Annotated in this window: 51 protein-coding genes, 3 tRNA genes and 1 other annotated feature; of the genes, 7 read left to right on the top strand and 47 right to left on the bottom strand. The window is 51.1% G+C overall.

The genetic code is table 11. The features are described from left to right. Positions 1–290: 290 nt before the first annotated feature. The 4 genes from ACFPOF_RS10300 to ACFPOF_RS10285 all read right to left on the bottom strand — a co-directional run bounded on the left by ACFPOF_RS10300 (position 291) and on the right by ACFPOF_RS10285 (position 4,272). Positions 291–899 (bottom strand): DUF402 domain-containing protein, encoded by a 609-nt coding sequence (locus ACFPOF_RS10300; protein ID WP_378132174.1) that lies wholly within the window; start codon positions 897–899, stop codon positions 291–293. Between the two features lie 22 nt (positions 900–921). Beyond that, positions 922–1,458, bottom strand: coding sequence for a 3'-5' exonuclease (locus tag ACFPOF_RS10295; protein ID WP_378132172.1), 537 nt, complete (start codon positions 1,456–1,458; stop codon positions 922–924). A gap of 34 nt (positions 1,459–1,492) precedes the next feature. Next, positions 1,493–1,948 (bottom strand): macro domain-containing protein, encoded by a 456-nt coding sequence (locus tag ACFPOF_RS10290; RefSeq protein WP_378132170.1) that lies wholly within the window; start codon positions 1,946–1,948, stop codon positions 1,493–1,495. Between the two features lie 521 nt (positions 1,949–2,469). Further along, on the bottom strand, positions 2,470–4,272 hold the full coding sequence (locus ACFPOF_RS10285; RefSeq protein ID WP_378132168.1) for a flagellin N-terminal helical domain-containing protein: 1,803 nt from the start codon (positions 4,270–4,272) through the stop codon (positions 2,470–2,472). Between the two features lie 289 nt (positions 4,273–4,561). Between ACFPOF_RS10285 and ACFPOF_RS10280 the strand changes: the two genes are divergently transcribed. Beyond that, the gene (locus ACFPOF_RS10280; protein WP_378132166.1) at positions 4,562–6,673 is read left to right on the top strand and encodes a sulfatase-like hydrolase/transferase; all 2,112 of its coding nucleotides are present in this window, start codon (positions 4,562–4,564) and stop codon (positions 6,671–6,673) included. 150 nt (positions 6,674–6,823) lie between these two features. Here ACFPOF_RS10280 and ACFPOF_RS10275 read toward each other — a convergent pair whose 3' ends face one another. From ACFPOF_RS10275 to ACFPOF_RS10225, 11 genes are all read right to left on the bottom strand, one after another. Then, entirely contained in the window at positions 6,824–7,279 is a 456-nt protein-coding gene (locus ACFPOF_RS10275) for a GNAT family N-acetyltransferase (RefSeq protein WP_378132164.1), read from the bottom strand. Continuing rightward, positions 7,276–7,635 (bottom strand): hypothetical protein, encoded by a 360-nt coding sequence (locus tag ACFPOF_RS10270; RefSeq protein WP_378132162.1) that lies wholly within the window; start codon positions 7,633–7,635, stop codon positions 7,276–7,278. Before ACFPOF_RS10270 ends, ACFPOF_RS10275 begins: the two co-directional genes overlap by 4 nt. A 121-nt stretch (positions 7,636–7,756) precedes the next feature. Next, positions 7,757–8,917: an N-acetylglucosamine-6-phosphate deacetylase gene (gene nagA / locus ACFPOF_RS10265; protein ID WP_378132321.1), complete on the bottom strand. Its 1,161-nt coding sequence runs from the start codon at positions 8,915–8,917 to the stop codon at positions 7,757–7,759. A gap of 40 nt (positions 8,918–8,957) precedes the next feature. Beyond that, a complete protein-coding gene (locus tag ACFPOF_RS10260; protein WP_378132160.1) occupies positions 8,958–9,506 on the bottom strand; it encodes an SGNH/GDSL hydrolase family protein in 549 nt (182 codons plus the stop codon). A gap of 19 nt (positions 9,507–9,525) precedes the next feature. Beyond that, complete coding sequence (locus ACFPOF_RS10255; RefSeq protein ID WP_378132158.1) at positions 9,526–10,809, bottom strand: neutral/alkaline non-lysosomal ceramidase N-terminal domain-containing protein; 1,284 nt, start codon at positions 10,807–10,809, stop codon at positions 9,526–9,528. 4 nt (positions 10,810–10,813) lie between these two features. Next, on the bottom strand, positions 10,814–11,809 hold the full coding sequence (locus tag ACFPOF_RS10250; protein ID WP_378132156.1) for a Gfo/Idh/MocA family protein: 996 nt from the start codon (positions 11,807–11,809) through the stop codon (positions 10,814–10,816). 40 nt (positions 11,810–11,849) lie between these two features. Then, complete coding sequence (locus ACFPOF_RS10245) at positions 11,850–12,842, bottom strand: Gfo/Idh/MocA family protein (protein WP_378132154.1); 993 nt, start codon at positions 12,840–12,842, stop codon at positions 11,850–11,852. Then, the gene (locus ACFPOF_RS10240) at positions 12,832–14,043 is read right to left on the bottom strand and encodes a DegT/DnrJ/EryC1/StrS family aminotransferase (protein WP_378132152.1); all 1,212 of its coding nucleotides are present in this window, start codon (positions 14,041–14,043) and stop codon (positions 12,832–12,834) included. The genes ACFPOF_RS10245 and ACFPOF_RS10240 overlap by 11 nt, the downstream gene beginning before the upstream one ends. 92 nt (positions 14,044–14,135) lie before the next feature. Continuing rightward, positions 14,136–15,002, bottom strand: coding sequence for a carbohydrate ABC transporter permease (locus ACFPOF_RS10235; RefSeq protein ID WP_378132150.1), 867 nt, complete (start codon positions 15,000–15,002; stop codon positions 14,136–14,138). A gap of 17 nt (positions 15,003–15,019) precedes the next feature. Beyond that, complete coding sequence (locus ACFPOF_RS10230) at positions 15,020–15,946, bottom strand: ABC transporter permease (RefSeq protein WP_378132148.1); 927 nt, start codon at positions 15,944–15,946, stop codon at positions 15,020–15,022. Between the two features lie 88 nt (positions 15,947–16,034). Continuing rightward, positions 16,035–17,726, bottom strand: a complete 1,692-nt coding sequence (locus tag ACFPOF_RS10225; RefSeq protein WP_378132146.1) for a type 2 periplasmic-binding domain-containing protein — start codon at positions 17,724–17,726, stop codon at positions 16,035–16,037. Between the two features lie 255 nt (positions 17,727–17,981). Here ACFPOF_RS10225 and ACFPOF_RS10220 point away from each other — a divergent pair, with 255 nt between their 5' ends. After that, complete coding sequence (locus ACFPOF_RS10220; protein ID WP_378132144.1) at positions 17,982–18,860, top strand: helix-turn-helix domain-containing protein; 879 nt, start codon at positions 17,982–17,984, stop codon at positions 18,858–18,860. Positions 18,861–18,973: 113 nt separating this feature from the next. Here the strand turns inward: ACFPOF_RS10220 and ACFPOF_RS10215 are convergent, their stop codons facing one another. Continuing rightward, the gene (locus ACFPOF_RS10215) at positions 18,974–21,748 is read right to left on the bottom strand and encodes a hypothetical protein (RefSeq protein ID WP_378132143.1); all 2,775 of its coding nucleotides are present in this window, start codon (positions 21,746–21,748) and stop codon (positions 18,974–18,976) included. Between the two features lie 191 nt (positions 21,749–21,939). Between ACFPOF_RS10215 and ACFPOF_RS10210 the strand changes: the two genes are divergently transcribed. Further along, positions 21,940–22,824, top strand: a complete 885-nt coding sequence (locus ACFPOF_RS10210; protein WP_378132141.1) for an AraC family transcriptional regulator — start codon at positions 21,940–21,942, stop codon at positions 22,822–22,824. A 233-nt stretch (positions 22,825–23,057) separates the two neighbouring features. Here the strand turns inward: ACFPOF_RS10210 and ACFPOF_RS10205 are convergent, their stop codons facing one another. From ACFPOF_RS10205 to ACFPOF_RS10150, 12 genes are all read right to left on the bottom strand, one after another. Beyond that, positions 23,058–23,759 (bottom strand): ABC transporter ATP-binding protein, encoded by a 702-nt coding sequence (locus tag ACFPOF_RS10205; RefSeq protein ID WP_378132139.1) that lies wholly within the window; start codon positions 23,757–23,759, stop codon positions 23,058–23,060. Further along, a complete protein-coding gene (locus tag ACFPOF_RS10200; protein WP_378132137.1) occupies positions 23,756–24,883 on the bottom strand; it encodes an ABC transporter permease in 1,128 nt (375 codons plus the stop codon). Before ACFPOF_RS10200 ends, ACFPOF_RS10205 begins: the two co-directional genes overlap by 4 nt. 152 nt (positions 24,884–25,035) lie before the next feature. Then, positions 25,036–25,124 (bottom strand) — tRNA-Leu (locus tag ACFPOF_RS10195). A 13-nt stretch (positions 25,125–25,137) separates the two neighbouring features. Beyond that, a tRNA-Ile gene (locus tag ACFPOF_RS10190) sits at positions 25,138–25,214 on the bottom strand. Positions 25,215–25,236: 22 nt separating this feature from the next. After that, a tRNA-Met gene (locus tag ACFPOF_RS10185) sits at positions 25,237–25,313 on the bottom strand. Positions 25,314–25,387: 74 nt separating this feature from the next. Next, positions 25,388–25,567 carry a YycC family protein gene (locus ACFPOF_RS10180; RefSeq protein WP_378132319.1) on the bottom strand — a complete coding sequence of 60 codons (180 nt, stop codon included), beginning with the start codon at positions 25,565–25,567 and terminating at the stop codon, positions 25,388–25,390. Between the two features lie 97 nt (positions 25,568–25,664). Further along, positions 25,665–25,832, bottom strand: a complete 168-nt coding sequence (locus ACFPOF_RS10175; RefSeq protein WP_378132327.1) for a hypothetical protein — start codon at positions 25,830–25,832, stop codon at positions 25,665–25,667. A gap of 139 nt (positions 25,833–25,971) precedes the next feature. After that, positions 25,972–27,522, bottom strand: coding sequence for an ABC transporter substrate-binding protein (locus ACFPOF_RS10170; RefSeq protein WP_378132135.1), 1,551 nt, complete (start codon positions 27,520–27,522; stop codon positions 25,972–25,974). Continuing rightward, a complete protein-coding gene (locus tag ACFPOF_RS10165) occupies positions 27,519–28,409 on the bottom strand; it encodes an ABC transporter ATP-binding protein (protein ID WP_378132134.1) in 891 nt (296 codons plus the stop codon). The genes ACFPOF_RS10170 and ACFPOF_RS10165 overlap by 4 nt, the downstream gene beginning before the upstream one ends. A 3-nt stretch (positions 28,410–28,412) precedes the next feature. Beyond that, complete coding sequence (locus ACFPOF_RS10160; protein ID WP_378132132.1) at positions 28,413–31,310, bottom strand: ABC transporter permease; 2,898 nt, start codon at positions 31,308–31,310, stop codon at positions 28,413–28,415. A gap of 3 nt (positions 31,311–31,313) precedes the next feature. Beyond that, positions 31,314–32,423 carry an efflux RND transporter periplasmic adaptor subunit gene (locus ACFPOF_RS10155; protein WP_378132130.1) on the bottom strand — a complete coding sequence of 370 codons (1,110 nt, stop codon included), beginning with the start codon at positions 32,421–32,423 and terminating at the stop codon, positions 31,314–31,316. Beyond that, on the bottom strand, positions 32,383–33,159 hold the full coding sequence (locus ACFPOF_RS10150) for an ABC transporter ATP-binding protein (RefSeq protein WP_378132128.1): 777 nt from the start codon (positions 33,157–33,159) through the stop codon (positions 32,383–32,385). Before ACFPOF_RS10150 ends, ACFPOF_RS10155 begins: the two co-directional genes overlap by 41 nt. A gap of 200 nt (positions 33,160–33,359) precedes the next feature. On the opposite strand from ACFPOF_RS10150, the gene ACFPOF_RS10145 reads away from it, so the two are divergent. Both ACFPOF_RS10145 and nagZ read left to right on the top strand, forming a co-directional pair. After that, entirely contained in the window at positions 33,360–35,012 is a 1,653-nt protein-coding gene (locus ACFPOF_RS10145) for a glutamine--tRNA ligase/YqeY domain fusion protein (RefSeq protein ID WP_378132126.1), read from the top strand. 71 nt (positions 35,013–35,083) lie between these two features. Beyond that, entirely contained in the window at positions 35,084–36,448 is a 1,365-nt protein-coding gene (gene nagZ / locus ACFPOF_RS10140) for a beta-N-acetylhexosaminidase (RefSeq protein WP_378132124.1), read from the top strand. A gap of 482 nt (positions 36,449–36,930) precedes the next feature. On the opposite strand, the gene ACFPOF_RS10135 is transcribed toward nagZ, so the two are convergent. From ACFPOF_RS10135 to lspA, 10 genes are all read right to left on the bottom strand, one after another. Beyond that, a complete protein-coding gene (locus ACFPOF_RS10135; protein ID WP_378132122.1) occupies positions 36,931–37,335 on the bottom strand; it encodes a hypothetical protein in 405 nt (134 codons plus the stop codon). A 65-nt stretch (positions 37,336–37,400) separates the two neighbouring features. Continuing rightward, on the bottom strand, positions 37,401–38,048 hold the full coding sequence (gene pyrE / locus ACFPOF_RS10130) for an orotate phosphoribosyltransferase (RefSeq protein WP_378132120.1): 648 nt from the start codon (positions 38,046–38,048) through the stop codon (positions 37,401–37,403). After that, the gene (pyrF, locus tag ACFPOF_RS10125; protein ID WP_378132119.1) at positions 38,045–38,791 is read right to left on the bottom strand and encodes an orotidine-5'-phosphate decarboxylase; all 747 of its coding nucleotides are present in this window, start codon (positions 38,789–38,791) and stop codon (positions 38,045–38,047) included. The genes pyrE and pyrF overlap by 4 nt, the downstream gene beginning before the upstream one ends. 76 nt (positions 38,792–38,867) lie before the next feature. Then, positions 38,868–42,086 carry a carbamoyl-phosphate synthase large subunit gene (gene carB, locus ACFPOF_RS10120; RefSeq protein ID WP_378132118.1) on the bottom strand — a complete coding sequence of 1,073 codons (3,219 nt, stop codon included), beginning with the start codon at positions 42,084–42,086 and terminating at the stop codon, positions 38,868–38,870. Beyond that, positions 42,073–43,218, bottom strand: a complete 1,146-nt coding sequence (locus tag ACFPOF_RS10115) for a carbamoyl phosphate synthase small subunit (protein ID WP_378132117.1) — start codon at positions 43,216–43,218, stop codon at positions 42,073–42,075. Before ACFPOF_RS10115 ends, carB begins: the two co-directional genes overlap by 14 nt. 12 nt (positions 43,219–43,230) lie before the next feature. Then, positions 43,231–44,535: a dihydroorotase gene (locus ACFPOF_RS10110; protein ID WP_378132115.1), complete on the bottom strand. Its 1,305-nt coding sequence runs from the start codon at positions 44,533–44,535 to the stop codon at positions 43,231–43,233. A 20-nt stretch (positions 44,536–44,555) separates the two neighbouring features. Next, complete coding sequence (pyrR, locus tag ACFPOF_RS10105; protein ID WP_378132113.1) at positions 44,556–45,110, bottom strand: bifunctional pyr operon transcriptional regulator/uracil phosphoribosyltransferase PyrR; 555 nt, start codon at positions 45,108–45,110, stop codon at positions 44,556–44,558. A gap of 281 nt (positions 45,111–45,391) precedes the next feature. Further along, the gene (locus ACFPOF_RS10100) at positions 45,392–46,645 is read right to left on the bottom strand and encodes an LL-diaminopimelate aminotransferase (RefSeq protein WP_378132111.1); all 1,254 of its coding nucleotides are present in this window, start codon (positions 46,643–46,645) and stop codon (positions 45,392–45,394) included. Positions 46,646–46,796: 151 nt separating this feature from the next. Continuing rightward, positions 46,797–47,774 carry an RluA family pseudouridine synthase gene (locus tag ACFPOF_RS10095; RefSeq protein ID WP_378132109.1) on the bottom strand — a complete coding sequence of 326 codons (978 nt, stop codon included), beginning with the start codon at positions 47,772–47,774 and terminating at the stop codon, positions 46,797–46,799. Then, positions 47,734–48,264: a signal peptidase II gene (lspA, locus tag ACFPOF_RS10090; protein ID WP_378132107.1), complete on the bottom strand. Its 531-nt coding sequence runs from the start codon at positions 48,262–48,264 to the stop codon at positions 47,734–47,736. Before lspA ends, ACFPOF_RS10095 begins: the two co-directional genes overlap by 41 nt. A gap of 185 nt (positions 48,265–48,449) precedes the next feature. Between lspA and ACFPOF_RS10085 the strand changes: the two genes are divergently transcribed. Beyond that, entirely contained in the window at positions 48,450–49,184 is a 735-nt protein-coding gene (locus ACFPOF_RS10085; RefSeq protein WP_378132105.1) for a TraR/DksA C4-type zinc finger protein, read from the top strand. Positions 49,185–49,188: 4 nt separating this feature from the next. On the opposite strand, the gene ACFPOF_RS10080 is transcribed toward ACFPOF_RS10085, so the two are convergent. The 9 genes from ACFPOF_RS10080 to ACFPOF_RS10040 all read right to left on the bottom strand — a co-directional run bounded on the left by ACFPOF_RS10080 (position 49,189) and on the right by ACFPOF_RS10040 (position 57,163). Beyond that, positions 49,189–49,602: a DUF5665 domain-containing protein gene (locus tag ACFPOF_RS10080; protein WP_378132103.1), complete on the bottom strand. Its 414-nt coding sequence runs from the start codon at positions 49,600–49,602 to the stop codon at positions 49,189–49,191. A gap of 114 nt (positions 49,603–49,716) precedes the next feature. Next, positions 49,717–52,800: an isoleucine--tRNA ligase gene (ileS, locus tag ACFPOF_RS10075; protein WP_378132101.1), complete on the bottom strand. Its 3,084-nt coding sequence runs from the start codon at positions 52,798–52,800 to the stop codon at positions 49,717–49,719. 45 nt (positions 52,801–52,845) lie between these two features. Continuing rightward, positions 52,846–53,106: a binding site (T-box leader), on the bottom strand. 64 nt (positions 53,107–53,170) lie between these two features. Beyond that, entirely contained in the window at positions 53,171–53,656 is a 486-nt protein-coding gene (locus ACFPOF_RS10070) for a DivIVA domain-containing protein (RefSeq protein ID WP_378132100.1), read from the bottom strand. Positions 53,657–53,740: 84 nt separating this feature from the next. Further along, positions 53,741–54,526 carry a YlmH family RNA-binding protein gene (locus ACFPOF_RS10065; protein ID WP_378132098.1) on the bottom strand — a complete coding sequence of 262 codons (786 nt, stop codon included), beginning with the start codon at positions 54,524–54,526 and terminating at the stop codon, positions 53,741–53,743. 19 nt (positions 54,527–54,545) lie between these two features. Further along, positions 54,546–54,812, bottom strand: coding sequence for a YggT family protein (locus ACFPOF_RS10060; protein ID WP_378132096.1), 267 nt, complete (start codon positions 54,810–54,812; stop codon positions 54,546–54,548). Positions 54,813–54,819: 7 nt separating this feature from the next. Continuing rightward, on the bottom strand, positions 54,820–55,281 hold the full coding sequence (locus ACFPOF_RS10055; RefSeq protein WP_378132094.1) for a cell division protein SepF: 462 nt from the start codon (positions 55,279–55,281) through the stop codon (positions 54,820–54,822). A gap of 1 nt (position 55,282) precedes the next feature. Beyond that, positions 55,283–55,981, bottom strand: coding sequence for a YggS family pyridoxal phosphate-dependent enzyme (locus ACFPOF_RS10050; RefSeq protein ID WP_378132092.1), 699 nt, complete (start codon positions 55,979–55,981; stop codon positions 55,283–55,285). 7 nt (positions 55,982–55,988) lie between these two features. Beyond that, the gene (gene pgeF / locus ACFPOF_RS10045; protein WP_378132090.1) at positions 55,989–56,804 is read right to left on the bottom strand and encodes a peptidoglycan editing factor PgeF; all 816 of its coding nucleotides are present in this window, start codon (positions 56,802–56,804) and stop codon (positions 55,989–55,991) included. Between the two features lie 77 nt (positions 56,805–56,881). Then, a complete protein-coding gene (locus tag ACFPOF_RS10040) occupies positions 56,882–57,163 on the bottom strand; it encodes a YlmC/YmxH family sporulation protein (protein WP_378132088.1) in 282 nt (93 codons plus the stop codon). A 277-nt stretch (positions 57,164–57,440) separates the two neighbouring features. Here ACFPOF_RS10040 and ACFPOF_RS10035 point away from each other — a divergent pair. Further along, positions 57,441–57,671 (top strand): transposase (locus ACFPOF_RS10035; RefSeq protein ID WP_378132317.1); only part of this gene is annotated, 231 nt, incomplete at its 3' end.

The raw sequence follows: 57,671 nt of genomic DNA, 5'->3' as shown, positions 1-57,671 counted from the left end.
CTTTGTCGTCCTGGCTCGTAAAGCTCAGGTCCATTGCATTACCATAGAAGCGTGTAAATTGAACAAGTTGGTGGAGTTACTGCTTGGCGAAGCTGTCAAACACGGCATTAAAAAAGGGCTGGAGGCCGTTGGCATCAAAGAGGAGAAGCCGCAGCGGACGGGGACAGACATTTTTCTTGATCTCATTTCTCTCGTTATCGCTGGATTGTGTATTTACGGCGCTTATCTTGCCGTAGACACCTATAAAAGCTGGCTCATCTTTGGCGCATGCGTTGTGACGTTAACCTTTGTTACGGTTCGAAGCATCGGGTGTGCTTCTTGGATAGCTTTTGTTCTTTTTTGGGTATGGCTATTGGTCCGTGTCGGGAGCTACTGCAATCACCCCGTTCTTCCCGAATTACAGCAGGTATGAGCTTCTCAATGGCCCCGTCAAAAGGGAATAGATTCTGCTCAATCCGATTTTGTAAGCTCATAAGTTCATGTCTGACCCTAACCATTAATTCAGACGGATAAGCAAATTTAACTGCGTGAATCTCAAACTCATCCTCGTCAACAACTTCCCATGTCCCGTTCTTATAGATCAGATCGATATCCAAGTCAATAAATGATACTACATTGCCGGCCATTCGAGATGGTTCGCAAATATTGCAATAATACTGCGCAATCTTTCCGTCAACAATATCTGCGCTCACTGTAAACCAATCATTGAAGGGAAAAAACTCTATCGTCCAATGATCTACGGTAAATACCTGCCCTTTGGTGTAATGCTTCAGTTTTCTTCCACGGTGGCCAAGAACGAAGATATAATCATCGGATCTCTCAAGTAGTGTGGTATCCCATTCATAATGGCGATGATTGCCGTATTTCAATGATTGAATCTTGACTGGTTCACTATTCATTCTTAAAGTTCCTTTCAATACCTCAACTGAACTCCAATATGTCGAATATCTCCACAAAAATCTTTGCAATATTTCTTGCATCATCAATACCCCTATGATGGGTTCCGATAAGCGGAATATTTAACATTTGCAAAACGCGTTCCATACCTACGCCTTTATCTACCCCAATCGATTTTCCGTGTTGATGTTTAATACTAATATGCTTTCTAAGCCAATCCGTCTTGATATTATGAAGTTCGCAGTCTTTCTTTAATTGGCTCTTGTCATAAAACCCCCATGAGCAAAGCCAGTAGTTATCGTCACCGATCCAACTTTTAAAATTGTGCGCCACCTGAGGAAAACTTTCGGCTTGATCTACATCCGCTTGATTTATCGAAGTAAGTTTTTTGCAGAAGTCAGACAAAATAGGATTAAGCTCAGGTTTAATAAAAGACTGAAATTCGTCAATCATTTCTAGCTTATCATTTATTTTTACGGCGCCAATTTCAATGATTTCATTAGGCTTGGTACGATCGTTTTCCCAACAAGTAGCTTCTAAGTCAAAGATAATAAAATTCATTTCATCTAACACTCCTCAAGCAATTATCCTCTCGTCATATCCTATACAAAGTTACTTCATAATCAGAAAACACATCTTGGATCATGGCTTCTACAACATTCCAATCTCCGTTGGCCAATCCGCATCCAATGTTATATGGTAAAGCGATACTTGAGGGCGTTAACTGAGCCTTTGTTTTCAACGTCGTTAGCGCTTTCCTTAGTGCGTCATAGTTCGTATAAATCTGATTGCCACGTCCAAAATGAAGTTGACCGAATAAATTGGCAACGGTCTTTCCATTACTGCATTCAATCAACTGACAGTAACCGAGTAATTCACTTTTGTTAACTGCATGATTGCATTTATCGATGTACAGCTGATATGCCTCTGGGAAGGCAGCTTTAATTGCTTTCGCTATGCCCGAACCCATTACACCTTTGCAGTTCACCTGATGTCCAAGGATATCCTCTGACGCGTAGAGAAGGTCTCCATTGATTACTTGTACGCCCATTTCAAGTTCTCCTATTTACTAATTCAAGGATTTCGATTTGCGCTTTTGTCTCATCATTTTGATCAAGCAACGATCTTAGCTGAATTAATTCGGTTTTAATCTGAGTGTGTTCCATTCGAACAGATTCGACTACGCGGAACTATTTTCCTGCATCTCTGATGAGTTTGAAATGCATATTGATTACCACGACCATTTCGGATTAGACTTTAATCTCCAAACAGAAATAATGAAACAAGCAAAAATCAATGCGAACGTTAATATCACTTGATATCGTAGAACCCGTTGGACAGTGAACGCCACTTTCTGGTGAACCCTATATCGGACGAATGCGACAAGGGCACCCCTCCCGAAATGAAGAAGGTGCTCTAAGTAGCGTCCTGTCATAACTAAAAATCCTCCATTACCTTCGCCTGAGATGTTCCCAAGCGCTGCAAAAGAGGATTCCTGAATTCATAAAATCAAGTGGTGCCGAGAACCGGGGTCGAACCGATACGGTAGAGTCACCTATGTATTTAATCTTATCATCCAAGCAACTTCAAAACACTTTGTGGTATTGTATTAGCCGCGGCTAACATCGCTTGTCCCGCTTCCCCTATAATTTGACTACGTGTAAATTCTATCATTTGCTTCGTCATGTCTGTATCTCTTATCCTTGATTCTGCTGCGGAAAGGTTTTCTGAGCGGTTCATAACGTTGTTCAATGTATGCGCAAAGCGATTTTGATATGCTCCGTAGAGTCCCCTATGCCCTGTCACTGTAGTTAATGCAGTATCCAGCTTCATTAATGATTGTTTAGGATCAGCCGGAGGGTTTACACCTATGTTCGTAATCCCTAAGCCTTCGGCACTAGCATCAAACAGAGGAATCTTGATGAAATCATTTCCTGTATCTCCTGTTTGAATCCTAATTTTGGGCGGTTCGAAATCAATGTCGCGAATGTTCGTGACCGTTGTCGTTTCGATATGCTGTGCTTTATCCCAATCGGTTGTACGTTCATAAACATCCATATTCAATGAGAAAGACCCGTACTTGAATCCAATAGTCAAGCTCTGCCCTGCATTTAACGTAAGATCCCAATCAAAGTTAATTTGCGGCTGCCCCGAAGCGGGAACAGAAATTGAAAGGTCTGTAGGTGCGAGTATTCCTAGCGCATCATCGAACTCAATTGTCGCATTCGCAATGTCTCCAGCAATTTGGAACTGGTTTCCGGACGGAGGGTTAATTATGTTATTCCCTACATTCAATTGATTTCCTAAAGCATCTGAGACCACTGCATTCGATGGAGGGTCGAGTAAACTACTCAATTTCACATTGGCATCTACCGCATCAAGATTTGTAATTTCATATTTAATTTCTAATGAGTTGTCAGGCATAACCGTTCTTGATCTTGTTATGCTAAGATTAGTTCCTGGAAAGGTAAAAAATTCAACAGCTGGGTTAGCATCTGTCCCTGTCCTAGACGTATACTCTAACGCTCGCGTAGAACCATTGACATCCAAGTTCTCGATCAACTGCCCGTATAGATTGGGAAAGTATTTAGGAGCTAATGGTGTATAATTGGCGTTAACTGTATACCATGCGGCAGGCTTCAAATACTCAGGGTCATACGAAACAGAAAGGGACTCATAAGTTTCAGTATGCGTGTCTGTTACGGTTGTCGTATCCACATTTACATTGTAATCGTTGTATCCTGTTTCTCCAGTCGGAAGCATAATTTCAGTAATACTTCCCGAATTGGAACTCGAATTCGTCGTAACCGTTGTATCTTCAGTTTTAATCAAATGTCTTGGTATATCTGCTGTACCGATTGGGTGCAACTCAATTTGTGTATACCCAGACGCAGTCACAGGGTCGCTTGTCGTAAGTGTTGTTGACGTGCTAGAACGATCTGCGAATACTTGATAATCATTGCGATTAAGCAGATTGATGGTATTAAAGCTCGTCCCCTCCGCAATCGAAGAAATAGCGCCATTAAGCTGCTTAATCTCCAAATCTATCATTTGTTTATCGGAATCCGAATAGGTACCGTTCATGCCCTGAATGATAAGTTCTCTTTGCCGTTGGATAATATCGGTAATCCCTTGGTAGCCACCTTCGGCAGTTTGAACTACTGAAATTCCATCTTGAATATTTCTGCTTGCCTGATTTAGCCCTCTTATTTGTCCCCGCATCTTTTCTGATATCGCCAAACCAGCCGCATCATCGGCAGCACGATTTATTCCTAGTCCAGACGAAAGCTTTTCCATAGACTTTGCTTTCTTATCATTGTTTGTTCGCAGGTTATTACTTGCATTAATACCTAATATATTCGTTCTTATATTCATCACGATACCTCGATAGGGAAATAATTCCGTTCCATACAATCTCTATCGGATAATTACGAGTAGTTCTTTAGACTTATCTTCATCTATATATACGAATTTATTATCGTCCAATGATCTACGGCTATTTCAAGTGAGCATCTTTACCCAGCAGAATGCTGCTTCTGACGAACAACTCACCATGATATAATAATAAAGTGGGTTTTACACTACGATAATAAACCGCCTAACAAAACGCTTACACCCATATTTTGTGAGCGGTTTTTTTAATTCTGCATATGGGAGACACCTAATGAGAATTGAATGGCATACGGCCGCGCGCTATTGCGCAACAAGATATTCCTTGCCGCTGGTATCCGTCTGGCTCGTGTTGTTGATGGAGTTTTTGACTAGGGATTCGTTATCCGAAACGTGGTCCTGGGGGGTTCATAGATTCGAGCAATTGTTTTTTAACACTGTTATCGTCTTTATTCTTCTGCTTGTCTTTACGGCACTTACCGGCAGAACCCGCTGGGCGTTCTGGCTCATTTCCGCTCCCCTTCTGTTACTCAGTCTCGTTAGCGGCATCAAGCAACGTATCCTAGGCGTCCCGCTACTTCCGATGGATTTTTTTCTGACAAGCGAAACATCGGAAATGACGCAGTATATCAAACATATTTTCACAGTTTCCGACATCTGTGGCATCGTTGTCTTCATTGCCGGCGGCTATTGCCTGTTGCATAAACTGCCGCATCAGAATCCACAAGCTACATGGCGCGAACGCTCCGCAATGGCGGTTACCGCGGCACTTCTTTTTTTCTTCGTCTGTTCCGATCAGCCTTTCTCTCTCAAGCAAGTCGCAGGCATCGACAATATATCTTGGAACCAAACCGAGAACGTCCGAACGAACGGCTTTGCCTTGTCTGCCATCTTGAACTTGAAGCATTTATCTGTCAAACAATTAAACGGATACAACGGAAAAACAATAGACAACATCCTTTCCCAAACGGACATAACGACGAACGTCCCCACTGACGGCGGCGGCATCAAGCCGAACATCATCGTCGTGCTGAGTGAGTCGTTCTTCGATGAGACGACACTTCCGGGCCTCACCTTCAGCCGCGACCCGCTGCCGTTTTTTCACGAGCTGCAAAAGAAATATACCCACGGTACATTTCTCTCCCCCCAGTTCGGGGGCGGGACTGCCAACGTGGAATTCGAGGTGCTGACAGGCAATTCGATGCGTTTCATGGAGCAAGGCTCGATTCCGTATAACCAATACATCAACCATCCGGTCGATTCGCTTGCCAGCATTACAGCTCGCCAAGGCTACAGGTCGACAGCGATCAGCCCATTCTACAACTGGTTTTTCAACTCGCGCAATGTCTATAGAAATCTGGGTTTTGGGAATTTCCAGAGTATTGAGTTTTTTAATCCGGTATATGAGGGGCCTTATATTGCCGACAGCGAAGTCGCGAATATGATCATCAGCGAAAGCGAGAAAGACGCACGCCCTCACTTCATTTTTGCCAACACAATGGAAAATCACTTTCATTATTATCCCGGAAAATTCAAGACCAACACGATACACATCCAAGCGAACGTATCCCGTCAATCGATCGGTTTGCTCGAAACGTATGCCCACGGACTTTCCGACGCCGATAAAATGTTGCAAACGCTCGTCGAGCATTTCAACCGTACGAAAGAGCCGACCATCATCCTTTTTTTCGGTGATCACAAAGCCGCGCTGGGCGACAATTACAAAGTATACCGCGAAACAAAATATATTAGCGACAAAGACGATCCGAACTTCCTGGAGAAAATGTACACGACACCGTTCGTCGTCTGGAACAATTACTTGCCTGAACACAAAGACGAACTGTACATGAGCCCATCTTTTATCGGTCCGTATCTGTTAAACTTGGCCAAGTTGAAAGGCTCGTATTACACGGATTATGTTGGCGAGCTGTACAAGAAAATTCCTGTCATTCCGCCGAAGAACATGTACGCCGCCATGAACATCAAGGAAGAGGATCTGAAACAATACGAGTATTTGCAATACGATATTATGTTCGGCGATCGCCACGGCTACAAAGAGATCGAGGATAAAATCATCAATCCCAACTATTCGCTCGGCAGCGGTCCCATGTCCGTCACTAGCCTTTCGCCTGCCTCTGCGTACGTTGGAGAAGCCAACATAAAACTGACCGTAACCGGACAAAATTTTTCCCACGGTAGCGTTGTCTACATCGACGACAAAGCGTTCCCGACAACGTACGTCAGCGAAACGGAATTGTCTGCCGATCTGCCCGCAAGCCTGTTCGCCAATGACGGATCACATAACGTCGATCTTCGGGTAATCGATAACAAAAATAATATCATTATGCAGTCGAACGTCATGAAGCTGGAAGTAACGAAAAAATAAACAACGCGGCGTTTGTTCGCTCGAATTCATTCTCTATTCGAGCGGACACACGTGTCCGTCATAGCCGACATACTGTTCGATTGTTAGATTTCCCTCTAACCGTGAATCTGCAATCTGCACCTTCCGGATAGTCATCACGCTAGTATACCCTTACAGTTGAAGTTCCATCGGATCATTGCAAAGAGAGTATCCGTTCCGCTCGTAAAACTCTCTACTCTCCTCGCTCGGCCATACGATGATGAACTCAAATTTATTTGCCGTCGACCACTCTTGAATTGTTTTGAGCAGTTGGCTACCGATACCTCTTGACCGATAATCAGGATCGGTATAAACATTGGTCATATAGGCAAATGGATATGTGATTCTGCCTGGCCGTGGCACTTTATCAATCAATTGGATGTAGATATGAGATGCAATGATTCCGTCAACCTCTGCAACCCAAATGTGCCAACGTTCACCGCGTATTGCCTGTTCAAGGAAAGCTCGGCATTCCGTTTCGAATAGATCGTAATCATCTTGCACGTCTGGATGGTGCTCAAGAGTGAATTCCCATCGCATAAGGATCAGCGAGGTTATATCTCCCTCAGTAGCCTTCCTGATGTTCATAAATCTCCTCCAGAATCATCCCTGAAATGAAAGTGTTCGTGATGAATTCCATCCATACCGATCAGCTTGCCGCTCTTCTTGTGATAATAGGGAAACATCCGATTGACGGGTAACCTTAGAAGTTGATAATTCATATCTTGCGGCAATGTATCCAGTTCTTCTAAGGCTCTTTCGTACGAACTAAAGAGTCCTATTGGAAAGAAGTTGGGAAAGCCCCCGTCACCTTCTGACACGAAGATCGCCCACACGTACTCCTCTATCATATTTTGAGCCTCTCCCACTTCATCAAGCCAGCGAGAAGCAAACCGGCCCGATGCAATGTGCATATATACTACTACAATGTAATATTTTAGCATTCGAGTCGCCTCATGACTAGCTTAGGCAAGCCGAAAGCAATTAGCTGTAAAACGTGGCATAGAAAAAAAAGCCCCTCTCCTATGGTGAAGTAGAGGCGCTAATCTAATCTTATAGTTGAGTTCAAATATTCTTCCCGCGAACCCACACCGTTTGAAGCTCTAATTGCGGCGATAGAAGCAGCACGTTGGCTAATTTGCCTTCCTCGAGACTTCCCATCCATCGTTCGAGACCTAGAAGTCGAGCGGGGTTGCCGCTCGCATAGCGGCTCACTTGACCGATGTCCAGCCCGACGGTCTCAATCATGTATCGACATGCATCGATCATCGTCAGCGTGCTCCCTGCCAAATTGCCTCCGTGTTTCAAGCGGGAAACCGCGTCCTTCACTACAACATCATGCCCCGCCAAATGGTATTCCCCGTCTGCCATCCCGGTTGCCGCGATTGCATCGGTCACAAGTATAAACCGATCTGGCCCTTTAAGCTTAGCCAGTAATCGGATACAGGCAGGGTGAACGTGATGTCCGTCTGCGATAATTTCAGCACTGATGCGCGCATCATCGAGAATGGCGCCGACGGTACCCGGCTCGCGGTGATGAATCCCTTTCATCGCATTGAAAGTATGCACCGCATGGCACAAACCTTGCTCGGTCGCTTCGATGATTTGGTCGTATGAAGCATTCGTGTGACCACAAGCAGCAACGATGCCGTGCTCGTTAAGCCAGCCGATCAACGAATGTGCGCCGTCAAGTTCCGGAGCGAGTGTGAGCATCCGGATCGTATTAGGGTGCTCCCTCGTCCAACCTTCGAGCCAATCGCGCCGAGGCAATACGATATATCTCGGATCCTGAGCGCCGGACTGAGCCGGACTAATGAACGGGCCTTCGAGATGCACACCGAGCAGTTCGGCATTGTGCGTATCTTTGTTTTGATACGATTTTGCGAAGCGGACTACTCGCTTTATAGCTTCAGGCGAAGCCGTTACCGTCGTGGCCAACAAACCCGTTGTACCGTGTCTACGGTGAAATCGGGTAATCGCGTCGAACGATTCGTCGTTCGCCTCCATGAAATCGCGGCCGTCTCCGCCGTGAACATGCACATCGATAAAACCGGGCACAACCCATCCGCCATTCGCGTCGATCCTGACAAGCGAATGTCCGTCCTGAAATTGCTCATCAGGAAAATTCGCGTCCTTGCCGACGTATGCGATATGTTCGCCCCGCCAGGCGATCGTTCCGGACTCGATGATTCCTTCGCGTTCCGTTAAGATTTTACCGTTATGAATAACGGTTATCGAATCGTCCGCATTTCTGTCGATCCCGTCCTTATAAATAAGGCAGCACCGCCTTCGCGACGGCTTCGGCGCAAGCTTCGCTTCCTTGCGGCGTTAAATGTAGATGATCTTCGCCGATATAGGCGCCCAGGTCTTGCTTGATGATCGCGTTCAGATCGTTGATCGCGACATTCTCCGACCGCATCAGGGCCAGGATCGTTTCGTTGTATTTGTCGATCTCCGGATTGTCGCAGTTGACGTTGTTCGGGCTAACGGGTGTCGTCGTCGCCCAAATGATGGATGCGCCCGATCGTTTCAGACGATCGAGAATTTGCCTAATCGTCCTGACGTATTCCTCAAGAGAGGTGAAGACGCCGTGTTCCGTAGAGTGATGATAGACATCCCAGATGCCATTATTCCAATGAATGACATCAGGCTTGCCATGGGTCTCGATCCAGACGTCCGCATACCATAACGTATATTTCGCGAACCTTCCGTTATCCTCCGGGCCGACAACTTCGGCGATTCCCGACAATTTTGTCTGAACCAGGGGCATGTAGGCGATACGAATTGAGTCTCCCAGCAGCAAAACTTTTTTCATTACGCACCCTCCCTCGCGATCACGTGGCGTCGCAGAACTCGCGCGCGACAACGTCCAGTACCTCCCGCAATACGCCTTCGGCCTCAGGAGCGAATGGAGCCGGCAAGCCGAAATAATAGGTAGAGTCGATCGGCTCGTATCCGCCCTCCTCCAACTGCCTGGCCGTCGGGATATATCCAATCATTCCGTCGCTGTATGCTAGCGGAACGACCGCTTTATTGGATGCCGATTTGAGATGCAAGCCGTATGCGACGACGACTTCCGCGTTCATAGCCAGCACAGAGAAGCCTTCGGCCAGAGCTAGTCCCGTCATCTCGAGAGGCATGCTCGCGGGGAGTCCTTCCTGCCTGGAAAGCAGTTTGCGGCTCCACTCGCCCATTACGCCCGGTTCGTCCACCAGAGATTCCAAATATTCGCGTTCCGGCAACCCTTGCAGCGGCAATGCGACTCTCATCCGCATAGCTCGGAGATTAACGGAGCCTACGGGGCTCATGGCTTCTACCAGCACCTTGTTCACGTCGTTGGCCAACCGATGTCCAAGCATGACAACCTGCTCGTCCCCGCCCATATCTCCGTCATGAGGGTTGATATCCCCGCAGGCCCCCTGCAAGTAGGCGCAGATCGCGCCATTCCCTATCGATTGCTCCAGTTCCTCCATCGCAACTCCGGTGAACTCCGAGGAAATCAGGTTGTCCGCCGTCACGACCGGATGGCACGTATAATGAACGAGCACCGCCTTGGTCCGTTTGTCGAGCGCCGATTTATAGCGAAGCACAGTCAGCTCATGGTCTACCGGACCATTCGAATTGGAGGCGATTTGTACTCCGTCGTCGGCCGCGCTCCTTCGATTGACTGCAATGTCGCAAACGCCGCGCCCGACCTCTACCGTGACCGGCTCCATGTCGGACATCGCAGCTTTAACACCTTGCAGCACCGTTGTCTCGAGTTCCGCAATGTAGGAGAGGTCTATGCTGCCGCCGTATTCAGAGAAACCGTCCCAAATTTGCGGACCCGAATGCGTATGCGTGCCATGAAGAATAACGGTTTCGACGTGGCAGAGCTCACGTATGCGTTGCTTCAACCCGTCGACCATCTGGTTTCCCCACCAGAGCAGATCAGCGCTGACCAGCACGGCCGATGTCGACTTCCCGCTCGCATCACTGTGCTCTAAACAAAAAATTCTCGCGTACAACGGATGCGAAATCCCTTGAAAACCGCCCAAGCCCAGTCTGGAAGCAAACCCTCCAAGGGGAATAGGCTGGTTAGGCGTTATGTTTACTTTGGCTGTTCCCATCAACAGCATCTTCTTAACTCCTCTCCATGGACACAGGTACGCCAAGCCGCGCCGATTCGTACGCTGCGAGCGCCACAGCCGCGGCAGCCAAGCCGTCTTCACCAGTTATCGTGGCCGGAGTGCCCAACCTGATCGATTGGACAAAATCCTCGATCAAATCTTTGTCCGGGTTATCCCCCCAATAGCTCCATTCGGCTCGCGCGTTTTCGTCGCAATATAATTCATTTTTCTGCGCATAGACATCGATGCTGAGCATGCCGTTCGTTCCGATAATTTCCATAGCTACGTCACCTTGCATGGGGAAGGATTTACCTCTCGACCAACTGGTGTCCAGAACAGTCTTCTGCCCGCCTCGGAACGTAACGTGTACAAGCCCCGCGTCTTCAACAGTCAGCTCGTCGTAAAACAACCGTCCCATCTCCGCGTAAACAACGTCAGGTTCGTCTTCAAGAATCCAGCGCATCAAATCCATTACATGCACGGTATGATCAAGAACGGCACCTCCCCCCGATAGGGAAGGATCAACAAACCAACTCCCGGGCATCGTCCCACGGTTGGTCCCTTTGATTGCAAGGACGGTGCCAATTTCGCCGCGCTCCACAGTCAATTTCGCTTCGCGAACCGCCGGAAAATAGCGGCAAGGAAACGCCGTCATTAACTGGACTCCCGCCTCCCGGCAAGCTCGAACCATGTCGTTCATATCCTTCATTGTTGTGCCTAAGGGCTTCTCGCATAATACATGTTTTCCCCATTGTGCCGCGGCGATCGTCCATTCCGCGTGTCGAACGTTCTCCGAGCAGATAATAACCGCGTTGATGTCCGATGACAGCAGCGCGTCAAGCGTATCATAGACGGTCAATCCGGGCGGCCCAAGTACGGTCGCCGCGCGGTGCGAGTCCTCGTCCCATCCTCCCAAGACGCGGACATCGCTCCGCTCAAGCAGCACACTCAAATAACTGTGAACATGGGGATGGGCGAAACCGATGATTCCGATGTTTACGATATCCAATGAACGAACCTCCCTTCGAACGATCCCGATCCTAGAACAGCTATAGCTTTTGCGGAAGTCCTGTTCTCGCCGAACGCCCGGCCGCCAGAGCGATTTCGACGGCGCGGCTGGCATCCTCGGCCGATACGACCGGTTCGATGCCTGCTCGGATACATGCGATAAAATGCTCGATTTCTGCTTCATACGGATCCTTGCGCAGCAGAAAACTCGGAATATGCACGCCTTCTTCCGCTGTTCTTTGAGATTCGGTTTGCCGAACAATCAGAGGCTGCCCGTGTTGGTTGCTGCAACGTATAACGCCCGATTGTCCGGCCAGCTCCGCTTCGGCAAGGAACGGTCCCGGGTATCCCCAATGCGCATCCAGATTCACGATGGCGCCGCTATCGAATCGCAAAGTCGCATTCGCGTATTCGATGCCAGGGGCGGTCGTTAATGACGCGTAAACGCTTCTTACTTCTCCCAGCGTCCACCGCATGAAATCAATGTCGTGAATCATCAAGTCGAACAAGACTCCGCCGCTCATTTCTTCATTTTTGAACCAACTTTCTGAAGGCGGATGCAAGCTAGCTCTTCTCGCATGGCCGACTCCGATCTTCCCGATCTTCCCGTTCCGGATGTGATTACGCAAGTTCCGGTACTCGGGGGAAAAACGAAGCACGTGCCCAACCAACAATCGCGTTCCATATCGCTCGCTTGCCCGTATCATCGCTTCCGTATCTTCCAATGTTAGCGCCATCGGCTTTTCGCAAATAACGTGTTTGCCTCTTTCGGCCGCTTGAACCGCATATTGTCGATGCAAATAAGTAGGAAGCGTAATGCACACGACATCGATATCCGCTTCCTCCAGCAACTCTTCATACGACGCGAACAGTCGGGTTCCGAAGCCGGCGGCCGCGTCGATCGCATTTTCCGATCGACGCGCATAAAAACCGGCGAGCTTGACATCGTCCAATCGGGTCAAAACCGACGCATACAACTTTCCCATCGTCCCGCAGCCTGCGACAGCAACCCTCAAGCTTCGTTCATTCGACATACGAACGGATAACCTTCTCCAAAGCTTCGGCGATATCGTACATGGCTTGTTCCTCGGAAAGCAGTACGTTCTGGCTAAGCATCAACGCTTCGGCCGCGCACAATCTTTCGCAGACGGGGCAATCGTAAACCCGCTCTTCCCCGAGCCAGTCTTTCGTCGCGCTAAGCACAGCATTCGTGCGGTTCAATGGCACATAACCGTAAAACACCGGGACGCCTTCCGCATTCACCCTACGGATAAACTCTTCCTTGTTCGCCTTCGCAGCGAAATCAGGCGATAACTTAAATAAATACACATGGTTCGCATGCCTCGTGATGCGAGGGTCTTGCTTGAGCAGGGAAATCCCTTCAACCCCGCTCAGCAACCGATTCAGCAGGGCGACGTTAGCTTCGCGGCGTTGCATTTGCTCTTCGAGCCGTGTCATCTGTGCGAGCAATAACGCGGCCTGAATGTCGGTCATCCGATAATTTTGGCCTAACACCTCGTGTTGGTACCAGCCTCCGTCCGGAATACGTCCGACGTTGCAGATCGACCACGCGGCGCTCCACAACGATTTCTCATTCATTAATACAATGCCGCCTTCGCCGGCGTTCAGGTTTTTGCTGGATTGAAAGCTGAACGTCCCCAAATCGCCTATTGCGCCAACGCCTTTGCCTTCCCACTGCGCGCCTACAGCCTGTGCGGCATCCTCGATCAACGCGAGATTATGCTTGCGCGCAATTTCCAGCAGACGCGTCATGTTGGCCGGCGCCCCGGCCACATGTACGGCTATAATCGCTTTAGTTTTCGACGTAATCGCCGCTTCCACCTTGTCCGGATCGATTAGCAGCGTATCTTCTTCAATATCGGCAAATACGGGAATCGCTCCGAAAGCAAGCGCAGCAGTAGCGGTCGCGATGAACGTATAAGGAGGAACGATCACCTCGTCGCCGGGCTTTACGCCTGCCGCCTGAAGCGCAACCGTGATCGCCACCGTGCCGTTCACGCAGCTGACGCCGTAATTGGCGTCTTGATACTTCGCGAACTCCCGTTCAAACCGAGGGATATACGGTTCCTCTCCGTTAAATGTTCCCCCTACGCCTCCCCATTTGCCGGAATTTAACACGTTAAGCAGCGTTTGCTGCTCCAATTCGTCGAAAATCGGCCACTTCGCGAAAGGTTTCGTCCGTACAGGCGTGCCTCCATTGATTGCCAAGCTCATATGATCAATTCCTTTCTATTGTCCATAAGCTCTTCCCGAGCTCGGTCAGATTGATGAATTTCCGATGGATTCAGCCTCATCCAAGTCAGGTTCTAGCCCTTGACCGCGCCTACGATAATGCCGTGAATGAAAAATCTCTGCAGAAATGGATAGATAAGAACAACCGGCAAAATAGTGACGATGGCCGCGGCCATTTCATTTGCTCGATAATTCACCAAGGTATCCCTTCCGAACAATTGAAATGGATCGAAAGTACGGGTCAGAACGCCCCTCAACCAGAATTGCAGCGTTGATTTCTTCATATCTGATATAAACAGCAGCACATTAAACCACTCGTTCCAGAACGTTACCGCGCTGAAGATGACGAATGCGGCTACCATCGGACTAATAACGGGAAAGATGATGCGGAACAATATCACAAGATCGCTTGCGCCATCCATCTCCGCCGATTCTCCAAGTTCTGCCGGCACATTCGCAATCGAGTTTCTGAAAATAATGATATAAAACACATTCACTACAACCGGAAGAATAAGCGCCCAATACGTTTCGCCCAGTTGCAAATTTTGAACCATCAAGTAAAAAGGAATCAGACCTCCTGTAAAGTACATTGGAATGAGGTAGAAGTTCATCAATACTTTACCGCCAACCATATGCTTGCTCGCCAAGGCATACCCGGCTGCCAGTGCCAGCACAATAGTGAGCAAGGTATTGACCAGTGTCAAGAAGATCGTATTGCCGAGAGTGGCCAGAAAGTATTTGTTGGTCAGGATCAATTCATAGCTCGCCGTATTGAACCCTTTAGGCCAAAACCGCACTTCTCCATTGCTTACGGATTGGAAATCGCTGAACGATATGGCGATCGCATTGGCGAAAGGGAACAATATGAGGAGTGTGAATGCCCCGAAAGCTGCGTAATTAAACACCTCAAAAAGGAGACGCGATTTCGATCTGTAATGCATTCCTATCCCCTCCGTTCCTAGTACAACCCTAACCCGACGATCTTTTTGGACAATCGGTTCGAAACAATCAGCAAGGTGAAGCCAAGCACGCTCTGTACGAACCCGATGGCGGTCGTCAGGCTGAACTGCGATTGCTGCAAGCCGACATGGTATACATAAGTGCTGATAACTTCGGAAGTGTCGTAAACAAACGTGTTCTGCAAATTGAATATGCGATCGAAGCCGACGAAAAAAATGGTGGAAATTTTCAGCAAAAACATGAGTACAATGATCGGCAGCATACCTGGCAGAGTAACATGAATCACTTTTTGAAATCTGGAAGCGCCGTCAATTGAAGCCGCCTCGTAAAGATCACTGGGAATGCCAGAAATGGTGGCGAAATAGAGAATCGCGCTAAACCCGACACTCTTCCAAATATCGATTACTACAGCCAATGGCACGAACAACTGCTTCTCGCCCCAGAAATCAATCGGGTCGATGCCGAATAGAGAATTCAGCATGCCGTTCACTACACCGCTCGAGTCCTTCTCGAGCAGCAGCTGCATAAGACCGGCGACGACAACCCAAGAGAGAAAGTGCGGCAAATAGGAGATCGTCTGCATGGTCAGCTTGAAGCGCTTGCTCATTAATTCATTGGCCAATATCGCAAAGAGGATTGGCGCAGTGAATCCGAACAAAATATCGTAAATGCTGATTTTAAGCGTGTTCTTCAACACTGTATGGAATGTCTCGTCATTCAGGAAATAGATGAAATGCTTAAGCCCTACCCATTCACTGCCTTTGACCCCTGCATACAGAGAATAGTCTTGAAAGGAAATGATGATGCCGTACATGGGAATGTAGTTGAACAGCACCAAGAGAATAACCGACGGAAGCGCAAGCGCATACAACCCCCATACTCGCTTCGTCATCTTCTTTTTCTTTCCCGAGGCATTTGTGGTCATCTCCAAGGAACGCCTCCTTCCCTCCATCATCTCGAGGAAGCCACAGGAGCGCGTTGAAACGCGCTGCCCGTAGCTGCCGATTGTATCCTTACCAGTTAACTGACTTGACGCCCCACTTCTCGAGCTGCGCCTTATGCTCGTTCATATATTTCGTGTAGGCTTCCGCGATAAAGCCATATTTTTTCTTGTACTCTTCTACTTTCTTATCAAACTGGTCCATGGAGATTTTGCCGGTAATCGCTTCGACCGTAGCCCCGCTCAGGAAGATGTCAGATTCGGTCAGCTTCAACTTGACTTCGTCAAGCGTCGTATAAGGGAAGACCGCAAACAAATTCACGCCGGCTTCTTCCGCCATATCGGCAGCGTACTTCAGACTGCCTTTGGACAAATCGAAGTCTTCCTGGCCGAGGACCTGTACCTGCTGCGCTTCCTTGGACTCCTGTCCGGCGAGAAAACCGCGCACGATCGACAGTTGAACCGACCAATATCGGTTCGGATCCTGCAACTTCTTGGCATCCGGAATTCTTTTTCCGTCCTTGACGACGTATTCCGAGCCCTCCTTGCCCCAGAATAGCGCTTCATTCAGTTGATCGGATGCGAATCCTTCGAGAACTTTCCATGCACGTTCCGGGTGCTTGCTGCTGCTGGAAATAAACATACCGTGCCAGATGATCGGAGATTGCTTCGGAAAATACGTATATTTGGGATCCTTCACAACGGACGGGTAGCTGGCAAGCGGAGGCGCGAACGCGATCCGGGAGCGGAAGGACGTATCCGTGGCCGTCCCTTTGCTTGCCTTGTGATACGCGGCAAGCGGCAGCAATTGATCTGCCGTATCGTTAACGAGCAGCGTGTCTTTGTCCAGATGCGAGAACCAGGCGGTCCAATCGTTCGTTGCAAAATCCTTGTCCAGAATGCCTTCCTTGTAAAGCTGTCTGTACAACTCGACCGCCGCGCGATATTCCGGAAGAACAAACGTGCTGAGCACCTGTCCATCCTGCACCCTGAACTCGTTCGGTCTCGCGCCATACCACTGGAAGAAGCCTTGACCATATTGAAATATTTTACCGCTCTGCGGATCGGCCCAAGCTGACAACGGAATGGCATCCGGATTAGCTGCTTTGATTTTCCTCAGCACCTCCACATAACCTTCGACCGTGTCCGGAAACTTGCCGCCATTAAACTTGTCGAGGAGATCCATCCGCACGTAGTTGCCTCCGCCTTGCGGCAGATCCTTGCCAGCGGCCATCGGAAGCCGATAGTAATGGCCATTGTAACTCGCCATATCCATCATCTCCGGCGTGATCCACTTCTGAATTTCGGGCGAATTATCGTAGAACTTCTTCAAATCGATAAACGCGCCCTTGGACGCCGCCTCGTTGACGGGATCGACGACACTGGTGTGCAAAATATCCGGCAGTTTGTTAGAGGCCAGCAACAATTGCTGCTTGGTCGAGGTTTCGCTATTCTTGTTAACCGTCAATTTCAAGTTTACGTTCGCGTAATCTTTGACAATATTAATAAATTCATTGTTGCTCGGATCAACGCCTTCCGGATACGTCAATCCGGAATCGGTCATGACCATGGTCAGGTCGAGTTTCTGATCCGCTGTCGAATCTGGATTCCCGCTTGAGCTGCTCGCGGACGAGGAAGGAGACGAGGGTTGGACGGAACCTGAATCGCTTGCATTTCCTTTCTCGTTCCCTTTGCTGCACCCCGCCATGACTAACGCGAATACGAACATCGATACTACGATTGCGCTCAACGCTCTGTTTCTCATGCTAATCCTCCCTGTTCATTTTGTGAAAAACGTCGCGTCACTGATGTCATTTCTTGCAAGTCTCCCCCTTAGATCGCGTCATCGGGGTAATCATACTATATCGAGACATGCACAATCGGCCATTTTTTTCTCCAACAAGTCAAAACTTGATCTTGGCAATGATATCCCACAAAATAATTAAACGCTTTCATTCGATCATTTAAAGGCATTATAATCACAGTTAAAAGCTTATATTAAAGCTGCGGAGTGATGACCATGCATACTTACCCCGTTCATGACGATGTGTTCGCTTATTTCAAACTCAAAAAAAATCAAGTTCCCTTTTATATCCTTGAACAAACCATAACCGAGAGTACAGACTTGCATCATCATGATTTCGTTGAATTTTCATTTGTGCTTCAGGGTAAAGCACTCGAAAATATCGATGGGAAAACATACGAGATGACGCCCGGGACGGCACGTATTTTGCCCCCCAATCAAATCCATGCCATTGAGGTCGATCCCCAGAACCCGCTTCATTTGTATTGCTGCATGTTTGACTTTTATTTGCTGCTGGAATCTCCGTTCGACGATCAATTGGCCAAATCCATTTTACAAGCTGGAGATACATTGCCTTATTACACCAAGCTTGATGGAAGCTCTTATGAAGAAATGCATCGATTATGCAAAAAAATTAAAAGAGAATGCACGGCCTCTTATGTGGGGAGAAACAGCGCTATTCGTGCCGCTTTGCTCGAAATCTTGTTGGTATATGTCCGATCTTTTGCGAATCAAGATCTGACGGAACAATCGTTGCATACAGAAACTTCAAACCATATCGAGTGGAATATTATCCACTTTGTGAATAAGCATTTCTTTCAGCCTCTTACGATTAAAGACTTGTCTGAGCGATTCGGGGTAAGCTCGTCCTATATCAGCAAGCTATTCAAACGCCAATTGAACACTTATTTTGTCGATTACCTGCATGCCTTAAGAATACGGAGAGCCAAATCCTTGTTGTTAAGCACGGATATGCATATCTATGAAATCTCGGTCGAATCGGGCTTCGATTCCTTCAGAACCTTTTCCCGGTTATTTAAACAAGCCACTCTTTTGACCCCGAGAGATTTCAGAAACGCACGATGCATTCCTTAACCCGTCAAACACGCAAAAAAAGAAAGCGGAACCCCGTCCTGGGAGTACCGCTTTCGTCGGGTGAAGCCGTTACTTTCATGAATTCTTCGGATCCGCTAGCGACCACATTCCTCTCATTGAAACATAGCTTGAACGTTATTGAACACCCGTATGCCGCGTTTGGGTCCGCCATAACCGGTAGCCACATTCTGATCGGTAAACGTCGAAGTCCAGCCTGTCGTATTCTCAAAGCTCAAGTTCTGCATCGTCATTCCCGTAACCGCAAGATTATCGATGCGGATAATCTCGGCCAGGCCGCTGACAGGTTGCGTGAAGATCATGCGGAACTGGACCTCTACCGAGCTCTTCCCTGCCGTATAAGGGGAAGTATCCACCTTGTACCTCGCCCACGGACTTGCGCTCAGTCTGGAAGCATCCTGACTCCACACCACTTGCCCATCGATGAGCATCTGCAGCAGTGCCATGCCCGGGCCTTGCGTCACGATTTCTGTCGTATAAGGTCCCAGATAAGCCGCATTATTGTCGGCATAGATCCAACCGCCGGTCGATTGGAAGGTCGGATTGGTCAAGGTGAATCCGTTCGCCACAATATTGGTGTAGTCTACCTTCACCGGAAACCAGGTTACGCCCTGTTTGTCGTATACCCTGAACACGATATTGGCTGTAAGCTTTTCTGCTAACGCGCTGGTCAAATCCAGATGCACGGACTGCCATGCCGTAGTCCCCCCGGCCACATCCCTTTCCCAGACGACAACGCCGTCCACGACAACCTGCGCGAAGTGATAACCTGCAGGAGTAGTGGATGTGTAGTCGTCTCTCACCTGAAAGTCAAGCGTCTTGCTGCCCAGGCCCGGCGTGACGGCCGCGACCATATTGACGCCGCCCTGGCTGCCGTTTGAACTTGCCACGCCTGACGGGTAGGAGATGGAATAGGCAGAGCCTTTCGAATAAACCCAGATGTCCGATGTGCTCAGCAGGCTTGTAAAGCTCCCTTCATCGAGCGTAAAGCCCGTTGTCGAAGTAATCGCCCACTCCGTGTTCACCCCGAAATTGTTGACGCCTGCCTTGTCGTAGACGCGGAAGTTAAAGGTAGCCGTCGATTTGCCGGTCAGTTGGCTCGTCAAGTTCAGGTTGACGTTCTGCCAGTCCGCGCTGCCATCCGAAACATCGCGCTCCCATACGACAACGCCGTCGACCAACAGCTGCATAAAGTGATAGCCAGGAACAGCGGATATAAAGTCGTCTCTGACTTTCATAGTCAGATTATATTGGGCGGCAGGAGATATGGTCGCGGTCTTGACCTTGGAACCCGCAGTCCCGGCATAGGAAGGTTTCCCCCACGGCCAGTTGATGCTGAATGTATTGGCGGTTGACGCCGTCGACTGCGTCTTCGTCCAGCCGTAATCGCCATCGAAATACGGATTGACGACTTTGAAGCCTTTAGCCGCGACATCGTCCCATGAGGACACGACATTAAACCACGTAACAGCTTGTACATTTTTCAGACGCAGTTGAATGTTTGCCGTCGTTTTGCCCGTCATATAGGGGCTTAAATTAACAGTGACCGTTTCCCAGTTTCCGTTCTGGCCGGCAACGTCCTCCTGCCAGGCCACAATGCCGTCCACGAGGAGTTGCTTGAAGATATACCCCGATGTGCCGCCGGTATAATCATCTTTGACCTTGAACGTGACGGAGGTGCTCGCTCCATCGGTGACCGTAACCGTTTGCGACAGCTCGGCCCATATGCCTGCTGCTCCGGGCGTATTCCCCGGATAAGAAATACGGGCAATATTCCCGTCGCTTCCGAAGTTGTACCCGTTAGGGGCATACGAATAGGCATCGAACGAGACGCTTGAATCGGCAGGCGCCGTTACGGCAGCCGTCTGCTTCACAGTAGAATTGGCGCCTTTCGCCGTATTGTGCGTTCCCCATGGAATCGTTAACTCATCATTTGTAAATTCATAATACCAATCCCCATTCGTGGCATAAGGATACGGATCTCCCGGATTCAACCCCAGTTCATCTGTTGTTACCAACGGTGTGGCGTATACAACAATGCCCTGCAGTTTGCCCAAAGCTTGTTTGGCCAACGCCTTCTGCATCTCTGTCTGTATTGTCTCCGCCGATTTCATCGTCGTATAGTTGGCAAACGTGCCGTATGGCATATAATAGATCGGTAAATTATAGGGGTGAAAACGGCTGTACAACGTGTCGATATAAGCATCCGTATTCAGCGCTGTTCTCTCCGCATGCGGATAAATAATGCCGTCGATGCAATTCTTATAATCATTGGCAAAAGTGCTCGTCGCCTGTTCATAATATGCAATGACGAACACGGCAAGCTGCGGGTTTATCGCATGCGCAGAGTTTTGCAGAGAGGTCATGCTTGCAGGGGGAAATGTACCAAGATTCGCTGTGAAATCATCAATTACCCACGCCTCAAGGTTAGAATAGGTATTGGCCAGCGTGGCAATTTGTTTGGCCCATTCCGTGTAATTTCCGCCGAATGGCTGGGGTACCCCTTCCGTTGGAGGCGTTAAATACACCCATACCTTAATACCAGCCGTCTGAGCGGCAGGCATAAACTCCAGACGCAAATCGTCCCAGTAATGCCCCTGGGTCCAGATCAGAAACGCATACGTCGTCACGTGCAATTGCTGCAGCCTGGCGATCGTTGCCGGTGTATTAATGTGAATCTTCCCATCGGCGCGGGGAGCGCTTTCAAGAATAGGGGAAGCATAACTAGCCTTTACGCCGGAAATCGAAGGCACCGACGGTCCGGATGCAGCCGACGCGGAGCGCGTATCGAGCCAACACACGACAACAAGCAAAGAGAACAGGAAAACAATGAAAGCGGTTAGGCGCACTTGCCGTAAACAGAACATCATTCATCTCTCCTCGTGTTCAGAAATTGTGCAATCGTCGTACAACTTCATTTTACAGATAACGCGGGCTATGTTTCGGTCATTTTTTTCTTGAATAGGCCAAAGCAAACACCTAGGAAAAATATAATTGCAAGTTTCACGGGTTATAAGGTAAGCTTGCCTCAAGTGCGGGTTCACGAGGAGAGGAAAAGCCGATGACAGCATATGTTGAATACACAGATTCAGTAAACTATCCGAGCCTCGAGAAAGGGCAACTTCCTTTCTACTGCTTGTCCAATCTGCTCAAGGACGACATCCCGCTTCATCATCACGACTTCCTCGAATTATCTTTCGTTATGAACGGCAGCGGAACAGAAACGCTCAACGGAATTACCCATCAACTAAAGCCCGGATCAATCAGTTTCCTGCTCCCCCACCATATCCATGAAATTCATACGAATCTGCAGGATCCGCTCCATCTTTTTTGTTGTATGTTCGATATTAGCCTCATTTTCGAATCCACGACCGATGCCGGGCTCGGTCGAATATTGCTTCAAGCTGGCAATCAATTACCTTCTTTCAACGATTTGAACGAGAACGAAACCCGAGAGATGAACCTTATTTGCAACGCGATAGCTAACGAGTATCATAGCTCAAAAATAGGCAAATACAGCGTGATCCGCTCCAAAGTGATCGAGGCCCTGGTTCTCTATGCGCGTTCTCATTCCACCACGATTCTAACCCATTTTAATAATCAAAACGCGAATATGAAAAAGTCAGATTGGGATATTATTCAATTTGTGCACACGAATTATTTAAATGAACTCACGCAGGACGGATTATGTAAGAAATTCGATGCTAGCCCCGCTTATATCAGCCGCTTGTTCCAAAAGGTTTTGAATACGCATTTCCTGGATTATATCCATATATTGAGAGTCAGACGCGCATCTTCACTGTTGCTGACGACGGAAATGTCTATTCTGGATATCTCTGTCGACTCGGGGTTCGAATCTTTCCGAACCTTTTCGCGCGTGTTCAAGGAACATACGGGGATGTCTCCTAGAACATTCAGAAAATTGTCAGGTGAGTCAAGCTCGTAAGATTAGCGGTTGGGCTCGTTTCAACGGCTATCGCCACTATGCCTGACTTGGCGCGCAGAGCAAAAAAAGGATCCCAGCCTTGTGAGCTGAAATCCCTTGAAATTCTAGATATTTGTACTCATCCTAATGTCCCCGGCTTTTTTGAATCCGTTATCGAAGTAGTCATACATTTATTGAATCTCATCGATTTTCTTAGTCCAGCCCAGCTTCCGACATGATAGATGATATACCCGTCAAACCACATGAAATGCGGATTCTTTTTTTTCGATTAGTTTTCCATTCTCAAGAAAAAGCACGCGATCGCAAAGCGGCAGTACCCGGTCATCATGCGTAACCATAACCGCGCTCTTACGCTGATCCTTTACTTGCTTCGCAATCATACTCACGATATCGAGCCCTCGCGAAGCATCTAAACTTGCCGTTGGTTCATCCGCGAACAGGACAGCCGGGTCATTCATTAAGGCTCTTGCGATCGCTACCCGTTGACGCTCCCCCCCTGAGAGCTTCTCAGGATATGCGGTTCGTCGATGCGACAACCCCATCTTATCGAGTAATTCTTTTGCTCGTTCGGTTGCCTTTGCCTTTCTCATCCCGGAAAGCTTAGCTACCAACACCAGTTGTTCTTCGACTTTCAAGTACGGAATCAAGTTGGCGCTTTGAAAAATAAATCCGATCTTTTGAAGCCGTAGTTCGGAAAGTTGTTGCTTGTCTTTACCGATAATGGATTCTCCATCGAGAAGGACATGCCCGCTCGTCGGTTCAAGTAGTGCTCCCGCTATGGACAAGAACGTACTTTTGCCCGAGCCTGAAGGGCCCATTACCGCAACAAGCTCACCTTCGGCCACCTCAAGGTTAAGCTTATCCAAAATCGTTCTTTCGATACCGCCATCCTCAAACGTCCGCGTAATCTCCTGCAATACAAGTCTCTTTTTCATGCCGCTGTCCTCCCAATCGCATCCAAAGCGTCAATTTTGGCGACTTTCCACACCGAAATCAGCGAACCGGCCAAAGACATTATGACAAAGGACAGGCATGTAAGCGCCAAGGTTGCGAAGCCTAATTGAAATGGCATGGAACTTGGCAATACGGCCTCGAACAATTGAACCAACAGGACGCTAAGGACCAAACTGCCGACCGATAAGACCAACACTTGCAGCGTCACGCTTCTAGCCAGATAGGCTGTACGCGTACCGATGGCTTTCAATATCCCGAATTGACTGGTTTTCTGAATCGTGATGACATAAAAGAATACAGCCAGCACAAAGGCAGAGATGACAAATAAAAATGCGATCATCATCATAAGCGAGCCTTGCTCTTCTTTGTAGCCCGGAATCGCGGATACTGCTTCGGACTTCTTTATCACTTCCGTATTGGGCAGCAGGGACTGAAGTTCCTTCACTTTGTCACTCGAGGCTTTAATGGCGATCGCATTGTAAATTTTACTGCCCGACGCCGAGCCGTTTCCTTGACGTATATGTGTTTGTTCTTGAAGATTGATCCAATCCTGATTATTTAGAAAGACAGCCGGAGTATGACTGAACGACTCGTTTTTTACAAAGCCGCTTACGGTCCATTTTTGTCCCGAAGCTTGATCTACAATAATCGAGCCGATTTTAACTCCGGAATCAGACAGCTTTTGATCGACAAGAACATGATCTTTGGTCTGATCCGAGATGGGCGATCCTTCCGTTATTGTCGGCGCCAGCCATCCATCGAGATTAACCGCGAGCAGCGTCACGTCAATCTTCGTCGTTTCCCCCGATGGAATAACCGTTGTCATTTTCACGCCAAGCGATTGTGCATTCTCTTTCCCTACTATGGAACCGGCCTTATCAACCTGATTCTGATCGATCTGAGATCGGGTGAAACGGTGATTGGAGTCCTGTTCCAACACAAAATGCGTTGCAGCCATATTCTTAACGGAAGCGGCGTTGTCATACGCCAGCCCCTGCGCAAGTCCGGTGACAAACAGAACAAGAAATGCAACAAGCACCATAATTGTAGCGATTAACGTATACCGCGCCTTTGCAAACCTCATTTCTCGAATGGCTAAATACATTGTGCTTCCCTCCTTCGGTATGACTAAAGTATAGGAAGCGAATATGAACGGACGGTGAATAACAGGTTACAGATGAGGTAGTGTCGCGGATAGGCTAATGAAAAGAAAATAAAAAAAATCCCTTCGTATCAAGGGATTTCGAGCTTATTCTGTGGTGCCGAGAACCGGGGTCGAACCGGTACGGTAGTCACCTACCGCAGGATTTTAAGTCCTGTGCGTCTGCCAATTCCGCCATCCCGGCAAGATGATCATAATGGTGGGCCTTGAGGGACTCGAACCCCCGACCAATCGGTTATGAGCCGACCGCTCTAACCAACTGAGCTAAAGGCCCTCGTCTCGGTCAGAGAAAAGGTTGGTTGCGGGGGCAGGATTTGAACCTGCGGCCTTCGGGTTATGAGCCCGACGAGCTACCGGGCTGCTCCACCCCGCGTCATCTGAACACGTCGACAATAATTAGCGACAAGGAATAATATACTATATTGGACATACAATCGTCAACCTTTATTATGATTTTTCGCCCGAATTGTGCGAATCTTTCTCTGCTCCGTCCACTTGCGATTTCGCCATCTCTGCCAGCTTCTGCAGCAACATATGCTGCGGCATATGCATCAGATGCTCGAGCGGCACCTTCATATAAGCAGCCAGCTTAACAGCCGTGTCGGCGGATATCGGCATTTTGCGCATGTCCATGTGCGTTCCCCTCCATTGCGTTGCTCTCTGTCTCAGCTTAGCACAGGAAAAGCTTCCAGCCAACACCGGAGCGGGCAAAAATTCGAATCCTTTATGGCATGTATCGCACGCCGTATTTGCCTTTTTTGGAACGGAATACTTCGATTTCTCGAGGCACATCGAGTCCGAATACCCAACCATCATGCTCCATTCGCTGAACCAGGCAGCCTGCTTGGAATTTGCTGTCGTACAGCTTCGACCAATACACCCATTTCATCATCGTTCCTCGATCTCCTTTTCGTGTAAACCGTGGATGATCATAGGATGCCCGCGTTTCCCGCGAAAAAAACGAACCGCTGCTCCCGGTCGGGAGTAACGGTTCGTTTCTTATGACACTCATTTGAACTTGCTGCTTCTTCTTAGCCTGCGCTTGCAGCAGCCTCGACTTTGTCATACATGATGCCGCCACCACCGCCACCGCCGTATACGTCGTCGAATACGCCGTCGATTTGGCCTTTCGGATTCGTTTTGATTTTTTGCAGCAAATCGTTGCCTTTTGTCTCCCAGCCTGCCAGACCTTCTTTTACCGATTTCTTGCCTTGCATAACTTCCATGTAGAAACGGTTGCCGAGCTCCGTCACCATATACAGGTTCGGTTTTTCACGTAGCAACTTCTGTTCTTTCAGAGAAGATTGCAGCATTGGAGCAGGCTTCACTTTCGTAAATGCATCGACATTGTAGCTCAAGCCTTCGCGCACTTTCACGAATTCTTTGCGAGCCGGCATTTCGTACGTGCTGCGCGCCTTCAGCTTCGACCATTCTTTGCCGTTCATGAACTTCACGAACTCCCAAGCATCGTCCGGGTTCGCCGCCTTAGAGTTAATGCCGGACAGGTTGTTCAGATAAATGCTGCCGCCGACGCCTTCGTGTCCCGCGTGGAACGGAACGCTGACGACGTCCCAATCGAGCCTCTCCAGCTTGAGCTTGTCGGCATTGTCGTTATATTGTTCGATTTGGTTGATCAAATCGTAACCGCCGATCGTCATCGCGACTTTACCGTTCAGGAACAATTGGCCTTGGAATGGATTGTTTCTGCCATCAGTCTTCGGTTCGCTGTACATCGCGTTCATGTCTTCCTGACGAGGCGTAACGTGGTCTTTGTACAAGTCCGAGAATGTTTTCCATACCGCTTCCCACTGCGGCGTATTGACGGTCATCGTCTCCGCTTTGTCGTCGTACATTTTCAGTTGCAGCGGAGCCGCAAAATTTTGCAAATCCCAGAAGTTTTCGCTGCCGCCCCACTGGTTAAAGCTAAAGCCGTATACCGCGTCTTTACCAGTGCCCGATTTCATTCTGCGCGCGAGATTAAACACATCGTCCCAGCTCATGCCGTCTTTCGGCATTTCAGCGCTAACTTTCTGGAACAGTTTCTTATTATAGTATAAGGCCGAAGGTGTAAACGTCGGGGTAAGAGCATAAACGAAGTTGTTGCCTTGCTCCTTGATCGAATCAATCACTGCCGGTACGAAATCGTTCGGATCAATGGAGTTTTCCTTCATCAACGGATCGAGCTGCTTAAGCAGGTTCTCGTTTACGAGAGGCGAAAGCATGCTCATATCGAAAATCATAACGTCGACCGGGTTGTTCCCCGTCATGATCGCTTTGACCTTCTCGAGCGGATCAGGCTGCTCTTGCTGCTTCGACTGGTCTTCGAATTGGTTTTCCGTGTAGTCGATCGCAGGTACGATCTCGATGTCGATGCCGTCATGCGTCAGCTCGAACATGTCTGTGAATTGCTGACGGAACCATATTTCATCCTGCTTGCTTCCGGACATTGTGCCGATGCGAAGCGTTCTGCGAACGTCTGAATCTTTGCCTTTGTCGGTGCTGCACGCCGCCAGGGTAGGTACGAGCAGGCTCAGCGCCATGCCGGATAACATCCACTTGCGGGTCATTTTTTTCTTGTTCATGCGGGTGGGTCCCCCTCCAATGATTTCGGTTTCGTGATGACGATCTTGTCGCCATCGAACTCCATACTCGCCTTGTCTCCAATCGATAAAGCACTTAAATACTCTTTCGGAATTTGCAAGCGCCCGACCCGATCGACGACAACGAATGCTTCGTGTCCTTCGTCCGTCTCCTGCCCGGCGGACAAGGACACCGCCGAATCCAGATTCGGGTTGCGTTTGATAAATTCCGTACTCGTCAGTCCGTCGCGAATAGCGACGACCCGGTCAACCTTGCCCGCGAGAGACAAGTCGTGCGTAACAATAACGATCGTGACACCGAGTTCCTTGTTGAATTTGCGGAAAATATCCATAATAATGTCCGACGTTCTGGAATCGACGGAACCCGTCGGTTCATCGGCGAGCAGCAATTGCGGCCGATTCGCCAAGGAAATGGCGATCGCGACGCGCTGCTGTTCGCCGCCCGAGAGCTGCTGCAGCTTGTTGTGCATCCTTTCCTTTAATCCAACCCACTCGAGCAGTTGTTTCGCATAGGCCCGATCGAGCTTGCCGGAGAACATCATCGGCATCTCGACGTTCTCGAGCGCGGTCAGGAAAGGGAGCAGGTTACGGGCGTTATTTTGCCAGATGAATCCGACCGTGTCCCGCTTGTATTTCACAAGCGCTTCGTCGTCCACCTTGAGCAAATTCCACGGCCCGACTCTTACTTGCCCGGCGGACGGTCGGTCAAGCCCGCCGAGAATGTTCAGCAGCGTCGACTTACCGCTGCCGCTGTTGCCGATGATCGCCATCATCTCTCCGGGTTTGACGGAGAGGTTCAGCCCTTGCAGGGCGACGACTTCCAAATCGTCGGCTTTGTAAATTTTTACGAGCCCTTCGCATTGAATCATCGGTTACCTCTCCTCTCCCAGCTTGACGGCTTGATGCACTTTCAGACGCCGGATGTGGGTGATCAGGAGCGCGACGCCGATGCTCATCATGACCGCGACGACAACATACAGCCTCATCGTATCCGTCGCTTCGAACACGACCCGGAACGGCGGCACCTGGTTCGTCGAATTGTCCGTCGTCTGCAAGAACGGCAGGAACAATATACTCGTCACTTTGCCAATACCGATACCGAGCCCGATCGACAGGCCGGCGGTGAACACCTGTTCGAGCAGAAGCATCCCCGTCAGTTGCTTACGGGAAAGCCCCATCGCCCTCAGAATGCCGATCTGCACGACCCTGCGCGACAGATTGAAAAACCAGAACAGCACATAGCCGGATAACGATACGATGACGGTTACGAGGAACCCAAGGCTCAGAATGCCGAACACGCCGCCCCTTGCGGGGTGCTTGCTCTGAGTAACAAGTTCGCTTCTCATGTCGTCAATGGACGCGATTTCGATGCCTTTCGCCAGAAGTGCCGGAATGATCGGCGCCGTCTTCGCGTTCGGCTCCATTTTCAGCCAGACGTCGTAAGGAGTGAGCGGCACTTGATCGTAAATGTAACCGAGATTGGCGATCAGGAACGGCGCCTGGTCCGGATACAAACTCGGCCAGTACGAGACGATATCGAGAATAATAAAATCGATCGTTTGCTCTTGAATAATCGCCGATACGGTGTCGCCGCGCTTCAAATCGAATTTCTTTGCCACGTTGGAAGAGATGATCGCCCCTTCAGGCACTTGGCCGAGCCATGACAAATACTTGTAAGGATTGATTTTGTACATATCCTTGCGAAGCCATCCGACACGGGCGAAGTCGACGTTATCAATGCCCATGATCGTTGTCTGCCCCGCCGTCTTGCCAGACACGATCAGGCTGCTTTTCGTCTGCAAAACCCGAGCCGCATGTTCGACGCCCGGCAATGTACGGAAAACTTCGAACGGCGGTTCGTTATAGTTGATCCGGGTCGGTGTCGGCCGTGAGCCCTTGCCGCCATTACCGCCATTGCCTCCATTGCCGCCGTTACCTCCTCCTCCGTTTCCGCCGCCGTTGTTGCCGCCGTTTCCGCCGTTGTTGCCTTGCTTCGGCTGCTTATACTCCGCTTGACCTTCCCACACCGTTTTCACAACGACATCGGATCCGTATTTGTACATGATCCGTTCCTCGGAGTTCAAACCGATCGTACGGGCAGCGGAAGAGTTATAGACCCCAAGCCCGAGCGTCAAGATCAGCAAAATCATGAGCGGGTAATACGATTTGGAAGAGCGGGACAATTGCGTCAGCGTCAAGTAAAACGGAACCGGAAGGATCCGTTTCCAGATGGCGTTGAGCAGCCTCAGAATAAGCGGGAATAACCTGAGGAACACGAGCCCAGCCGCGAAAATACTCAAAGCCGGAACGAAGAACAGGAACGGCTGCACGTTCAGTTGGTCCGTCGTCACGCCGGTTTTGAAGCTGACCATCTGCCGTTCGTTAAACAAATACCAACCGTAGCCGGCCACGCCGAGCAGAACGACGTCAAGGAACCATTTTTGCCAGAACGGCTTGCGGTCGCCTCGGGCAATCTGCCGCTTGTAGTCGACGATCGACGTTCGCGTAAACACAAGCGCCGGAATAAGCGCTGCGCCAATCGCTACGAGTACGGCAACCAAGCCGGCAAGAACACCATCCGTCGAGAATCCGACGGGAATCGCCTTGCGGTCGACGAACTCGAGAAACCCGCTCGCCGAACCGATGCTCTTGGCCATGAACCAGCCAATGAACGGCCCGGCAAGCAAGGCGACTATACCGAGCAGCGCCCCCTCCAGCAGGAACAGCACGAACACCTGTCTAGTGCTTGCCCCGCGGCTGCGAAGCACGGCAATATCGGAACGCTGCTTCTCCAGCGCTTGCTGCGCGTTCATCGTAATGAAATAGAACACCATCGCGATCATCGGCGCTGCCAGCGTGAACAACAGCGTCTGGAGCTGAATGCTGCTGCGACGGAAGTCGCCGAGCATGTCTGCGAAAGACAGCTCAACATGCGTTTCTTTCAATAACTTGTAAGCTTCGATATCGATGCGATTCAGCTTGCCTGTTAATGGAGACAACTGACTTGTTTTGATCTCTCGAAGATCATAAGCCGAATACCAGCCAGCCATTTGAATCGGGAGTTTCAGCTTCGCCGACACGTCTTCGAGAAACGCATCGTCCGCGATGTACACGTTATTCAGCGTCGCTTCAAGCCCTTGATACCAATAAGGGCTGTTCTCGTCGAGCACCTTGAAGGAGCCGACGATCTGTATTCGCAAGTTCCGGTCCCCGCCCCCGGACACCGGGTACAGCAACACGTCGCCGACGTGAAGGTCGTTGCGGAACATCGCCTCCTCCATCATGACCGCCTGCAACGTACCGTCCGCTTCGGCGCGGTCCGTGAACCATTTGCCGCCGGCGACTTCCGTCTGCTCCTTTAAGCCGCTGAACGCGGCGAGCGTCAGCTTGCGAGTTCGGCTCGCGTCCACTTTTTTCGGGTCTTCCGGCGACACTTCAGCGCTGCGAAGCGTTAAGCTTCGCTGGCTGACTTGCATCGGAAAACCGATGTCGGCCGGTACGTCTTGACGAATATACTTGTCGACGGCCTTGAAATCTTCCAGATCGGTTTGACCGTCCGTCGATTGATAACGTATAAGCAGCGAGCCTGCCGGAAGGCCTTCGCTGTTATCCTGCAGCGATTGGGATACGACCCGTTTCAAAGCGCCGTCCGCGTAGATCGGAATGCTTGTCGTAAAGGCGACCGCCACGAGCAAACCTGCGAGCGTACTCAGCGTCATCCATCGGGTGTTCCACATTTTGCGAAAAAGAAAACGAATAAGTGCGTTCATCGCTTAACGACCTACGACTTTCTGTCCCGGCGTCAACCCGCTAATAATTTCCACGTCCGTTGATGTCTGTTGGCCGACTTCCACGTCGACTTCGCGTTTGCTTCCGTCCGCTTCAGCCACTTGCACATAGGTGCGTGCGCCAATTGTCCGGAGAGCAGCGAGCGGAATCGTTGTCGCGTTTTCCTTCCGATTGACGATAACCGACACGGATAACGGAGTTCCGCGTGTGACTGTCTTCGGCAGGTTGGCTACTTCGATCAGCGTGTAATCGTTAATGCTTTCCGGCTTGTTGCCTTGACCGCCATTGCCGTTGTTGCCGTTCTGACCGTCCGTGGATGGAATCGGAAGCTGCTTCACTTTACCCTTTACTTGACCGGCATTATTGATGTCGACGCGCACTTCCATGCCAAGCGCGACTTTAGCCAGATCGTCCTTAGACAAGCTTGCTGCAACGACGAGGCTGCTCGGATTCGCGACAATACAGATCGTGTCGTACGCCTTGATTTGAGCTCCTTCCTGTACCGGAAGGGAAACGACTTTGCCGGAAAACGGCGCGACCAGCACCGCCTTATCGATATCCGTTTGCATGTCGACAAGCGCCTGCTTCGATTCCTCGAAGCTGATCATCGCCTGCTCGAATTCGATCGGGTCCATCTCATCCTTGTTCCGCAACGTCTGCTTCATCGTCAGTTCCGTCTTCTTGAACGCCAGCGTCTGTGTGCGCAATTGCTTCTTCATGTCGTCGACGTCAAGCTCAGCAATGGTTTGACCTTCCTGAACGTCGGCTCCCGGCTGTATGTATAACTTCTTGAGACGTTTGCCTTCAAGCGTAAAATAAAGCGACTTCTCCTGCGTGGACATGATTTTGCCAGAGGCTTGCACGGTCGTCTCGAGTGTCTTCGATTCAACGTCGTACTTCGGCTTCTCCGATATTTTCGGAAGCTGGATGGCCGAAAAATCTTCTTCTTCCGGCTCGCTCGGCAGCAGGCTGCAACCTGTCAGTGCGACGGACAGCGCCAGCGCGGCGAGCAAAGTCGTCGTTTTGCGGGTTCTTTTTTTGGCGCGATTAGTGTTATTGGCCGACGAATACGCCGTCCACCATTTCGTAGACATGGTCTGCTACCTCCATAATCGTGGGGTCGTGCGTCGTCATACAGATCGTCATGTTCTCCGCCGCGACGACTTCCTTAAATACTTGCATCACTTGCGCTGCCATCTGGCTGTCCAATTCCGCCGTCGGCTCATCCGCCAGCAACAGACTAGGCTTATGTGCGATCGCTTTCGCGATGGCAACCCGCTGCTGCTCGCCCCCCGATAATTCGAACGGCCGATGGTGCATCCGCTTCGATAAACCGACAAGATCGAGGCACGCGGTGATTCTCGGCTTCCACTCCGCGCGCGGCGTATTCGCCATCCGTAGCGATAACTCGACATTTTCGTAAGCGGACAATAGCGGCATGAGCGCATAGGCTTGGAAAATAAATCCGATATCCTTCCTGCGTACTTCCGTACGCTTGTCGTCATCCCATTTGTGGAACGGCTTATCTTTGAAAAAAATTTCGCCTTTCGTGGGCGTATCAAGTCCCCCCATTAAGTTCATGAGCGTTGTCTTGCCCGAGCCGGATCTTCCCCTCAGCATAATAAGCTGCTTGGGATACAATTTCAGATTAATTCCTTTCAGGACGCGGATTTGCTGGCTGCCGACGTCGAACGATCGTTCTACGTTTCCGACGGTCAACAACGGCTCCCCTAGAGCGGCAAGACCGGCCGTCTCCGTATCCTGCGCCGGCTCCTCGGCTTGAACGCTCTCTTTCTCCGCCGCCGAGCCGCGGCTCAACCATGACAGCATGCCTTTTCCTCCCTTACCAAACTCTTCTTTGATTATAACGAGCCTTTGATGAGAAAAGTTACGGCAAAATGAACGCTTTATCATTTTTTTATGTCCACCATTCGTCATTTCGTCATTTTTTTCTCCAACCCTTTATAAGGACGGTCGATTTTGTGTATTATTAGAAGATATACATTGATCTGTGAGGAAGGTTGGTCCGCTTGGAAACTAAGACGTCGTCATCTAATTTCATTAAAAACATCGTGGCCGAGGATTTGGCCTCTGGGAGAACAAAGGAAGTGGTCACCCGCTTCCCGCCCGAGCCCAACGGATACTTGCATATTGGGCATGCTAAGTCGATCTGCTTAAACTTCGAGCTTGCCGACGAGTTTAACGGAAGAACGAATTTGCGCTTCGACGATACGAACCCGGTTAAGGAAGACGTCGAATACGTCGAATCGATCAAGAATGACGTGGCGTGGCTCGGTTTCGAGTGGGATGGCTTGTTCTTCGCCTCGAATTATTTCGGGGAAATGTACGCTCGCGCCGAGCTGCTTATTGGCAAAGGCCTTGCCTATGTCGACGACCAGACGGCCGACCAGATCCGCGAGACTCGGGGGACGCTGACTGCTCCTGGCCAAGAAAGCCCGTTCCGCAACCGTTCTATCGAGGAGAACCTCGATCTGTTCCACCGCATGAAAGCAGGCGAATTCGCCGACGGAACGAAAGTACTGCGCGCGAAAATCGATATGGGATCCCCGAATATCAATATGAGGGACCCGATCATTTATCGCGTCGTACACGCCCACCATCACAACACGGGCGACGAATGGTGCATCTACCCCATGTACGCATTTGCACACCCGCTCGAAGACGCGATCGAAGGCGTGACGCACTCGATCTGTACGCTTGAATTCGAAGATCAGCGCCCGTTCTACGATTGGGTTGTCCGCGAATGCGAAATGCAGTGGACGCCTCGCCAATACGAGTTCGCGCGACTGAATCTAACGAACACCGTCATGAGCAAAAGAAAGCTGAAGCAGCTTGTAGACGAGAAAGCGGTCGACGGTTGGGACGATCCGCGCATGCCGACGATTTCCGGGCTTCGTCGGAAAGGCTATACGCCGGAAGCCATCCGCGCGTTCTGCCGCGAGATCGGCGTCGCCAAGAGTTACGGCGTCGTTGACGAACGGATGTTGGAACATTTTATCCGCGAGGATTTGAAGCTCAAAGCTCTTCGCACAATGGCCGTTTTGCAGCCGCTCAAAGTCGTTATCACGAATTACCCTGAAAACCAAGTGGAATGGCTCGAGGCGGAAAACAATTCGGAGAACCCGGACATGGGACATCGCCAAATTCCGTTCTCGCGTGAAATTTATATTGAACGCGACGATTACATGGATAACCCGCCGCCGAAGTATTTCCGATTGTTCCCTGGCAATGAAGTGCGCCTGAAACACGCGTATTTCATTAAGTGCGAGGAAGTTATCCGCGATGCCGACGGAAACGCAATCGAATTGCGCTGCACGTACGACCCCGAGACAAAAAGCGGTTCCGGCTTTACCGGTCGCAAAGTCAAAGGAACGATTCACTGGGTTGAAGCGTCTAGCGCTGTTCCCGCCTCATTCCGCCTATATGAGCCGCTCATTACGGACGACGTGGAAGAAGAAGGGCAATCGTTCCTCGATCGTCTGAATCCGAACTCTCTCGAGACGTTGGAAGGGTTCGTCGAGCAAGGATTACAATCGTCCGAAGGCGGGGAAAAATTCCAATTTTTCCGCCATGGCTACTTTAACGTTGATCCCAAGGATTCGACGTCGGAACACCTCGTGTTTAACCGCATCGTCTCACTGAAAAGCTCTTTCGAAGTCTAAACCAAACAGTAACTCCCGCGTATTCCGTTAAGGAACGCGGGAGTCTTTTCATAAGGAGGACGGATTCGCTTATGGCCAATATGCACTTGAAACCGCTCGTCGCATTCGCTCTTTGTTGGACGCTGCTCGGAACATCTGCCTGTTCCAAAGGATCTCCGGAGAACTCCCCCTCCGCCTCGAACACACCTGTCGCTTCTCCATCGGCTACAACATCAGCGCCATCCGCCTCGCCTTCCGAGACGCCTTCTGAGACACCAGCCGCGTCACCTTCCAAAACGCCGTCTCCTTCGCCGACGTCTTCTTCCGGAACCGTCGACTCGGACGATGGCGTCAATGCTCTAATCGACCGGATGACATTGGAGCAAAAAGTCGGACAAATGATTCTCGCCGGCGTAACGGGCACGAAGCTCGATGCCTCCGCTAAGGCTATGATCGCCGAACAACATGTGGGCGGCATCATTTTGTTCAAAAACAATTTTTCCGGACTGACTGGGTCCACCCGATTCGTGAATGACCTTAAAAAGGCGAATACTAGCAACCCTATTCCCCTATTCGTAAGCGTCGATCAAGAAGGAGGCCGCGTGAGCCGTCTACCTGCCGATTTCGTCGCCATGCCGGATGCAGCCAAAGTCGGCCGAACGGGTAAGCCAGAGCTTGCCAAGCAGATGGGTAAACTGTTGTCCGAGGAATTGGCATTACTCGGTTTTAACGTCGACTTCGCTCCTGTTCTCGATATCAACAGCAACCCGAACAATCCTGTCATCGGTAATCGGGCTTTTGGTTCCAAAGCCGATATTGTGACGCGTATGGGCATCTCCGTTATGCAAGGCTTACGGGAAGGGGGGACCATCGGCGTCGTCAAACATTTTCCCGGACATGGCGACACCTCGGTCGACTCGCACTTGGATTTACCCGTCGTCAACAAGACGACGCAACAGCTCGAAGCTCTTGAATGGATGCCATTTAAAGCTGCAATTGCAGAGCAGGCTGACGCCGTCATGGTCGCGCACATTTTGTTTCCCAAGATTGATCCCGATGCTCCCGCTTCTTTTTCCAAAGTCATCATCGGCAAGCAATTGCGCGGCACGCTCGGCTTTGATGGCGTCGTCATTACCGATGATCTAACGATGGGGGCTATTGCTGACCACTACGGAATCGCCGAAGCGGCGGTTAAATCCGTCGAAGCCGGCAGCGACATCCTACTCGTTGCCCACGGCTACGATACGGCTAAATCCGTCTACGACAAGTTACTGCAAGCCGTACGTTCCGGGCGTATTAGCGAGAAAAGAATCAATGAAAGCGTCAAGCGTATTGTTTCTCTGAAAACGAAGTATCACCTAAGCGATGCCCCCTTCGCCATTCCGAAGGCATCCGACATACCGAACTCAGCGATTCGGTCATGGTTAAAAGCAGTTAACGGCTCTGGCGGCAAGTAAGTCTCCTGATTCTCTCGGGCCACTATCCCCTTCGCTCAGGACAATGGTTCGAGGGTTCACCGCATCACCTGCTACAGCCATTATCCCTGTCGCTCAGGTTGGAAAGCTGGGGCCACGCTCAATTCTCTGTCGCCACTATCCCCTTAGCACAGGTCAAAGATTTAGGCTTAAGGAAGGGCTCCTGTCCTCTCTCCATTACCCCCTTCGATCAGTTTTGTAGATAAGATACTCCCTCCCCACTCTATTGTCGACTAAGCCTGATTGAAGGGGATAATGGTCGTAGAGGAAATAGGGATCATTCATCGAGCCTCTCCTGAACGAAGGGGATAGTGGCCATAGCTAAATTGAAGCTTGATTACTTCGTCTTTTCCCTAATGGAAAGGGATAATGGCCATAAATAGCCGCAGCACGCACAAAAACCCATTCATACGGCCAACGCCGTCGAATGGGCTTTCGTTGATCCGCCGCTGACGGGCGGATTTCTAATTTCTGAAAATATAGCTATTCGCTGATCGCAAACGTTCTTTCTGTACGCGTTCTCTGTCGAATACCCGCTCGATGTCGTCGTTAATTTTGCTCGAACAGGACAGGCAGAGATGCCCTTTGCGAATCGGTGAGGAACAAAGATCGCATTCATCCGCCAAATTCGGATAGTGGAAAATGTTAAGCCTACCGGTCCGAATCCATGAGCGAAGCTTACGAAGAGATATTGAAGCCGCTTCGGCCAATTGTTCATTGGTCGCCATTCGATTGCGCATCAGATAACGTTCCATCTCTCGAGTCTGCTCGTCCATTCGCGAAGAGCAGTCGAAACACAGATTGCGTAGGTTCTTCTGGAAAACGTTGCCGCAGTCGGGACAATGTGCCACAAGTAGTTCGTTCGGCATATGAAGACCCCTTTATTGGTTCTCTTGAACCAATACTAGCATAGGTCTAAAACAATTTCACTACATTATTTGCCGAAAGTTTCCGGGCTTTCCCGCCACGATTGCAGTAAGTTAACATCGTTCGCACTAATGGTACCCCGACGCAACGCCTCGTCCACTAACGCACCGTAGTTGGAGAGCGTTCTCAGCTCTATGCCTTCTTCGCGGAATGCTTCTTCCGCTTTCGCGAACTGGTAGGTGAAGATCGCCAGAACGCTTTGCACTTCCGCTCCGGCTTCGAGAACCGCGAGCGCTGCTTTCAAAGAGCTGCCGCCCGTAGAGATCAAATCCTCGATAACGACAACCTTTTGACCTTCTTTAATGATGCCTTCGATTTGATTTTGCTTGCCGTGCCCTTTCGCTTTATCGCGAATATACGCCATCGGCAAATTCAATTTCTGCGCCACCCAAGCGGCATGTGGAATACCAGCAGTCGCTGTGCCGGCGATCACTTCTGTATCCGGATAGTGCTCACGGATCAGTGTTGCGAAGCCGTCAGCGATCGCTTCGCGAATAGCCGGATAGCTCATCGTCAAGCGATTGTCGCAATAGATCGGGGAGATGATGCCGGAAGTCCACGTAAACGGCTCGTTCGGACGCAACGCTACGGCGCCGATTTCCAGCAAGCTGCCTGCAATGTGAGACGGAAGTTGTTCCAAAGTTATGTTGCTCATGATTCAGTCATCTCCTTCAAAATGTTGTCCAGCGCTTCGGCCGGGTTGCTTGCACCTGTGATCGGGCGCCCGATGACGAGGTAATCCGTGCCTCCGGCAACGGCGTCCCTTGGCGTCGTAATGCGCGACTGATCGCCTGTCTCCGCCCCTGCGGGACGAATGCCCGGAGTAACTGTCAGGAAGTCGCCCCCACAGGCGGCTTTAATCGCGGCCACTTCAAGCGGTGAAGCGACGACGCCTTGCAAGCCTGCTTCCCGTGCGTGCCTTGCGTACCGTACGACAGCATCTTCGATCGTACCGGCAATGCCGATCTGATCGTTCAACACAGACTGGCTCGTGCTCGTTAACTGCGTTACCGCAATAACGATCGGCGAGTTCGCCGCGTCTCCAGACTCAACCGCTTCCTTCACACCCTCAACAGCAGCGCGCATCATCGTTATGCCGCCTGCACCATGAACGTTGAACAAGTCCACGCCAAGCTTGGCAATGCTGCGTGCACCGCCCCGAACGGTGTTCGGAATATCGTGCATCTTCACGTCGAGGAATACGCGGAATCCCCTTGCTTTTAGTTCCCGGACAACGGAGGGGCCAGCGGCGTAGTACAACTCCATGCCCACCTTCATCCAACAGCCCGTCCCTTGAAGGCTGGCGGCGAGCGCCAACGCCGCTTCGGCATCGGGCTTGTCCAGCGCCACCATAATTTTGCTTGCCGCTTGTTCACGCGTCAATACAGTCATCGACATCGATACGCCTCCTTGGATTCTGTTTATATAGAAGCCCGATCCCCCTGTAGCTCGGGGATCGGGCGACCTGCACCTATTAAGATTGGAAAGCCGGCATAGGCTCGCTGGAGAAACGAAGAGCTTGCAGCATGTTCAGCAGCGCGCTAACTGTGTCGAGCGACGTCAAGCATACAACACCATTCTCGACCGCTTCGCGGCGGATGCGGAAGCCATCGCGCTCCGGCGTTTTGCCTTTTGTCAGCGTATTGACGACGAATTGCGCTTGGCCGGTACGGATCAGATCAAGAATGTTCGGCGAACCATCCGATAGCTTATTTACACGGCGCACTCTCAAACCAGCAGCTTCGAGCGCATCAGCCGTTCCGCCCGTAGCCATCAGCTTATAGCCGAGGTTATAGAAACCTTTCAAAATTTCGATCGCTTCTTCTTTGTCTTTGTCCGCAACCGTTGCGATGATCGCCCCCGAATTCGGGATTTTCATACCGGAACCGATGAGACCTTTGTACAAAGCTTTCGCGTAGTAACGATCGCGTCCCATAACTTCGCCTGTCGACTTCATTTCCGGAGTCAATGTCGGATCGACGCGGCGCAGTTTCGCGAAGGAGAATACCGGAACTTTGACGGAGACAAACTCGTCTTCCGGCCACAGTCCTTCTTGGTAGCCAAGATCCGTCAGCTTCTTGCCGAGAATCGCTTGGGTCGCCAAGTTCGCCATCGGGATTTTCGTCACTTTGCTAAGGAAAGGAACCGTACGCGACGAGCGAGGGTTAACCTCGATGACGTACACTTGCTCCTGCCAGACGACGAACTGGATGTTGACGAGACCGATTGTTTTGAGCTCTTTGGCAATTTTGATGGTGATGTCGATCGCCTGATTTTTTACATCCTCAGACAGAGACTGCGGCGGATATACAGCGATCGAGTCGCCGGAGTGGACGCCCGCTCTTTCGACATGTTCCATAATGCCCGGGATAAGCACGGTTTCACCGTCACAGATCGCATCGATTTCGATTTCTTTGCCGAGCATGTAACGGTCGATCAAAACCGGATGCTCCGGATTGATAGTTACCGCGATTTCCATGTACGAGAGAAGCTCTTCGTCGGAGTAGACGATTTCCATAGCGCGTCCGCCGAGCACGTACGAAGGGCGAACGAGAACCGGGTAACCGAGTTCCTGAGCTGCGCCAACCGCTTCGCCGACCGAAGTAACCGTCGTGCCTTTCGGCTGCGGTACGTTCAGCTTGCTGAGCAGTGCTTCGAACTTCTTACGATCTTCTGCCTCGTCAATGCTGTCGAGAGACGTTCCTAGAATGCGTACGCCAGCCTTCGCAAGTGGCGCTGCGAGATTGATTGCCGTTTGGCCGCCGAATTGCACGATGACGCCAATCGGTTTCTCCTGTTCGATGACGTTCATGACGTCCTCGAAGAACAGCGGTTCGAAGTACAGACGGTCGGACGTCGAGAAGTCGGTCGAAACCGTCTCTGGATTATTGTTGATGATGACCGCTTCATAACCAGCGTTGCGAATCGCCCATACGGCGTGAACGGTCGAATAGTCGAACTCGATGCCTTGACCGATCCGAATCGGACCGGAGCCAAGCACGATGATTTTCTCTTTGCTGCTCGGAAGAACTTCGTTTTCCGTCTCGTACGTCGAGTAGTAGTATGGCGTCGTCGCTTCGAATTCGGCAGCGCATGTATCGACCATTTTGTATACCGGCGCCAAACCTTGAGCCAGGCGGTGTGTGCGAACGTCCGCTTCTGTCGTTAATGCAGCAGCCGGATGGCCTTCTGCGCGAAGCTCTGCGATTGCGCGATCAGTAAAGCCCATACGTTTCGCTTGATACAACGTCTCAGGCGACAGATCAGATTCGCGACGGATAACGTCCTCGAATTGAACGATGCGCTCGAGCTTGTCAAGGAACCACCAGTCGACATTCGTCAAATCTTGAATTTGCTGCAGCGTCCAGCCGCGGCGGAACGCTTCGGTGATGAGGAACATACGCTCGTCGTCCGGTTTCACAAGGCGATTCGTGAGCACTTCGTCTGAAAGCTCGTTTGCGCCTTTCAAGAAGATCCGGTGTACGCCGATTTCGAGGGAACGAACCGCTTTGTGAATGGACTCTTCGAACGTGCGTCCGATCGCCATTACTTCGCCAGTCGCTTTCATTTGCGTGCCGAGCTTGCGGTTGGCCGAAGTAAACTTGTCAAACGGCCAACGTGGAATTTTCGATACGATGTAGTCCAAAGTCGGTTCGAAGCACGCGTAGGTTTGTCCCGTAACCGGGTTCATAATCTCGTCGAGGGTGTAGCCGCATGCGATTTTCGCAGCCATTTTCGCGATCGGGTAACCGGTCGCTTTGGAAGCGAGCGCCGAAGAGCGGCTGACGCGCGGGTTAACTTCGATAACATAGTATTGGTAGCTTTGCGGATCGAGCGCGAACTGTACGTTACAGCCGCCTTCGATATTCAGCGCGCGAATAATTTTGAGCGACGCGGAACGAAGCATTTGGTATTCGCGGTCGGACAACGTTTGGCTCGGCGCTACAACGATGCTGTCGCCGGTATGAACGCCGACCGGATCGAAGTTCTCCATGTTACAAACTACGATACAGTTATCGTTCGCGTCGCGCATAACTTCATACTCGACTTCTTTCATGCCAGCGATCGATTTCTCGACCAAACATTGTCCTATCGGGCTGTAACGAATACCGTTCGCGACTGTCTCGCGAAGTTCTTCTTCATTGGCCACAATGCCGCCGCCTGTGCCGCCCAGCGTATATGCCGGACGAACGATGAGCGGATAGCCGATGCCGTTAGCGAAATCCACCGCAGCTTCGACCGTCGTAACGATGTCGCTTTCCGGTACCGGTTGCTCCAGCTCTCTCATCAATTCCCGGAACAGGTCGCGGTCTTCGGCGCGTTCAATCGCGTCGAGCTGCGTGCCGAGCAGCTTCACATTCTCTTGTTGCAGGACGCCTGCCCGAGCAAGCTCGACAGCCATGTTCAACCCTGTCTGGCCGCCCAGCGTCGGCAACAAGCCGTCTGGACGCTCTTGGCGGATAATTTGGGAAACGAACTCGAGGTTGATCGGCTCGATATAGACTTTGTCTGCAATATTCGTATCGGTCATAATCGTCGCCGGGTTGCTGTTGATCAGCACGACTTCAATGCCTTCTTCTTTCAGCGCTTGGCAAGCTTGCGTGCCCGCATAGTCGAACTCAGCCGCTTGTCCGATGACGATTGGACCGGAGCCGATAACGAGAATTTTTTTGAGTTTATTATTTTTGGGCATACTGCAGTTCTCCTCTCAGCGTCTCCGACAATTGGGCTTGCCGCGGACGTTCCGGATTGGCGATCTTGTTGTCTCTAATCATTTGCAGGAACCGGTCGAAAAGATAGCTGTTGTCGTACGGTCCTGGAGCCGCTTCCGGGTGGTATTGCACGGTGAAGGCCGGATGTTTCTTATGTTTCAAACCTTCGATCGTTTTATCGTTGTTGTTAATATGCGTGACTTCGAGCTCTGTACCCGCGATCGACTCTTCAACGACCGTGTAGCCGTGGTTCTGGGATGTGATGAAGCAACGGCCGGATTCCAGTTCCTTAACCGGGTGGTTGCCGCCGCGATGGCCGAACTTCAACTTGCCTGTGTCTGCTCCGCAGGCGAGAGCAAATAATTGGTGACCGAGGCAAATACCGAAGATCGGAAACTCGCCAATCAGTTCGCGAATCGTATTAACCGCATGAGGGACATCCTTCGGATCCCCAGGGCCGTTGGACAGTTGGATACCGTCCGGTGAAAGCTTGCGAATTTCTTCCGCAGTTGCGTCTTGCGGAACGACGACTACGTCGCAGCCGCGTTTCGTCAATTCGCGCAAAATACCGCTCTTCGCACCGTAGTCGATCAGAACGATCCGTTCTTTTTCGCCGGGGCTCGAGAACAAGGATTTCGTCGACGTGCGTGCAACTTGGTCGCGAAGAAGAGAAGAAGCATCAAGACGCTCTTTCAGTTCTTCGATGCGCTCGCTTCCCGTCGTCAACAGCCCCTTCATCGTGCCATGCTGGCGAAGGATACGAGTCAGCATCCGGGTATCGATGTCGCTGATGCCAACGATGCCGTACTCTTTCAGCAACTGATCGATCGTGTATTGTGCGCGCCAGTTGCTCGGTACAGCCTCATGGCGGCGAACGACGAAGCCATGGATGTATGGACGGATGCTTTCGAAATCGTCGCGGTTAATGCCGTAGTTGCCGATCAGCGGGTACGTCATCGTGACGATTTGTCCGCAGTAGGACGGGTCGGAGAGCACCTCTTGATAGCCGGTAATCCCGGTATTGAATACAACTTCCCCGACGGACCCGCCTTCGGCGCCGAAACTTTGGCCCGTAAACAACGTGCCGTCTTCCAACAGTAATCTTGCTTGCATCCCAATCACTCCTTAGCGGTTAATGCCGTTCTCTTCGGTCCACACCACGTTGCCGCCTACCATTGTCAGCACCGGCCAGCCAAATAACTTCCAATCTGTGAACGGTGTGTTGCGTCCTTTGGACAGAAACGTCGCTGGATCGACTGCGCGTTCGCTTTCCAAGTCGATCAACGTCAAGTCGGCGGGAGCGCCGACGTTCAGCGTGCCGTACGGAAGCTTAAACACTTCTGCGGGCTTGCTCGTCATTTTGCCGATCAGGAAGTCGAGCGTCCAACGTCCTGTGCGCACGAATTTCGTGTAGAGCAGCGGGAACGCCGTCTCGAATCCGACGATGCCGAAAGGGGCGCGTGCCATGCCGCGGGCTTTCTCTTCCTCGCTGTGCGGTGCGTGGTCCGTGACGATAATATCGATCGTGCCTTCCTCAAGCGCTTGTATGCAAGCTTCGACGTCTTTCGGCGTGCGAAGCGGAGGATTCATTTTCCAGTTCGTATCCATGTTGTCCGGTATATCTTCGTCCGACAGTAGCAAGTGATGGGGGCATACTTCCGCTGTTACATTCACGCCGATCTGCTTGCCGAGCCGAATCAGCCGAATCGACTGCTCCGTGCTAACGTGGCAGACGTGATAGTGTACGCCAGTCGCCTCCGATAGCAAAATATCGCGTCCAACGTGAATCGCTTCCGATTCGTTCGGGATACCCTTTAACCCGTGCTTGCGGGAAAACGCGCCTTCGGTTACTGCCGCGCCTTCGACGAGCGAGTCGTCTTCACAGTGAGCGATGACCGGCATACCGAGCGAGTGCGCGAGCGCCATCGCATTTTTCATCATTTGCGCATTCTGCACGCCGACGCCATCGTCCGTAAAACCGATCGCGCCCGCTTCTTTCAATGCGGCGAAATCCGTCAGCTCGCGTCCCAGCTCGTTTTTCGTGATCGCCGCATAAGGGAGAACACGCACAACGCCTTCCGTCGCCGCTTTATCCAGCACATACTTGATCGTATCTGGCGTATCCATGACTGGCCGCGTGTTCGGCATGGGCGCAATCGTTGTGTAACCGCCCTTCGCCGCGGAAGCTGTTCCGCTGGTGATGTCTTCCTTGTATTCGAATCCCGGTTCGCGCAAATGCACATGCATATCGATCAATCCAGGCGAAATTAGCTTGCCCTTCGCATCGATAACTTGTGCGCCGTCCGTGTTCGGCGTATCCGCGCCATCGCGCCATTCGGCGATGATGCCGTCTTCAACCCGTACGTGCTTCCGTTCGGTCGTGCCCGAATCCAGGTTCCATTTCATAGCGTTAAGTATCCATGATGACATCTTCCTAAGCGCCTCCTCTGTTATTGTCCGACTTCAGCTTCGCTTGGGTGCAAGATCGTAACGAAATCGTTATCATCGATTTCTTCGAGCGACACTTCGATCTTCTCGTGCCGCGACGTCGGGACGTTCTTGCCGACGTAATCCGGCCGAATCGGCAGCTCGCGATGACCTCGATCGACGAGAACGGCCAGTTGAATCGACTGCGGTCTGCCGCAGTCCATGAGTGCATCCAGCGCAGCGCGTATCGTCCGACCGGTATAAAGAACGTCATCGATGAGGATAATTCTTTTGTCCTTCACAAGACGCGTCAATTCTTCATCCGGCGCGGCAGCTTCCGCAGTGTAAGGACGATCGTCGCGGTATCGCGTGATGTCCAATTCGCCGACGGCAATCGGTTGACCTTCGATATCGAGGATTCGCTCCGCAAGGCGTCTCGCCAGATAAATCCCTCTCGTCCGGATGCCGATCAGCACGCAGCCGTGGATGCCTTTGTTTTTCTCGACCATCTCGTGGGCGATACGGGTTAACGCTCGCCTGATGGCGGACTCGTCCATGATGACACGGGAATCTGACAACTCGAACCCTCCTTCCGGACATAATCGCGAATGTTCGCAATAAAAAAGCTCCTTGCAGCAACCGCAAGGAGCATTCAGTCAGATGAGGATATTCTCGGAAAGACGCGACCTCTGAGACATGTCCGATCATCGGATAAAAATCCGCGCGGCATGTCGTAGGTCGAACCGGAATATGAGTCAACGCTGCGCCACCTTGCCAGTCTCTCTGGACTGATTTAAAGGTACCCGTTCATTAGCTCTCATTATCCCACTTTCGACATGGTGTGTCAACAAATTTGCGCTTAAAATTCGAATTGGACATCGGTCAATCGCCGTTTGATTTCACCGATGACACGAGCTTCTTCCGCCTCGCCTTGAGCGATGAATGTTACCGAGAAGCGTACGAAGTGACCGGCATCGGTCCACGGCACCGTCGAAATCAATTTCTCGCGAATGAGATATTGCGAGAAGTCTTCGGCCGTCTCGAAGCGTTGGCCGCCTACGATGCCTTTCGGAGCTTCCACATACAGGAAGAAAGAACCTTTCGGCTTCTCCGCTTTAAAGCCGATCTCGTTTAATGCCGCGACGAGCAAATTATGGCGACGGGAGTACTTTTCGGATATCGCCTCCGTAATTTGAGGGTTCGCAAGTCCATAAGCCGCAGCTTTCTGAATGGCGATAAACTGGCCGGAGTCGTTGTTGTCTTTCACATCTCCGAAAGCCTTGACGATAAGCGGATTACCTGCAACGAAGCCAATCCGCCAACCGGTCATGTTGTACGATTTGGACAACGAGTGAAGCTCGATCCCTACGTCCTTCGCGCCAGGAACCGAAAGGAAGCTGAGCGGCTTCACTCCGTCATAGGTCAAAGCGGCATACGGCGCATCGTGAACGACGACAACGTTGTACTTCTTCGCCCATGCGACAGCTTTCGTGAAAAATTCCACTGTAGCCGCTGCCCCCGTCGGGTTGTTCGGATAGTTCAAATACAACAGCTTTGCGCGCTCAGCGATATGTTCCGGAATGGCATCCAGATCCGGAAGGAAATTGTTTTCTTTCGTCAGCTTGATGTTGTACACTTCTCCGCCGAGATATTTCGTGTGCGTACCCAAGACCGGATACCCTGGAACCGTCATAATCGTAACGTCTCCCGGATTAATAAACACGGACGGCAACATCGCGAGCGCCGGCTTGGAGCCGATCGAATGAAGCACTTCCGTCTCGGCGTCGATTACCTCTACGGAAAACACTTCTTTTAAGTATTTAGCCGCAGCCGATTTGAATTCCGCAATGCCGTTGTCTGCGTAGCCGCGGTTTTCGGGCTTGGCCGCTTCTTCAGCCAATTTGGCCACGATGCCCGCATCCGCCATCTCATCCGGCTCGCCGACGCCCATGTCGATCAGTTCCACGTCGGGGAAAGCTTTACGCGCGGCCGCTTTCGCCCGTTTGATTTTCTCGAATTTATAAATATTCGTGTCTTTGCCATAGTTGGAACCGCCAATGCGGCTTGCAAACTGCTCTTGGATAAACGTGGATTGGTATTTTTCTACGCTCATTTACGACAACTCCTCGTGTAACTGAAAATGAATAATCCATGTTACAAACTATGAGGGAATTCGTAAGCGACCGCCATGGATTTTCTCGCACATCATTTGCAGAAATCCCCGCGCTCGAATGCGAGGCGGGGATTGGCTTTTGTTGTATATTTTATCTTGTGCGAAGAATGCCCAGTGCATGCTCCATATCTTCCGGAATCGGCGCGGCGAACTCCATATACTCTCCAGAGCGTGGATGCACGAAACCTAGCACGCCCGCGTGAAGCGCCTGCCCGCTCATGCCGAGCGTTCTGCCGCTTTTGCCTCCGTATGCCGGATCTCCGACCAGCGGAAACCCAATATACTTCATATGCACGCGAATTTGATGCGTCCGGCCCGTTTCCAATTTCAACTCGAGCAATGTGTATTCGTCAAACCGTTCCATGACGGCAAAATGCGTCACCGCATGTTTGCTGTTCTTTTCCGTGACAACATACAGTTTGCGATCGTAATTCGCGCGACCAATCGGAGCATCCACTGTCCCCTTGTCATGCTGCATGACACCGAAGACAAGCGCCGTATACTTACGGGTTACACTATGCTCCTTAAGTTGCTCCGCCAACGAGGAATGGGCGAGATCGTTTTTGGCGATCATGAGCAAACCCGACGTGTCTTTATCAATCCTGTGAACGATGCCCGGACGCATGACGCCATTAATGCCCGACAAGTCTTTGCAATGATAGAGCAAAGCGTTCACGACGGTACCGTTCGGATGTCCTGCAGCCGGATGCACGACCATGCCTCTCGGCTTATTAATGACAATGACGTCTCGATCCTCGAAAACGACATCGAGCGGGATATTTTCCGGAAAAGCTTCCAGAGGCTCAGGCTCAGGCATGACGATCTCGATACGATCTCCAATTGCAAGTTTGGCGTTCGACTTGGTCGAGTGGCCGTTGACTGTGACAGCGCCCGTACGAATCCATTCCTGCACTTGGGAACGTGATACGGATTGCACTGCCATCGTTTCGGCGATATGCTTGTCCACACGTTCGCCCTTCTGTTCTTCATCAACAGCCCATTCTAAACGATTGTCAATGTCCTCGGTCTCAGACGGATTGTTGTTCTGGCGGATGTTCTCCGTTTCCATTTTGTTTGTTCTCCCGTTTCATGGCAAGCAGCGAATCCAAAATCACCAAGGCAACTCCAACACAAATAGCGGAATCGGCAAGGTTGAAAATCGGAAACGTATACGAACCGAAATTAAATTGCAAGAAATCTACGACCTCGCCGAAAAGAGCGCGGTCAAGGAAGTTGCCGACCGCTCCACCCAAAATCATAGCCAGCGCAAACATCAGCAGCATACTGCCCGTCCGATAAGAGCGGTGCAAGTACCATAAAATGCCGACAACGACTGCAATTGTGACGACGAGGAAAAACAAGCGCTGCTCCTGCAGCATGCCAAACGCAGCGCCACGGTTCCGAATATGCGACAGAATAAAGAAATTCCCTAGTATGGATATTCTTTCGTTATCCTGTTCGATATTGTGGCTCACGATTTTCTTACTGACAAAATCGATCAGAAATACGACGATTGCTACTACATAATAGGACCAAACCGGCCAAATCCGACGTTGCATGCGATTGTTCCGCCCTTCATGCGTTTCTCTTGCGATTTTGATTCTATCATATCGTTTCGAGCATCGTCCACGCAAGGGAAGCAAATATCGACAAATCCTCCATACTTGCCCGCCGAGACACGGTCGTAAAACCGGTCGCCCCAGAGAAAACTACAGCTATGGAACGGAAAAAGGGAGTGGGTATCTTGACGATTCCGATCGATCAACACAAAATCGACGAGCTGAAGGAAACGCTACTGCTGGAAAGAGACGCCTTACGGCACCGCGTTAACGAGAACGGACACTTTGGTCTGGCAGCGTCTTTGCGCGATTCCACCGGCGAGCTGTCCGGCATCGATAATCATCCAGCGGACTTAGGTTCGGAAATGTTCGAGCGGGGCAAGGACATCGCCCTTCTCGAGAAAGAAGCTTTTCGTCTTGAGCGCGTCGAAGCCGCTCTTGAGCGTATGAACACTGGCGAATACGGCATCTGCGCAGCCTGCGGCAAATTTATTCCTGCCGAGAGGCTCGAGGCGTTGCCGACCGCCATATACTGCATCGAGCACGAGCCTCGTCAGGAAGTTTCGAATGAAAGGCCTGAGGAGGAGATATTCCTTACGCCTCCTTTCGGCCGCACGAGTCTTGACGAGCGGGATGATCAGAACGGTTTCGACGGCGAAGATGCATGGCAGATCGTCGAATCATGGGGCACTTCCAACGGTCCCGACATGACCCAGAGCAACCGAGCCGTCGATTACGATGCGCTTTTTATCGAAGCCGACGAAAATGAAGGATTCGTCGAAGCGTTCGAAAGCTTCGTTGCGACTGATATTACGGGACAGCATGTTTCGATCGTCCGCAATCGCGCTTACCGCAGTTATATGGCAAATGATGAAGGCGATCATTTGCTCGAACCGGATGAACATTTGAACGAGCTTTAGACGATTAGTGCGGATTGATCTCCAATTGCCGCTGCACGATTCGAACAATGTTAGCGATGTAGTCACCGACGATCGGCAAGTTTAGCGCACCGAGGAATTGCAGCACATAAACAATTGTCGCCGCGAAGAAAGTAAAACCGATCGTAATGCCGATTCCCCGGGATATACCCGCAATCAGGTTGCGCCAAATTAATTGCCATGGCCGTTGCATCAAGTTGACGTAATCCCGTAACTGCGACCTCTCCATATCTATGGACAACCGTTCCAGTCTTTCGGATACATGAACGAGCTGTTTTTTCAAGCCGTGTGCTTCGTCCGCCAACCGATTGTTCGCCGCGGTCGTTGCTGTGTCCGCAGATTTGCCGTTTGCCCACTTTGCCCGACGTTTCGAATTTCTTTTGTTCGTCGATCCTCCCACGCCCATTCTCCCCTCGGGTGACAAAACGAGCTCCCCCGTGCCGCGCATGCCGCGAACCGGAGCAAGAGCTCGTTTTCTCGTTATCTGTATTAGATTTAACCGTCGTCCTATCGGTTATACGATGGCGATGCCGAACGTCTTATCTCCAGCCTGCGCAGTTTCCATGCCATCCGTTTTGCCAAACGACACATTGTTCACGAGTACGTTGTCTCGCAGGACGGAATCAAACGCACGAAGTGCTTCTTCCAGCTCGGTGTCCGCGTCGATAAGCAGATCGATTCTTTTCTCGATCGGCAAGTCGAGCTTCTTCCGCGTATCCTGAACGGCCCGGATCACTTCGCGTACCCAGCCTTCCTGTTCAAGCTCGCGAGTAATTTCCGTATTGAGCGCCACGGTCAAACCGCCAGCAGACGCCGAAGCGAAACCGGTTTTCGCTTCTTTCTCGACGAGAATCTCCTCGAGCCCGATCGTCAGCGTCTCGCCTTCAGGGCTGATGAACGCATAGTTGCCCGACTGCACAATCGCTCTCGTCTCGTCGCCGGACATCGCCTTAAACGCGTTTTGGATCGGACCGACGTTTTTGCCGAACTTCTTGCCCGCTACTTTCAGGTTCAGCTTCAAGTTAAAATTAACGAACCCGCCGTCATCGCCCACGATCGTGATGTGCTTTACGTTAATTTCGTCTTTGACGATTTCCTCGTAGGCGCCAAGATCAAAACTGTCGCTCATAGATACAAGCAGCTCAGACAACGGCTGACGCGTCTTGAGGCCGGTCTCGTTGCGAATGTTGCGTGCCAGCTCGACGATGTTGCGAACGGCGCTCATTTCCCGCTCCAGGCCCGCATCAATCGCCGATGAGTCAGCTTGCGGATAATCCGCCAAATGCACGCTGCCTGCTCCGCCGAGATTGCGGTAAATATCTTCCGCAATGAACGGTGCGTACGGCGCAATCAGCTTGGACAGCGTCAACAGAACGTCGCCCAGCGTCTGGTAAGCCGCAAGCTTGTCGGCCGTCAGGCCGCTTCCCCAGAAGCGATCGCGCGAACGGCGAACGTACCAATTCGACAACTCGTCGATGAACGTTTCGATGCCTTTCGCCGGGTTCAGGAAATCGTTCGCTTCGAGCCCTTTTGTCACTTCCGAGATAAGCGAGTTTAAGCGCGATACGATCCAACGATCCAACCTGTTGTCCGTCTTCACCTTGGCATGTTCGGACGGGACGTAGCCGTCGATGTCCGCGTAGAGGGCGAAGAAAGCGTGCGTGTTGACGAGCGTATCGATCACTTTCGATTTCGCCTCGCCTACAATCCCCTTGGAGAACCTTTTGCTATTCCACGGTGCGCTATCCGCCAGCAGCGACCACCGGAAAGCGTCCGTGCCGAATTCGTCGATAATTTCCCACGGATCGATGACGTTGCCCTTGGACTTGCTCATTTTCTGTCCGTTCTCGTCCAGCACGTGTCCGGTCGAAATAACAGCTTTATATGGCGCTTTGCCATTATACAGCGTCGATACGGCCAGCAAGCTGAAGAACCAACCGCGCGTCTGGTCGATGCCTTCGCAAATCATATCCGCCGGATACTGCTCGTTGAACTTTTCCTCGTCGCCGAACGGGTGGAAATATTGCGCGAACGGCATCGAGCCGCTGTCAAACCACACGTCGATGACCTCCGATGCGCGGTTCATCGTGCCGCCGCAATCGCAGCGAAGATGAATGTCGTCCACGTACGGCTTATGCAGTTCGATCGTCTCAGGCACGTTCTCCACCGCAAGGGAACGAAGCTCGGCAATGCTATGCGGCGCCTTCTCTTTGCCGCACTTCTCGCAAGTCCATACGTTCAGCGGCGTTCCCCAGTAACGGTTGCGGCTGATGTTCCAATCGACCAGATCCTCTAGGAACTTGCCGAAGCGGCCGTCCCGCAGATGCTCCGGATACCATTGGATCGATTTGTTGTTTTCGATCAGTTGGTCTTTGACCGCTGTCGTTTTGATGAACCAGCTTTCCGTCGCGTAATAGAGCAGCGGCGATTTGCAACGCCAGCAGAACGGGTAGCTGTGCTCCACTCTTTCCTTATGGAAAAGCAAGCCTTTTTCCGAAAGCATTTTGACGATGTCGATGTCGCAATCTTTCACGAACCGGCCGGCCAAATCCGTTACTTCGTCGATGTATTTGCCCGCATTGTTGACGACCATCAGCATCGGAATGCCATGCTGGCGAGCTACGCGATAGTCGTCTTCACCGTGCGCCGGGGAAATGTGTACAATGCCGGTACCGCTGGCATCGGTGACGTATTCGGCGTCAATGATCCGATAAGCGTTATCCACTTTGACATACGGGAAAATGGGGTCGTATTCCAAGCCGACGAGTTCGCGGCCTTTAACCGTGCTGATCGTCTCATACTCGCCTTTTAGCACTTTCTCTGCAAGCGCGGCGGCTACGATATACGTTTCGCCGTTCTGACGGGCACGGACGTATTCCAGCTCTGGGTGGACGGCAAGGGCAACGTTAGCCGGCAACGTCCATGGCGTCGTCGTCCAAGCAAGAACGTATTCACCGCTTTGCTTCAACTTGAACTTGGCCGTCGCCGTCAAGTCTTTCACGTCTTCGTAGCCTTGTGCCACCTCGTGCGAACTGAGCGTCGTCTGGCAACATGGGCAGTACGGGCTGACGCGGTGCCCGCGATACAGCAACCCTTTTTCGTGGATCGTCGCAAGTATGTGCCATACGCTTTGAATGTAATTGTTATCGAGCGTGATGTACGGATCGTCGAGATCGGTCCAATAGGCGATCGCTTCCGTCAGTTCGCGCCATTGGCGTTCGTACTCGAACACACTCTCTTTGCACTTCTTGATGAACGGCTCGACGCCGTAATTCTCGATCTCCTGCTTCCCGGAAATACCGAGCTGCTTCTCCACGCCGAGTTCTACCGGCAGCCCGTGCGTATCCCAGCCGGCTTTTCGGACGACGCGATACCCGGCCATCGTCTTGTAGCGGGGGATGAAGTCTTTAATAACGCGTCCGAGCACGTGCCCGATATGCGGCTTGCCGTTCGCTGTCGGAGGCCCTTCGTAGAACACGAAGTTCGGCCTGTCTTTTCTGTTCTCGATCGATTGCCGGAACGTATCTTCCGCTCTCCACTGCTCAAGGATACGCTGTTCGCGGCTTCTCGCTTTTTCTTTGACATCTACACGTTGCATTTGAATCATCCTTTCTTCGTTAAAAAACAAAAAAGACCCATCCCTGAAAGGGACGAGTCATGCTCGCGGTACCACCCTTGTTCCGTTCCTGTCCGGTTTGACCCTGGCAGAACGGCGCTTGGCGGCCGAACGGTTCGGCCAGCTCGTGTAACGGCGAGCGTCCGGCTTCCTCTAGCGGTGCGTCAAGCGCGCCGTTCGAAAAAGCGTCTCAGGGATGATCTTCGGCGCGTCTCGGCCGTTGGCTCGCACCTTCCGCCAACTCTCTGAGACCTTCCGCGCGCTTACTGTTCCCATCAACGACGATAAGCGATAGGTAAACAACAATCGTACTTCATTTATATGTCTTTCGGACCCATTTGTCAAACTGGGACTACGCTTCAATCCCTTTTGCCTCGCGGCCTTCCAGCGACTCCCAGCCATCTTGCGTCAACAGCTCCATCTGCGTTTCGATCAGAGCGCGGAAGCGAGCGCGATAAATCGCAGCCTGCTTTTTCAACTCTTCGACTTCGAGCGCAACTTTGCGGGACTTCGCCAACGCGTCGTTAATGATGCGATCCGCGTTTTTCTCCGCTTCTTTAACGATAAGCTGTGCCTCTTTTTTTGCATTGCCTCTTAGCTCATCCGCAGCTTCTTGCGCGACGATAATCGTCTTGCTAAGCGTCTCCTCGATATTCGAGAAATGGCCGAGCTTGTCCTGCGAAGCCGCAACCATATTTTGCAGTTCTTTGTTTTCGCGAATCATCGCTTCGTAGTCTTTAATAATCTGGTCGAGAAACTCATTTACCTGATCTTCGTCATATCCGCGAATTCGGCGGGCAAATTCTTTGTTATGGATATCCAATGGCGTCAATGGCATTGGCGCACCTCCTGCTTTCATGAGTACCAAGTAGCTCGTTCACAGACTGAATTCGACGGAATCTGAGAAAATCCTTCTCGGAAGTTATACAAATTTGCCGATTCGAACGCGAAGCCTTCCGCTTTTCGACATCCCTTCCACGTCCAGCACCTTAAAACGGCCGAACCCTTTCATGGAGACTACGTCGCCCGCTCTCAGTGAATAAGACGGATCTTCGACCGGCTTCCAGCTCACACGACAACGCCCCGCCTTGATCGGGGCCAATATTTTCGTCCGACTTAATCGGAAAACATCGCTGGCGATACCATCCAGTCGCATTGAAGCGACCGAGAGTACCTGCTCCTCCAGTTCTTGCTTCGTTTCCCGCAGCGCAGTTAACGGAAGAATGGTTGTCCGAACGTCAACCCTGTGCGCTTGTTTCATATGACCTGTAAGAAATCCGGCGATCTCCTCCGCGATAAGCGCATGGCAACCTTCTTCGGTCACATGCAGATCTCCGATCTTCTCCCTCTTGATGCCAAGTCCAAGAAGAGCGCCCAAATAATCCCCGTGTTCCAGATCGGCGATCTTTCGGTCTTCCGACGCGATCTCAAGCACAACGATTCCCATATCCTCATCATCCAACACTTTGTAGTCCGGGGCGACGATCGCCCGTTGACGCTCCGCATGAGTGCCCCCGCCGTTCAAGTACACTTGTACGTCAGGGTTTCTATTCGCAAGCGTAAATAAAATATGCGCCTGGCGCGGGTCGAGAAAATCCGTCCGCTTCGTCTCATGACGCTCGGCGGCTCGCTCAACCCACTCCCAGGCGCGATCCACGAATGACTTCTCATCCGGGTGAAAATGCTCGTAAATTTCGTTATGCGACATCTTATACCTCTATTTGTTTCTATGCGAACATTCCAATCACGGCGATCAAGCCCTGAGCAACGAACCACAATGCAAAGAAAGCGATAATTGGGGAAATGTCGAGCACGCCGCCGATGGGCGGAATGATTCTACGGAACGGTTTCAAGTAAGGCTCCACCAATTTGCCAAGCAGTTCTCCAATGTAGCTTTCCCTTACGGATGGAAGCCACGACATCAATACGTAAATAATCAACAACGTGCGATAGATGTTATATAACAACCAAACATAACTTTCGACTCGATCCAACCTGCTGTCACCTCATTTTGGGATAGTCGGCCGATTCATCGGACAAAATCTCCGTGATCGTACCCGATACTTCGACCGAATCCGGCGTGCAAAGAAAAATATCGGTACCGATTTTGGAAATTTGACCGCCAAGCGCATATACGGTACCGCTCAAAAAATCGACGATACGAATCGCTTGGTCCCGTCTGACACGTTGCAAATTAACGACGACGGCACGGCGGGATTTCAATTGATCCGCGATTTCCTGCGCCTCTTCATATGAGCGGGGTTCGTTCAGCACAACCCGTGCGTTTTTCTGGGAATGAATGCTAACGACATTATTCTTCGCTATAGGTTTACGCATTTCGTAGGCAGGCGTTTCAATTTCTTGCTCCTCCAGGCCGACGAATCTATCGCGATCTTGGTCATGCTCTTGTTCTTGCTCTTCCTGCAAGCCCAAATAGTTCAAAAACTTATTCATGACGCCCATTTTAATCCACTCCTATCTTTTCATTCCCTACGAGTACCGTTCCCAAACGTACCATCGTCGCGCCTTCTTCGACAGCCACTTCGAAATCATTGGACATGCCCATGGACAATTCGGTCAGCGGCGCTTTCGTTACCGCTTTGTCGTTAAGTTCATCCTTAAGCTGCTTCAGCGCCCGAAACACCGGTCTCGTTTCTTCCGCCATGCTTTCGTAAGGCGCCATCGTCATTAATCCGATAGGACGAATCCGATCGTATTTATCGAGCCCTTGCAGAAAAGGCAATGTTTGTTCCGGGGTTAATCCGTGCTTCGACTGTTCTCCCGACACGTTCACCTGAATGAGACATGGAACGACAATCCCCAACTTCTCCGCGCGAGCGTTGATCGCTTCGGCAAGAGATTCGCGATCCAGCGAATGAACGTAGTCGAATTTGCCGATAACGTCCTTTACCTTGTTCGTCTGAAGCGAACCTATGTAATGAAATACAGCGTGCTCTTTCAAGGCTTCCCATTTGGGCCGTGCATCCGGCCAGCGGTTCTCACCGACGTGCGTAACGCCGGCTCTGACAGCTTCTTCCGCCGTGGCCACCGATACATACTTCGTTACCGCTATAATTTGTACACTCTCTCGTTGTCTGTCGCTTCTCAAGCAGGCTTGTCTCAGCCGCTCTTCCACGTCCCGTAGACGATGTTGCAATGTCACGAAACGATCACCTCGATTTCCTGCCGATCCAGCTCATCATCCGCCCCGTAGCGCCATTCTCCTTGCGATGGGAAAACAACAGATCAGTGCGGCAGCTTGTACACCACGATGAAACTTCGATACCACTCGGCAAAATTCCTGCTTTTATCATAAGATGTCGGTTTAAATGTTTCAAGTCAAGCATTGCCTTGCCGTCCTGCTCAGTCGGACGAATGACAATCGCTGCCGTATCCGGGTCGTCCGAGACAAGTGGTATTACCTTGGAAAGCACCGCTCCGTCCACTTCATAACAGCATGGTCCAATTGAAGGTCCGATCGCCGCAACCATATTGCCGGGCTTCGCTCCGAAAGCTTCGTGCATCCGCGACACCGTCTCACCGACAATATCCCGGACCGTTCCTTTCCATCCCGCATGAGCGAGCCCCATGCCCCCGGTAACCGGATCATACAAATATAACGGAACGCAGTCCGCATAAAACATCGCGAGAAAAATATCCTCTTCGTTCGTAACGAGCGCGTCCGTGTGCTGCCAGGCACTTTCTCTGTCCTGACGACCGCTGCCAGCTCGGCTCCGTTCCACGACGCGAACTTCCGTGCCGTGAACTTGCTCCGCACAAGTGAACGTTTCGAAAGCCCATCCTAGGCTTTCCACAACCGCCCCTCTACGGCTTACGACCTCTTCCGGGACATCTCCGACGTGAAGTGCGACGTTGCCTGCATGCCGGGTTGTAAACCCCGCTGTCAGTCCGTAGCACTCCCCCCATTGCTGCAACACGAGGAGCGAGCCGTCCGTTTGGCGCCCCTGTATGTGAAATGGCTCCATATCCCACACCTCCTCAACAAGTGTACCACAGCCTCAAGCCGTTCGAAAGAAATGACCTTTTCATGTCGGCCACCCTGTCATCTTCCGGAGGTATGCTGTTCCCCGTCTTCCAGCCGGTACACTTTCGCATCGTCGAGACGAACAAGCACGACGTCCGTGCCGATTTTCACGATGTTACGCCACGGAATGATCACTTCGTTCCCCCCTCCAAACATGCCAAACAGCCTGGTTGTCGTAGGCACCACAATGGCATCAATCCTACCCTGCCTCAAATCGAGCTCCAAATCGCTCACCTGACCAAGCTTTTTACCGTCCACGATATTGATGACGTCCTTTGTCTGGAAATCCGATATTTTCAAGCTTCTCGCCTCCCGTCTGCCGGTCGTTCGTACCCTTCTACTTAATATATGAGCCTAGTTGAAAAAATTGAACGTTCTCTCTCATGGGCGTATCTCCACTATCCCTTTCGCTCAGGGGCGGGCGCTGCGATTGCTCTTCTCCGTTTGCTGGCTCCACTATCCCCTTCGAACAGGGGGTCGATCATGTTGAAATCAGCACCATTCTCAAAATATTCTTTCCAAATGATTGCTTTTGGAGAAATTGTCTTGTACAATGAAATAGAACATATGTTCCTATATGGTGGTGTTCCATGTGATCTCTTTCGAACAGTTTTGCGAAATTTATCATAGCGATGCCGTTTGTCAGCAGACGTTGTTTCATTCGCGTTGGCCTGGAGGATTCGTCTGCCCCCGTTGCGGCTGCGGTCGTTACTACTCGATTCGTTCCCGCCATATTCCGCTTTTCGAGTGCGCCGATTGCAACACCCAAACTTCCCTGACTGCCGGCACGATCCTCGAACGCACGCGT

Origin of the sequence: Cohnella soli, assembly GCF_042655525.1 — a bacterium.
Taxonomy (GTDB): Bacteria; Bacillota; Bacilli; order Paenibacillales; family Paenibacillaceae; genus Cohnella; species Cohnella soli.
This window is presented reverse-complemented; position numbering and strand designations above follow the sequence as displayed.

Bases quoted from the DNA above. Each gene is read 5' to 3' on its own strand.
- ACFPOF_RS10300 (WP_378132174.1), bottom strand. From the start codon at position 899: ATGAATAGTGAACCAGTCAAGATTCAATCATTGAAATACGGCAATCAT.
- ACFPOF_RS10295 (WP_378132172.1), bottom strand. From the start codon at position 1,458: ATGAATTTTATTATCTTTGACTTAGAAGCTACTTGTTGGGAAAACGAT.
- ACFPOF_RS10290 (WP_378132170.1), bottom strand. From the start codon at position 1,948: ATGGGCGTACAAGTAATCAATGGAGACCTTCTCTACGCGTCAGAGGAT.
- ACFPOF_RS10285 (WP_378132168.1), bottom strand. From the start codon at position 4,272: ATGAATATAAGAACGAATATATTAGGTATTAATGCAAGTAATAACCTG.
- ACFPOF_RS10280 (WP_378132166.1), top strand. From the start codon at position 4,562: ATGAGAATTGAATGGCATACGGCCGCGCGCTATTGCGCAACAAGATAT.
- ACFPOF_RS10275 (WP_378132164.1), bottom strand. From the start codon at position 7,279: ATGAACATCAGGAAGGCTACTGAGGGAGATATAACCTCGCTGATCCTT.
- ACFPOF_RS10270 (WP_378132162.1), bottom strand. From the start codon at position 7,635: ATGCTAAAATATTACATTGTAGTAGTATATATGCACATTGCATCGGGC.
- ACFPOF_RS10260 (WP_378132160.1), bottom strand. From the start codon at position 9,506: ATGAAAAAAGTTTTGCTGCTGGGAGACTCAATTCGTATCGCCTACATG.
- ACFPOF_RS10255 (WP_378132158.1), bottom strand. From the start codon at position 10,809: ATGCTGTTGATGGGAACAGCCAAAGTAAACATAACGCCTAACCAGCCT.
- ACFPOF_RS10245 (WP_378132154.1), bottom strand. From the start codon at position 12,842: ATGTCGAATGAACGAAGCTTGAGGGTTGCTGTCGCAGGCTGCGGGACG.
- ACFPOF_RS10240 (WP_378132152.1), bottom strand. From the start codon at position 14,043: ATGAGCTTGGCAATCAATGGAGGCACGCCTGTACGGACGAAACCTTTC.
- ACFPOF_RS10235 (WP_378132150.1), bottom strand. From the start codon at position 15,002: ATGCATTACAGATCGAAATCGCGTCTCCTTTTTGAGGTGTTTAATTAC.
- ACFPOF_RS10230 (WP_378132148.1), bottom strand. From the start codon at position 15,946: ATGACCACAAATGCCTCGGGAAAGAAAAAGAAGATGACGAAGCGAGTA.
- ACFPOF_RS10225 (WP_378132146.1), bottom strand. From the start codon at position 17,726: ATGAGAAACAGAGCGTTGAGCGCAATCGTAGTATCGATGTTCGTATTC.
- ACFPOF_RS10220 (WP_378132144.1), top strand. From the start codon at position 17,982: ATGCATACTTACCCCGTTCATGACGATGTGTTCGCTTATTTCAAACTC.
- ACFPOF_RS10215 (WP_378132143.1), bottom strand. From the start codon at position 21,748: ATGATGTTCTGTTTACGGCAAGTGCGCCTAACCGCTTTCATTGTTTTC.
- ACFPOF_RS10210 (WP_378132141.1), top strand. From the start codon at position 21,940: ATGACAGCATATGTTGAATACACAGATTCAGTAAACTATCCGAGCCTC.
- ACFPOF_RS10205 (WP_378132139.1), bottom strand. From the start codon at position 23,759: ATGAAAAAGAGACTTGTATTGCAGGAGATTACGCGGACGTTTGAGGAT.
- ACFPOF_RS10200 (WP_378132137.1), bottom strand. From the start codon at position 24,883: ATGTATTTAGCCATTCGAGAAATGAGGTTTGCAAAGGCGCGGTATACG.
- ACFPOF_RS10180 (WP_378132319.1), bottom strand. From the start codon at position 25,567: ATGCGCAAAATGCCGATATCCGCCGACACGGCTGTTAAGCTGGCTGCT.
- ACFPOF_RS10175 (WP_378132327.1), bottom strand. From the start codon at position 25,832: ATGATGAAATGGGTGTATTGGTCGAAGCTGTACGACAGCAAATTCCAA.
- ACFPOF_RS10170 (WP_378132135.1), bottom strand. From the start codon at position 27,522: ATGAACAAGAAAAAAATGACCCGCAAGTGGATGTTATCCGGCATGGCG.
- ACFPOF_RS10165 (WP_378132134.1), bottom strand. From the start codon at position 28,409: ATGATTCAATGCGAAGGGCTCGTAAAAATTTACAAAGCCGACGATTTG.
- ACFPOF_RS10160 (WP_378132132.1), bottom strand. From the start codon at position 31,310: ATGAACGCACTTATTCGTTTTCTTTTTCGCAAAATGTGGAACACCCGA.
- ACFPOF_RS10155 (WP_378132130.1), bottom strand. From the start codon at position 32,423: ATGTCTACGAAATGGTGGACGGCGTATTCGTCGGCCAATAACACTAAT.
- ACFPOF_RS10150 (WP_378132128.1), bottom strand. From the start codon at position 33,159: ATGCTGTCATGGTTGAGCCGCGGCTCGGCGGCGGAGAAAGAGAGCGTT.
- nagZ (WP_378132124.1), top strand. From the start codon at position 35,084: ATGGCCAATATGCACTTGAAACCGCTCGTCGCATTCGCTCTTTGTTGG.
- ACFPOF_RS10135 (WP_378132122.1), bottom strand. From the start codon at position 37,335: ATGCCGAACGAACTACTTGTGGCACATTGTCCCGACTGCGGCAACGTT.
- pyrE (WP_378132120.1), bottom strand. From the start codon at position 38,048: ATGAGCAACATAACTTTGGAACAACTTCCGTCTCACATTGCAGGCAGC.
- pyrF (WP_378132119.1), bottom strand. From the start codon at position 38,791: ATGTCGATGACTGTATTGACGCGTGAACAAGCGGCAAGCAAAATTATG.
- carB (WP_378132118.1), bottom strand. From the start codon at position 42,086: ATGCCCAAAAATAATAAACTCAAAAAAATTCTCGTTATCGGCTCCGGT.
- ACFPOF_RS10115 (WP_378132117.1), bottom strand. From the start codon at position 43,218: ATGCAAGCAAGATTACTGTTGGAAGACGGCACGTTGTTTACGGGCCAA.
- ACFPOF_RS10110 (WP_378132115.1), bottom strand. From the start codon at position 44,535: ATGTCATCATGGATACTTAACGCTATGAAATGGAACCTGGATTCGGGC.
- ACFPOF_RS10100 (WP_378132111.1), bottom strand. From the start codon at position 46,645: ATGAGCGTAGAAAAATACCAATCCACGTTTATCCAAGAGCAGTTTGCA.
- ACFPOF_RS10095 (WP_378132109.1), bottom strand. From the start codon at position 47,774: ATGGAAACGGAGAACATCCGCCAGAACAACAATCCGTCTGAGACCGAG.
- lspA (WP_378132107.1), bottom strand. From the start codon at position 48,264: ATGCAACGTCGGATTTGGCCGGTTTGGTCCTATTATGTAGTAGCAATC.
- ileS (WP_378132101.1), bottom strand. From the start codon at position 52,800: ATGCAACGTGTAGATGTCAAAGAAAAAGCGAGAAGCCGCGAACAGCGT.
- ACFPOF_RS10070 (WP_378132100.1), bottom strand. From the start codon at position 53,656: ATGCCATTGACGCCATTGGATATCCATAACAAAGAATTTGCCCGCCGA.
- ACFPOF_RS10065 (WP_378132098.1), bottom strand. From the start codon at position 54,526: ATGTCGCATAACGAAATTTACGAGCATTTTCACCCGGATGAGAAGTCA.
- ACFPOF_RS10055 (WP_378132094.1), bottom strand. From the start codon at position 55,281: ATGGGCGTCATGAATAAGTTTTTGAACTATTTGGGCTTGCAGGAAGAG.
- pgeF (WP_378132090.1), bottom strand. From the start codon at position 56,804: ATGGAGCCATTTCACATACAGGGGCGCCAAACGGACGGCTCGCTCCTC.